Origin of the sequence: Streptomyces sp. NPDC020983 (genome assembly GCF_044333485.1) — a bacterium.
In the GTDB taxonomy this organism is placed as follows: domain Bacteria; phylum Actinomycetota; class Actinomycetes; order Streptomycetales; family Streptomycetaceae; genus Actinacidiphila.
This window is the reverse complement of record NZ_JBIRRA010000003.1, coordinates 306725-363940: the sequence shown is the minus strand read 5'-3', so window position 1 is coordinate 363940 and position 57216 is coordinate 306725. Positions and strand designations below refer to the sequence as shown.

The 57216-nt window shown below is 75.2% G+C and carries 50 protein-coding genes and 1 riboswitch (1 of these 51 running past the window's edge); of the genes, 40 read left to right on the top strand and 10 right to left on the bottom strand.

The window, feature by feature from the left end:
• Window positions 1-151: 151 nt before the first annotated feature.
• Window positions 152-2206 carry a primosomal protein N' gene (locus ACH4SE_RS07915; protein WP_398542436.1) on the top strand — a complete coding sequence of 685 codons (2055 nt, stop codon included), beginning with the start codon at window positions 152-154 and terminating at the stop codon, window positions 2204-2206.
• A gap of 345 nt (window positions 2207-2551) precedes the next feature.
• On the opposite strand, the gene ACH4SE_RS07910 is transcribed toward ACH4SE_RS07915, so the two are convergent.
• The gene (locus ACH4SE_RS07910; RefSeq protein WP_398542435.1) at window positions 2552-3001 is read right to left on the bottom strand and encodes a hypothetical protein; all 450 of its coding nucleotides are present in this window, start codon (window positions 2999-3001) and stop codon (window positions 2552-2554) included.
• Window positions 3002-3163: 162 nt separating this feature from the next.
• On the opposite strand from ACH4SE_RS07910, the gene def reads away from it, so the two are divergent.
• Genes def through ACH4SE_RS07895 form a run of 3 tightly spaced genes read left to right on the top strand, consistent with a single transcriptional unit; the run spans window position 3164 to window position 6152 of the window.
• Complete coding sequence (gene def / locus ACH4SE_RS07905; protein WP_398542683.1) at window positions 3164-3700, top strand: peptide deformylase; 537 nt, start codon at window positions 3164-3166, stop codon at window positions 3698-3700.
• 22 nt (window positions 3701-3722) lie between these two features.
• A complete protein-coding gene (gene fmt, locus ACH4SE_RS07900; protein WP_398542434.1) occupies window positions 3723-4655 on the top strand; it encodes a methionyl-tRNA formyltransferase in 933 nt (310 codons plus the stop codon).
• A gap of 36 nt (window positions 4656-4691) precedes the next feature.
• Window positions 4692-6152, top strand: coding sequence for an RsmB/NOP family class I SAM-dependent RNA methyltransferase (locus tag ACH4SE_RS07895; protein WP_398542433.1), 1461 nt, complete (start codon window positions 4692-4694; stop codon window positions 6150-6152).
• 30 nt (window positions 6153-6182) lie between these two features.
• On the opposite strand, the gene ACH4SE_RS07890 is transcribed toward ACH4SE_RS07895, so the two are convergent.
• Window positions 6183-8300 carry an MMPL family transporter gene (locus tag ACH4SE_RS07890; RefSeq protein WP_398542432.1) on the bottom strand — a complete coding sequence of 706 codons (2118 nt, stop codon included), beginning with the start codon at window positions 8298-8300 and terminating at the stop codon, window positions 6183-6185.
• Between the two features lie 192 nt (window positions 8301-8492).
• On the opposite strand from ACH4SE_RS07890, the gene rpe reads away from it, so the two are divergent.
• The 8 genes from rpe to ACH4SE_RS07850 all read left to right on the top strand — a co-directional run bounded on the left by rpe (window position 8493) and on the right by ACH4SE_RS07850 (window position 16426).
• Window positions 8493-9158 (top strand): ribulose-phosphate 3-epimerase, encoded by a 666-nt coding sequence (gene rpe, locus ACH4SE_RS07885; RefSeq protein WP_398542431.1) that lies wholly within the window; start codon window positions 8493-8495, stop codon window positions 9156-9158.
• Between the two features lie 95 nt (window positions 9159-9253).
• Window positions 9254-10267, top strand: a complete 1014-nt coding sequence (locus ACH4SE_RS07880; protein WP_398542430.1) for a sugar-binding transcriptional regulator — start codon at window positions 9254-9256, stop codon at window positions 10265-10267.
• Window positions 10268-10349: 82 nt separating this feature from the next.
• Window positions 10350-10685: a barstar family protein gene (locus ACH4SE_RS07875; protein WP_398542429.1), complete on the top strand. Its 336-nt coding sequence runs from the start codon at window positions 10350-10352 to the stop codon at window positions 10683-10685.
• A 25-nt stretch (window positions 10686-10710) separates the two neighbouring features.
• Window positions 10711-12159: a GuaB1 family IMP dehydrogenase-related protein gene (locus tag ACH4SE_RS07870; protein ID WP_398542428.1), complete on the top strand. Its 1449-nt coding sequence runs from the start codon at window positions 10711-10713 to the stop codon at window positions 12157-12159.
• Window positions 12160-12180: 21 nt separating this feature from the next.
• The gene (locus tag ACH4SE_RS07865; protein ID WP_398542427.1) at window positions 12181-12636 is read left to right on the top strand and encodes an Lrp/AsnC family transcriptional regulator; all 456 of its coding nucleotides are present in this window, start codon (window positions 12181-12183) and stop codon (window positions 12634-12636) included.
• Between the two features lie 130 nt (window positions 12637-12766).
• Window positions 12767-13699, top strand: coding sequence for a PRC and DUF2382 domain-containing protein (locus ACH4SE_RS07860; protein WP_398542426.1), 933 nt, complete (start codon window positions 12767-12769; stop codon window positions 13697-13699).
• Window positions 13700-13934: 235 nt separating this feature from the next.
• The gene (locus ACH4SE_RS07855) at window positions 13935-14723 is read left to right on the top strand and encodes a carbon-nitrogen hydrolase family protein (protein ID WP_398542425.1); all 789 of its coding nucleotides are present in this window, start codon (window positions 13935-13937) and stop codon (window positions 14721-14723) included.
• A complete protein-coding gene (locus tag ACH4SE_RS07850; protein ID WP_398542424.1) occupies window positions 14720-16426 on the top strand; it encodes a flavin monoamine oxidase family protein in 1707 nt (568 codons plus the stop codon). The genes ACH4SE_RS07855 and ACH4SE_RS07850 overlap by 4 nt, the downstream gene beginning before the upstream one ends.
• Here ACH4SE_RS07850 and ACH4SE_RS07845 read toward each other — a convergent pair.
• Entirely contained in the window at window positions 16387-17097 is a 711-nt protein-coding gene (locus tag ACH4SE_RS07845; RefSeq protein ID WP_398542423.1) for a DUF5995 family protein, read from the bottom strand. The two genes, ACH4SE_RS07850 and ACH4SE_RS07845, sit on opposite strands and share 40 nt — an antisense overlap.
• A gap of 98 nt (window positions 17098-17195) precedes the next feature.
• Window positions 17196-18059, bottom strand: a complete 864-nt coding sequence (locus ACH4SE_RS07840; RefSeq protein ID WP_398542422.1) for an NAD-dependent epimerase/dehydratase family protein — start codon at window positions 18057-18059, stop codon at window positions 17196-17198.
• 147 nt (window positions 18060-18206) lie between these two features.
• Between ACH4SE_RS07840 and ACH4SE_RS07835 the strand changes: the two genes are divergently transcribed.
• Window positions 18207-19049: a helix-turn-helix transcriptional regulator gene (locus tag ACH4SE_RS07835; RefSeq protein ID WP_398542421.1), complete on the top strand. Its 843-nt coding sequence runs from the start codon at window positions 18207-18209 to the stop codon at window positions 19047-19049.
• Window positions 19050-19417: 368 nt separating this feature from the next.
• Complete coding sequence (locus ACH4SE_RS07830) at window positions 19418-20809, top strand: uracil-xanthine permease family protein (RefSeq protein WP_398542420.1); 1392 nt, start codon at window positions 19418-19420, stop codon at window positions 20807-20809.
• Window positions 20810-20856: 47 nt separating this feature from the next.
• On the opposite strand, the gene ACH4SE_RS07825 is transcribed toward ACH4SE_RS07830, so the two are convergent.
• Entirely contained in the window at window positions 20857-22086 is a 1230-nt protein-coding gene (locus tag ACH4SE_RS07825) for an MFS transporter (protein WP_398542419.1), read from the bottom strand.
• Window positions 22087-22159: 73 nt separating this feature from the next.
• On the opposite strand from ACH4SE_RS07825, the gene ACH4SE_RS07820 reads away from it, so the two are divergent.
• The 11 genes from ACH4SE_RS07820 (at window position 22160) to ACH4SE_RS07770 (ending at window position 32421) form a co-directional block, all read left to right on the top strand.
• Entirely contained in the window at window positions 22160-23338 is a 1179-nt protein-coding gene (locus tag ACH4SE_RS07820; RefSeq protein ID WP_398542418.1) for an ROK family transcriptional regulator, read from the top strand.
• A 196-nt stretch (window positions 23339-23534) separates the two neighbouring features.
• Window positions 23535-23665, top strand: a riboswitch (FMN riboswitch).
• A 129-nt stretch (window positions 23666-23794) separates the two neighbouring features.
• Window positions 23795-24913 carry a bifunctional diaminohydroxyphosphoribosylaminopyrimidine deaminase/5-amino-6-(5-phosphoribosylamino)uracil reductase RibD gene (ribD, locus tag ACH4SE_RS07815; RefSeq protein ID WP_398542417.1) on the top strand — a complete coding sequence of 373 codons (1119 nt, stop codon included), beginning with the start codon at window positions 23795-23797 and terminating at the stop codon, window positions 24911-24913.
• Between the two features lies 1 nt (window position 24914).
• Window positions 24915-25532, top strand: a complete 618-nt coding sequence (locus ACH4SE_RS07810; protein WP_398542416.1) for a riboflavin synthase — start codon at window positions 24915-24917, stop codon at window positions 25530-25532.
• On the top strand, window positions 25529-26203 hold the full coding sequence (locus ACH4SE_RS07805; protein WP_398542415.1) for a nicotinamide riboside transporter PnuC: 675 nt from the start codon (window positions 25529-25531) through the stop codon (window positions 26201-26203). Before ACH4SE_RS07810 ends, ACH4SE_RS07805 begins: the two co-directional genes overlap by 4 nt.
• The gene (locus ACH4SE_RS07800; protein WP_398542414.1) at window positions 26200-27522 is read left to right on the top strand and encodes a bifunctional 3,4-dihydroxy-2-butanone-4-phosphate synthase/GTP cyclohydrolase II; all 1323 of its coding nucleotides are present in this window, start codon (window positions 26200-26202) and stop codon (window positions 27520-27522) included. The genes ACH4SE_RS07805 and ACH4SE_RS07800 overlap by 4 nt, the downstream gene beginning before the upstream one ends.
• A complete protein-coding gene (gene ribH, locus ACH4SE_RS07795) occupies window positions 27519-28004 on the top strand; it encodes a 6,7-dimethyl-8-ribityllumazine synthase (RefSeq protein ID WP_398542413.1) in 486 nt (161 codons plus the stop codon). The genes ACH4SE_RS07800 and ribH overlap by 4 nt, the downstream gene beginning before the upstream one ends.
• Window positions 28005-28037: 33 nt before the next feature.
• A complete protein-coding gene (locus tag ACH4SE_RS07790; protein ID WP_398542412.1) occupies window positions 28038-28310 on the top strand; it encodes a phosphoribosyl-ATP diphosphatase in 273 nt (90 codons plus the stop codon).
• A 109-nt stretch (window positions 28311-28419) separates the two neighbouring features.
• Complete coding sequence (hisG, locus tag ACH4SE_RS07785; RefSeq protein ID WP_398542411.1) at window positions 28420-29268, top strand: ATP phosphoribosyltransferase; 849 nt, start codon at window positions 28420-28422, stop codon at window positions 29266-29268.
• Between the two features lie 56 nt (window positions 29269-29324).
• Window positions 29325-29786, top strand: a complete 462-nt coding sequence (locus ACH4SE_RS07780; protein WP_398542682.1) for a PH domain-containing protein — start codon at window positions 29325-29327, stop codon at window positions 29784-29786.
• A 230-nt stretch (window positions 29787-30016) separates the two neighbouring features.
• On the top strand, window positions 30017-31363 hold the full coding sequence (locus ACH4SE_RS07775; RefSeq protein WP_398542410.1) for a hemolysin family protein: 1347 nt from the start codon (window positions 30017-30019) through the stop codon (window positions 31361-31363).
• 8 nt (window positions 31364-31371) lie between these two features.
• Window positions 31372-32421, top strand: a complete 1050-nt coding sequence (locus tag ACH4SE_RS07770) for a hemolysin family protein (protein ID WP_398542681.1) — start codon at window positions 31372-31374, stop codon at window positions 32419-32421.
• Window positions 32422-32442: 21 nt separating this feature from the next.
• Here the strand turns inward: ACH4SE_RS07770 and ACH4SE_RS07765 are convergent, their stop codons facing one another.
• Complete coding sequence (locus tag ACH4SE_RS07765) at window positions 32443-34350, bottom strand: AAA family ATPase (RefSeq protein ID WP_398542409.1); 1908 nt, start codon at window positions 34348-34350, stop codon at window positions 32443-32445.
• A 455-nt stretch (window positions 34351-34805) separates the two neighbouring features.
• A complete protein-coding gene (locus ACH4SE_RS07760) occupies window positions 34806-35414 on the bottom strand; it encodes a uridine kinase (RefSeq protein ID WP_398542408.1) in 609 nt (202 codons plus the stop codon).
• A gap of 115 nt (window positions 35415-35529) precedes the next feature.
• On the opposite strand from ACH4SE_RS07760, the gene ACH4SE_RS07755 reads away from it, so the two are divergent.
• From ACH4SE_RS07755 to ACH4SE_RS07715, 9 genes are all read left to right on the top strand, one after another.
• Window positions 35530-36663, top strand: a complete 1134-nt coding sequence (locus ACH4SE_RS07755; RefSeq protein ID WP_398542407.1) for a M24 family metallopeptidase — start codon at window positions 35530-35532, stop codon at window positions 36661-36663.
• Between the two features lie 187 nt (window positions 36664-36850).
• Window positions 36851-38257, top strand: coding sequence for a peptidase C39 family protein (locus ACH4SE_RS07750; protein ID WP_398542406.1), 1407 nt, complete (start codon window positions 36851-36853; stop codon window positions 38255-38257).
• A gap of 124 nt (window positions 38258-38381) precedes the next feature.
• Entirely contained in the window at window positions 38382-39074 is a 693-nt protein-coding gene (locus ACH4SE_RS07745; protein WP_398542405.1) for a DNA polymerase beta superfamily protein, read from the top strand.
• Window positions 39037-39285, top strand: coding sequence for a DUF6011 domain-containing protein (locus ACH4SE_RS07740; protein WP_398542404.1), 249 nt, complete (start codon window positions 39037-39039; stop codon window positions 39283-39285). The genes ACH4SE_RS07745 and ACH4SE_RS07740 overlap by 38 nt, the downstream gene beginning before the upstream one ends.
• Window positions 39286-39453: 168 nt before the next feature.
• Window positions 39454-39642 carry a DUF4236 domain-containing protein gene (locus ACH4SE_RS07735; protein WP_398542403.1) on the top strand — a complete coding sequence of 63 codons (189 nt, stop codon included), beginning with the start codon at window positions 39454-39456 and terminating at the stop codon, window positions 39640-39642.
• Between the two features lie 709 nt (window positions 39643-40351).
• Window positions 40352-41596 (top strand): carbohydrate-binding protein, encoded by a 1245-nt coding sequence (locus ACH4SE_RS07730; RefSeq protein WP_398542402.1) that lies wholly within the window; start codon window positions 40352-40354, stop codon window positions 41594-41596.
• 303 nt (window positions 41597-41899) lie between these two features.
• A complete protein-coding gene (locus tag ACH4SE_RS07725) occupies window positions 41900-42715 on the top strand; it encodes an SAM-dependent methyltransferase (RefSeq protein WP_398542401.1) in 816 nt (271 codons plus the stop codon).
• 2 nt (window positions 42716-42717) lie between these two features.
• On the top strand, window positions 42718-44898 hold the full coding sequence (locus tag ACH4SE_RS07720) for a putative bifunctional diguanylate cyclase/phosphodiesterase (RefSeq protein ID WP_398542680.1): 2181 nt from the start codon (window positions 42718-42720) through the stop codon (window positions 44896-44898).
• 95 nt (window positions 44899-44993) lie between these two features.
• Window positions 44994-46250, top strand: a complete 1257-nt coding sequence (locus ACH4SE_RS07715; protein ID WP_398542679.1) for an SLC13 family permease — start codon at window positions 44994-44996, stop codon at window positions 46248-46250.
• A gap of 13 nt (window positions 46251-46263) precedes the next feature.
• On the opposite strand, the gene ACH4SE_RS07710 is transcribed toward ACH4SE_RS07715, so the two are convergent.
• Window positions 46264-47931, bottom strand: a complete 1668-nt coding sequence (locus ACH4SE_RS07710) for a protein kinase (RefSeq protein ID WP_398542400.1) — start codon at window positions 47929-47931, stop codon at window positions 46264-46266.
• A 259-nt stretch (window positions 47932-48190) separates the two neighbouring features.
• Between ACH4SE_RS07710 and ACH4SE_RS07705 the strand changes: the two genes are divergently transcribed.
• Window positions 48191-49366: an acyl-CoA dehydrogenase family protein gene (locus ACH4SE_RS07705; protein ID WP_398542399.1), complete on the top strand. Its 1176-nt coding sequence runs from the start codon at window positions 48191-48193 to the stop codon at window positions 49364-49366.
• Between the two features lie 95 nt (window positions 49367-49461).
• On the opposite strand, the gene ACH4SE_RS07700 is transcribed toward ACH4SE_RS07705, so the two are convergent.
• Window positions 49462-49944 carry a hypothetical protein gene (locus ACH4SE_RS07700; protein ID WP_398542398.1) on the bottom strand — a complete coding sequence of 161 codons (483 nt, stop codon included), beginning with the start codon at window positions 49942-49944 and terminating at the stop codon, window positions 49462-49464.
• Window positions 49945-50231: 287 nt separating this feature from the next.
• On the opposite strand from ACH4SE_RS07700, the gene ACH4SE_RS07695 reads away from it, so the two are divergent.
• The 5 genes from ACH4SE_RS07695 to ACH4SE_RS07675 all read left to right on the top strand — a co-directional run bounded on the left by ACH4SE_RS07695 (window position 50232) and on the right by ACH4SE_RS07675 (window position 57079).
• Window positions 50232-51473: an FAD-binding protein gene (locus ACH4SE_RS07695; RefSeq protein ID WP_398542397.1), complete on the top strand. Its 1242-nt coding sequence runs from the start codon at window positions 50232-50234 to the stop codon at window positions 51471-51473.
• A gap of 35 nt (window positions 51474-51508) precedes the next feature.
• Window positions 51509-51949, top strand: coding sequence for an Lrp/AsnC family transcriptional regulator (locus tag ACH4SE_RS07690; RefSeq protein WP_398542396.1), 441 nt, complete (start codon window positions 51509-51511; stop codon window positions 51947-51949).
• Window positions 51950-52131: 182 nt separating this feature from the next.
• Window positions 52132-53778, top strand: coding sequence for an amidohydrolase (locus tag ACH4SE_RS07685; protein WP_398542395.1), 1647 nt, complete (start codon window positions 52132-52134; stop codon window positions 53776-53778).
• A gap of 575 nt (window positions 53779-54353) precedes the next feature.
• On the top strand, window positions 54354-56195 hold the full coding sequence (gene lnt, locus ACH4SE_RS07680; protein WP_398542394.1) for an apolipoprotein N-acyltransferase: 1842 nt from the start codon (window positions 54354-54356) through the stop codon (window positions 56193-56195).
• The gene (locus ACH4SE_RS07675; protein WP_398542393.1) at window positions 56192-57079 is read left to right on the top strand and encodes a polyprenol monophosphomannose synthase; all 888 of its coding nucleotides are present in this window, start codon (window positions 56192-56194) and stop codon (window positions 57077-57079) included. The genes lnt and ACH4SE_RS07675 overlap by 4 nt, the downstream gene beginning before the upstream one ends.
• A 3-nt stretch (window positions 57080-57082) precedes the next feature.
• On the opposite strand, the gene ACH4SE_RS07670 is transcribed toward ACH4SE_RS07675, so the two are convergent.
• On the bottom strand, window positions 57083-57216 hold the 3' end of the coding sequence (locus ACH4SE_RS07670) for a hypothetical protein (protein ID WP_398542392.1). It continues 631 nt past the right edge of the window; only the last 134 of its 765 coding nucleotides appear in the window; the start codon falls outside the window, past its right edge — the gene reads right to left on this strand; the stop codon is at window positions 57083-57085.

The following is a 57216-nucleotide window of genomic DNA, read 5'->3' as shown; positions in this document are numbered from 1 at the left end:
GGTTGTGCGCTGCCCCCGCGCCGGACGGTTCGCCGTCCCGCCGCGGGGGCTTTCCGCTGCCCGGGCGGGGACGGCCGCGGAGCGGGCCGTGCACGGCCTGGCGGGGCGTCGCCGGGGGCCGGCTGTCGGAGCCGTCTGACAGGATTGCCGGGTGAGTGAGCAGGACGAACCGGCGGAGCAGCTCGCCCTGATCAGGGGGGCCGTCCGGAGGGCGAAGCCGCGGACGTGGCGGGGGGCGGCCCTCGCCGAAGGGCTGCCGGTCGCCCGGGTGCTGGTCGACAAGGGACTGGTGCACCTGGACCAGTTCTTCGACTACGCCGTGCCCGCCGCGATGGACGCGGACGCCCAGCCCGGCGTGAGGGTCCGCGTCCGCTTCGGGGCGCGCGTCGTCAAGGGGCGGCGCGAAGGCGGCACCCTGCACGACGGCTTCGTCGTCGAGCGCCGTGCCGAGAGCGACTACCCCGGCCCGCTCGCCCCGCTGGCCCAGGTGCTCTCCACCGAACGCGTCCTCACCCCGCGGCTGCTCACGCTGTGCCGCCAGGTCGCCGACCGCTACGCCGGCGTGCTCGCCGACGTCGTGCAGCTCGCCGTACCGCCCCGGATGGCCCGGGCCGAACGCGATCCGTCACCCGAGCCGCCGCCCCTGCCCGCGGCGCCCGCGCCCGGTACGTGGGCGCGGTACGCCACCGGGCCCGGCTACCTGCAGGCGCTCGCCCGCGGCGACACCCCGCGGGCCGTCTGGCTCGCCCTCCCCGGCCCGCACTGGCCCGCCGAACTCGCCCGCGCGATCGCCGCGACCCTCGCCTCGGGGCGCGGAGCCCTCGCCGTCCTCCCCGACGGCCGTGCCGCCGCCCGCGCCGGCGCCGCCCTCACCGAACTCCTCGGCGAGGGCCACCACGTCATGCTCACCGCCGACGCGGGGCCCGAGGAGCGCTACCGCCGCTGGCTCGCGGTCAGCCGCGGCGCGGTCCGCGCCGTCGTCGGCACCCGTGCCGCGATGTTCGCGCCCGTCGCCGACCTCGGCCTCGTCGCGGTCTGGGACGACGGCGACTCCAGCCACTACGAGCCGCACGCCCCCTACCCGCACGCCCGCGACGTCCTCTTGCTGCGCGCCACCGAGGAGCGCACCGCCTTCCTGCTCGGCGGCCTGACCAGCACCGTCGAGGGCGCCCAGCTCGTCGACAGCGGCTGGGCGCTGCCGCTGGCCGCCTCCCGCGACCAGGTACGGGCCGCGGCGCCGCTCATCCGCACCGTCGGCGACGCCGACGAGGCGCGGGACGCCGCCGCGCGCGCCGCCCGGCTGCCCTCGCTCGCCTGGCAGGTCACCCGGGACGCGCTGGCCCGCGGGCCGGTCCTGGTGCAGGTGCCGCGGCGCGGCTACGTCCCCCGGCTGGCCTGCGGCTCCTGCCGCGCGGCCGCGCGCTGCGCCGCCTGCTCCGGCCCGCTGGAGCTGCGCGAGCAGGGCGGTACGCCCGCGTGCGGCTGGTGCGGGCGCCCGGCCGCGGACTGGCACTGCCCCGAATGCGGCGGCTTCCGGCTGCGCGCCCAGGTCGTCGGCGCCCGCCGCACCGCGGAGGAGCTGGGCCGCGCCTTCCCCCGGGTGCCGGTGCGGACGTCGGGTCGCGACACCGTACTGCCCTCCGTCGGTGCCGCCCCCGCGCTCGTCGTCGCCACGCCGGGCGCGGAGCCCGTCGCGGACGGGCCCGGCTACGCGGCGGCCCTGCTGCTCGACGGCTGGGCGCTCCTGGGACGTCCGGACCTGCGGGCCGGCGAGGAGGCGCTGCGCCGGTGGGCCGCCGTGGCCGCCCTGGTGCGCCCGGCGGCGGAGGGCGGCACGGTCGTCGTCCTCGCCGAGCCGACGCTGCGGCCCGTACAGGCGCTCGTACGGTGGGACCCCGCCGGCCACGCCGTGCGGGAGCTGGCCGAGCGGGCGGAGCTGCGGTTCCCGCCGGTGGCGCGGATGGCGTCGGTCTCCGGCCCGGCCGGTGCGGTGGCGGAGCTGCTCGCGGTGCTGCGGCTGCCGCCGGGGGCGGACCAGCTGGGGCCGGTGGCCGAGCCGTCAGGCGGGGAGAGGGTGCTCCTGCGGGTGCCGCCGGGGAGCGGGGGAGCGCTGGCGCTGGCGCTGCGGGAGGCGCGGGTGGCGCGGGCCGCGCGGGGTGGGGGCGAGCCGGTCGCCGTCCGCCTGGACCCGGCGGACATCGGTTAGCCCTCGGGGGGCCGGGATGTCCCGCCCGTGCGTGCTGCTCTGCGGCCGTCTGCCGGTGCCGGCTGTGGGTGGGCCGGGGGCCACCCGGGGCACCTCCGCGGAACGCGTGTCCGGCCTTCTCCTGGGCGGCATCCTGCCGGGGCACCCCGGGCCGCCCCCCTCCGGGGACGCCGGCGGCGTCCCGCCCGGTGGGGTGGAGGAAGGACGAGGGGCTGCCGCGCCCGTGGCGGGGCGCCCCTCGGTGGACAGGGGGCCGGCGCCCGGTCCCAGGGTGCCGCCCCGGACGCGCCGCACGCCGGGCGCGCGGCGTGCGGGGCCCGGCACCGTGTCCGCGCCCCCTGAGGATCAGCCGTTGCGGGGGCCGGGGAGGAGCGGGTCGGCGGGGGCCGGGCGGGCGGCGGGGACGGCGGGGAGCGGCGCGTCGTCCGCGAGAGGTGGCGGGACGGGAGGGCGGCGCCCCCCGTAGCGGCGGTGGACGGCCTGTTTGGTCACCCCCAGGGCGGAGCCCACCGCGTCCCAGGAGAAGCCGAGCGAGCGGTCGAACTCGACCGCGGCGGTCACGAGGGTCTCGACGCTGTCCCTGAGCTCCTGCGCGAGCCGCACCGTGGGTGCGGGCGCGCGGCCGTAGACGACGAAGCCGGCGGTGGGGCCGCTGCGCCGCGGGCGGTACACGTTGCCCAGCTGGGCGGTGAGTGTCCGCAGCGCGTCCGCCTGCCGGCGGACCCTTTCGATGTCCCGCACCAGCAGGTGCAGGCTGGCCCGCGCCTGGGCGTCAGGGGTTGCGTGGTCGGGCATCAACAGGCCTCTCCAACCGACGGTTACGGGTCGAACTCTTCTGACCAACGCGCCACCGGCCCCGGGAGTCACGCCCTGGGGGCGTGCGGTGGGTGGCGCACCCCCGGGGATCTAGAATCGGCACCGTTCCCCGTCCGGCAGGAGAGGCCCCACGTGACCGTCATGCCCATCCGCCTGTTCGGCGATCCCGTGCTGCGCCAGGTGGCGCGGCCGGTGACGGTGTTCGACGCGGAGCTGCGCACCCTCGTGCGGGACCTGACCGAGACGATGCAGGCCGCGCCGGGAGCGGGGCTGGCCGCGCCGCAACTGGGCGTGCCCCTGCGGGTGTTCACGTACTTCGTGGACGGCGTGCTGGGGCATCTGGTCAATCCGGAGCTGACGCTGGGCGAGGAGGTGCAGGACGGCCCCGAGGGCTGCCTGTCGATCCCGGGACTCACGTACGACTGCCGGCGGGCCCTGGACGTGGTGGCCCGGGGGCAGGACATGCACGGGGAGCCGCTGGAGATCCGCGGGACGCAGCGGCTGGCCCGGTGCATCCAGCACGAGACCGACCACCTGGACGGCATCCTGTTCGTCGACCGGCTGGACGCGGAGCAGCAGGCGGCCGCGATGCGGGCGATCCGCGAGGCCGAGTGGGCGGGGGAGATCCCGCCCGACGTCAGGGTGTCGCCGCACGCCACCTTCGGCCGCGGCCGGTAACCGAGAGAGGCACACCCGCACGATGAAGCTCGTCTTCGCCGGCACCCCCGAGGTCGCCGTACCCGCGCTCGACGCCCTGATCGCCGCCGGACGGCACGAGATCGCCGCCGTCGTGACCCGGCCGGACGCGGTCGCCGGACGCGGCCGCAGGCTCGTGGCCAGCCCCGTCGCGCAGCGCGCGGAGCAGGCCGGGATCGAGGTGCTCAAGCCCGGCAGGCCGCGGGACCCCGAGTTCCTGGAGCGGCTGCGGGAGATCGCGCCGGACTGCTGCCCGGTCGTCGCGTACGGGGCGCTGCTGCCCCGGGTCGCGCTGGACGTGCCGCGGTACGGCTGGGTCAACCTGCACTTCTCGCTGCTGCCCGCCTGGCGCGGCGCCGCGCCCGTGCAGCACGCGGTGATGGCCGGCGACGAGATGACCGGTGCCTCCACCTTCCTGATCGAGGAGGGCCTGGACTCCGGGCCGGTCTACGGGGTCGTCACGGAGGCCGTCCGGCCGAAGGACACCAGCGGGGACCTGCTGGGCCGCCTCGCGGTGAGCGGCGCCGGGCTGCTCGTCGCGACCATGGACGGCATCGAGGACGGTTCGCTCGTCGCCCGTCCGCAGCCGGACGACGGTGTCACCCTCGCCCCCAAGATCACCGTCGAGCACGCCGAGGTCGACTGGAGCGCGCCCGCCCTGCGGGTCGACCGGCTGGTCAGGGGCTGCACCCCGGCCCCGGGCGCGTGGACGCTGATCGGCGGCGAGCGCCTCAAGCTCGGCCCCGTCACCCCCGCGCCCGAGCGCACCGACCTCGCGCCCGGCGAGCTGGCCGTGGCCAAGAACGCCGTGCACGTCGGGACGGGCAGCCACGCGGTCCTGCTCGGCGAGGTCCAGGCGCAGGGCAAGAAGCGGATGCCCGCCGCAGACTGGGCGCGCGGGGTCCAGCCGCCCGCCGGCACGGTCCTCGGCCGCTGACCGTACGGCGTAGGCTTGCGAGGTTCGACGACAATCGTGACGAAACAGAGCGCAGTGAACGGCAGACACCAGCAGCGCCGCCCGCAGAGCACCCCCGCCCGGCGCCCGCAGCGCGACCCCGTGCGCGTCCTCGCCTTCGAGGCGCTGCGCGCGGTCGACGAGCGCGACGCGTACGCCAACCTGGTCCTTCCCGGGCTGCTGCGCGCCGCCGAGCGCGCCGCGGCCGACCAGGGCCGCTCCTTCGACCGGCGGGACGCCGCGCTGGCCACCGAGCTGGTCTACGGCACGCTGCGCAACCAGGGCACGTACGACGCGGTGATCGCCGCGTGCGTCGACCGGCCGCTGCGCGAGGTCGACCCACCGGTGCTCGACGTGCTCTCCCTCGGTGCGCACCAGCTGCTCGCGACCCGCATCCCGCCGCACGCCGCCGTCTCCGCGAGCGTCGACCTCGCCCGGGTGGTGCTCGGGGAGGGCCGTGCGCGGTTCGTCAACGCGGTGCTGCGCAAGGTCGCCGCGCACGACCTCGACGGCTGGCTGGAGCGTGTCGCGCCGTCGTACGAGGACGACGCCGAGGGGCACCTCGCCGTCGTCCACTCGCACCCGCGGTGGATCGTCTCCGCCCTCTGGGACGCGCTCGGCGGCGGCCGCAGCGGCGTCGAGGACCTGCTCGCCGCCGACAACGCGCGGCCCGAGGTGACCCTCGTCGCCCGTCCCGGCCGTGCCACCGCGGCGGACGTCGCCGCCTCGGTGCCGGACGGCGCCACCGAGCCCGGCCGCTGGTCTCCCTACGCCGTACGCCTCTCCGAGGGCGGCGACCCCGCCGCGGTGCCGGCCGTCGCCGAGGGCCGGGCCGGCGTCCAGGACGAGGGCAGCCAGCTCGTCGCCGCAGCCCTCGCCGCCGTGCCCGTCGAGGGCCGTGACGAGCTCTGGCTCGACGGCTGCGCGGGCCCCGGCGGCAAGGCCGCGCTGCTCGCCGGGCTCGCCGCGGGACGCGGCGCGCGGCTCGTCGCCGTCGAGAAGCAGCCGCACCGCGCGCGGCTCGTCGGCCGCGCGCTGGCCGGCAACCCCGGGCCCTACCAGGTCGTCGTGGCCGACGGCACCCGCCCGCTGTGGGCGCCGGGCTCCTTCGACCGGGTGCTCGTCGACGTCCCCTGCACCGGGCTCGGCGCCCTGCGCCGCCGCCCCGAGGCCCGCTGGCGGCGCCGCGCCGAGGACGTCCGCGGTTTTGGGCCGCTCCAGCGCGCGCTGCTCGGCGAGGCGGTGGCCGCGGCCCGCGTCGGCGGCGTCGTCGGCTACGCCACGTGCTCGCCGCACCTCGCGGAGACCCGGGAGGTCGTCGAGGACGTCCTCGCCCGCACCCCGGGCCTCGAACTCCTCGACGCGCGCCCCTTCCTCCCGGGGGTGCCCGACCTGGGGCCCGGCCCGGCCGTACAGCTCTGGCCGCACCTGCACGGCACGGACGCGATGTTCCTGGCCCTGCTGCGCCGTACGTCCTGACCCCGCCCTGCCGCGCGGGGCCCCCGGCCCCTAGACCCGCTCGCCCCGCGCGGCAGGGGGCCGCCCCAGGCGGGAGGGGAGCCAGGTGCGGTCGCCCAGGTCCAGCGTGATCGCCGAGACGAGCACCGAGCGGACGACGAACGTGTCGAGCAGGACGCCGAAGGCCACCGCGAAGCCGATCTCCGCGAAGGAGACCACCGGCAGGGTGCCGAGGACGGCGAAGGTGCCGGCGAGGACGAGGCCGGCGGAGGTGATGACGCCGCCGGTGGCGGCGAGGCCGGTCAGCACGCCCTGCCGCGTGCCCAGCGCCGCGCTCTCCTCGCGGATGCGGGTCATCAGGAAGATGTTGTAGTCGATGCCCAGCGCGACCAGGAAGACGAAGACGAACAGCGGGAAGGACGTGTCCTCGCCCGCGTAGTCGAAGACGTGCGCGAAGACCAGCGAGCTGACGCCGAGCGCGGCCGCGAAGGACAGCACGACGGTCGCGATGAGCACCACGGGCGCGACGAGCGCGCGCAGCAGCACCGCGAGGATCAGCAGGACGACGACCAGGATCAGCGGGATGAGCAGGACGTTGTCGCGGCTGGAGGCGCGTGCGGTGTCCTGCTGGATCGCGGTGCTGCCGCCGACCTTCGCGTCGGCGCCGGGGAGGGCGTGCAGCACGCTGCGGGCGTGGTCGACGGTGCTGCGGGCCGCGTCGGTGTCGGGGCGCTCGGTGAGGGTGGCCTCCAGGTAGACGTGGCCGTTCCGGTACGGGGTGACGCCCGGCGGGGTGCCGACACTCGCGGGCAGGACGCCGGGCAGCGTGCGCAGCGCCGCGGTGACCTCGGCGGCGGCGTGCGCGTCGGCGACGACGACCATGGGCTGGCCGCCGCCCGCGGGGAAGTAGCGGTCCTGGAGGCGCTGCCCGACGACGGAGTCGGGGGTGTCGGTGAAGCTGTCGGCCTGGGCGAGGCCGTCCGCGTTGATGGAGAAGAGGCCGAAGCCGAGGGCGCCGAGGATCACCACGGTGGTGCTCCACACCAGGCGCGGGCGGCGGCTGACACGCTGCCCGATGCGCGCCCACACCCCCGTCGCGGTGGGCTCGGGGGTGCCGACGTGCGGGACGGCCGGCCAGAAGACCCAGCGGCCGACGATCACCAGCAGCGCGGGGAAGAGCGTGACCATCGAGGTGAGCGCGACGGCCACCCCGATGGCCGCGACGGGGCCGAGGCCCGAGGTGGAGTTCATGTCGGCCGCGAGCAGGCACAGCATGCTCAGCGCGACGGTCGCGGCACTGGCCACGACGGCGGGTCCGGCGCGGTGCAGGGCGAGCGCCATGGCCTCGTGGCGGTCCTCGTGGCGGCGCAGCTCCTCGCGGTAGCGGGCGACGAGCAGCAGCGCGTAGTCCGTACCGGCGCCGAAGACCAGCACGGTGAGGATGCCGGCGCTCTGGGCGTTGACGACGAGGCCGGCGTGCCGGGCCAGCAGGTAGACCAGGGCCTCGGTGGTGAAGAGCGCGGCGATGACGGAGATCACCGGGAGCAGCAGCAGGGTCAGGCTGCGGTAGGTGATGAGCAGGATCACGACGACGACGGCGAGGGCCGCGTACAGGAGGGTGCCGTCGATGCCGGCGAAGGCCTTGTTGGAGTCGGCGGCGAACCCGCCGGGGCCGGTGATGTGGACCTGGAGGCCGCCGGTGCCCCGGGTGGCGGTGGCGCGCAGGTCGTCCACCGCGTCCTCGACGGACGCCCAGCCCTTCTCCTCCAGGACGATGGGCACGACCAGCTGCGCCGCCCGCGGGTCCGGCCGGCGGTCGAACTGCGGCCCCACCGTGCGCGAGCCGATGACGCCGTGCGCGGTCGTGGCGCGGACGGCGGCGGCGCTGCGGCCGACGGCGGCGACGTCGGCGGGGGTGAGGCCGCCCGGACGGGTGTAGATGATGACGGCCGGGGCGGACTCGGGCACGAACTGCTTCTGGAGCTGGAGCACCTTCGTGGATTCCGCGTTGCCGGGCAGCCAGCTCGCCGCGTCGTTCTTCTCCGCACCCATCAGCCGGGTGGCCAGCGGGCCGAGGGCGACGAGCACGACGACCCACAGGGCCAGCACGACCCACTTGGCGCGCCGTCCGGTGACCAGGTGCGCGAACCGTCCCGCCGTGCCCGCCATCCGCGTGTCCCCCGTGTTCCGTTCGGTGGAGGCCCTCTGACACCCCGGCAGGCGCGCGGGGCGGGCCGGTCCCAGCATGGCACCGGTGTTCGGGGCGCGCCCGCCGGCCGCGGTGCGGGCGTGTCCGCTGCGGGGGTGCGGCGGCCCCGCACCGGGTTTCCGCCGTGCTCGGCGATCTGGTTTGCTGGGGCCATGACCGTGCAGATCAGCCCCAGCATCCTGTCCGCGGACTTCGCCCGGCTGGCCGACGAGGCCAGGGCGGTCGAGGGCGCCGACTGGCTCCATGTCGACGTGATGGACAACCACTTCGTGCCGAACCTGACGCTGGGCCTGCCGGTGGTCGAGTCGCTGCACAAGGCGACCGGGACCCCGCTGGACTGCCACCTGATGATCGAGGACCCCGACCGCTGGGCGCCCGCCTACGTCGAGGCCGGCGCCTCGTCGGTGACCTTCCACGTCGAGGCCGCGGCCGCGCCGGTCCGTGTCGCCCGGGAGATCCGCGCCAAGGGCGCCCGCGCGGCGATGGCGCTGCGGCCGGCGACGCCGGTCGAGCCTTACGAGGACCTGCTGCCGGAACTCGACATGCTGCTGATCATGACCGTCGAGCCGGGCTTCGGCGGGCAGAAGTTCCTGGACATCATGCTGCCCAAGATCCGCCGCACCCGGCAGCTGATCGACCGGCACGGCCTGGAGATCCGGCTCCAGGTGGACGGCGGGGTGTCCGCCGAGACGATCGAGCGCTGCGCGGAGGCCGGTGCCGACAACTTCGTCGCGGGCAACGCGGTCTACGGCGCGGGCGACCCGGCGGCGGCCGTGCGGGCCCTGCGGGAGCAGGCCTCGGCGGTGCACCGGCACTGATCCTCCGGCCGCCGGGTGCTACGCGCCCGTAACCCCCGGCGTCTGCGAGGATGAGGCGAGAGCCGGACCGGCCGGGCGACTGGGGAGAGACGGACGTGAGCACAGGCCGCGCACAGGCGCGCATGGGCCCAGGGGAGATGGTCCAGGCGGCGGCGATGGCGCGTCGCTTCTACCTGGAGGGCAAGTCCAAGATCCAGATCGCCGAGGAGTTCGGCGTGAGCCGCTTCAAGGTGGCCCGGGTCCTGGAGACCGCGCTGGAACGCGAGCTGGTGCGGATCGAGATCCGGGTCCCGGCCGAGCTGGACGCCGAACGCTCCGACGCGCTGCGTGCGCACTACGGGCTGCGCCACGCGGTCGTCGTGCAGACCCCGCCGGACCAGGCCGACGCCCCCGACCCGGAGAACCTGGGCGCGGTGGCCGCCGGGCTGCTGGGCGAGCTGGTCACCGACGGCGACGTGCTGGGGCTGGCCTGGGGCCGCTCCATCATCACCATGGCCAACGCGATCGACCGGCTCGCGCCCTGCACCGTCGTCCAGCTCACCGGCGTCTACGACGTCGGCACCGCCGAGCGCGGCTCGGTCGAGGCGGTACGCACCGCGGCGGCGGTCTCCGGCGGCGAGGCGCACCCGCTGTACGCGCCCATGGTCCTCGGCGACCCGGCCACCGCCGACGCGCTGCGCGGCCAGAGCGGTATCGCCGCGGTCATGGCCCACTACGACAAGGTGACCGTCGCGGTGGTGTCCGTCGGCTCGTGGGAGGCGGGGATCTCCACGGTCCACGACGCGCTCAGCGACGAGGAGCGCGAGCACTACGCGGGGCTCGGGGTGGCCGCCGAGATGTCCTCGCACCTCTTCGACGCGTCCGGCCGCCGGGTGGGCCGCGACCTGGGGGAGCGCTGCATCACGATCGACGCCGACCGGCTGCGCCGCATCCCCGAGGTGCTGGCCGTCGCGGGCGGTACCCGCAAGGCCGCCGCGATCGACGCGGTACTGCGGTCCGGCCTCGTCACCAGCCTGGTCACGGACATCGCCGCCGCCGACCGGCTGCTGGCCGGGACGCGCCCCGCCGAGCGCCCGGCGCTGGACCGCGCCGACCCCGACGACCGCTGACGTCCGCCGACGGCGCCGCCGGGCGCCCCGACCGGCGCGCCGCTGCCGCGCGCCCCGCCGCCTGCTGTGGCAGCATCGGCGCATGCTCGTGCTCGACCTGACCGGCGTCGGCGACCGGCAGGCGTTCATGGACCGGTGCACCGCCGACCTGGCCCTGCCGGAGTGGTTCGGCCGCACCTGGGACTCGCTCGCCGACTGCCTCACCGACCTGTCGTGGTGGCCGGCCGAGCCGGCCGGACGGCGGCTGCACGTCCGCGGCTGGGAGGGCTTCGCACAGGCGCTGCCGCGCGAGTGGCGGATCGTGCGGGACATCCTGCGGGACGCCGAGCTGTTCTGGCGGGACACCGACACCGAGCTGCGGGTCGTCCTGGAGGAAGACACGAAGGCCCTCGGCCAAGAGCCGGACGTTCCTCCGTAGGCACTGCTGGCCTGCGCATGCAAATATGAAGTACGTGCGTTTCCTCAATGATGTTCAGCCTCCGTACGACCTGACGTACGACGACGTCTTCATGGTGCCCAGCCGCAGCGCGGTGGGCTCCCGGCAAGGCGTGGACCTCCGGTCGCCCGACGGGACGGGCACCACGATCCCGCTGGTGGTCGCCAACATGACCGCCGTCGCCGGCCGCCGGATGGCCGAGACCATCGCCCGCCGCGGCGGCCTGGCCGTCATCCCGCAGGACATTCCCCTCGACGTCGTGGCCGACGTGATCGGCTACGTCAAGCAGCGCCACCTGGTGCTGGACACCCCGATCACGCTCGCCCCCGGCCAGACCGTCGCCGACGCGCTGTCGCTGCTGCCCAAGCGGGCGCACGGCGCGGGCGTGGTGGTCGAGGACGGCCGCCCGGTCGGCGTGGTGACCGAGTCGGACCTGACGGGCGTGGACCGCTTCACCCAGCTGTCCGAGGTGATGTCCACCGACCTGCTGGTGCTGGACGCGGGCATCGACCCGCGGGACGCCTTCAACCGGCTGGAGGACGCCCACCGCAAGCTCGCTCCCGCGGTCGACGCGGACGGCCGGCTCGCCGGCATCCTCACCCGGACCGCCGCGCTGCGCGCCACGCTCTACGAGCCCGCCGTCGACGCCGGGGGCAGGCTGCGCATCGCCGCCGCCGTGGGCATCAACGGCGACGTGGCGGGCAAGGCCGCGCAGCTGCTCGACGCCGGGGCGGACACCCTCGTGGTGGACACCGCGCACGGCCACCAGGAGTCGATGCTCGCCGCCGTCCGCGCCGTCCGCGCCCTCGATCCGCGGGTGCCGGTCGTCGCGGGCAACGTGGTGTCGGCCGAGGGCACCCGGGACCTGATCGAGGCGGGCGCGGACATCGTCAAGGTGGGCGTCGGCCCCGGCGCGATGTGCACCACCCGGATGATGACGGGGGTGGGCCGCCCGCAGTTCTCCGCCGTCCTGGAGTGCGCCGCCGAGGCGCGCCGGCACGGCAGGCACGTGTGGGCGGACGGCGGTGTGCGGCACCCGCGGGACGTCGCGATGGCCCTCGCGGCGGGCGCCTCCAACGTCATGGTCGGCTCGTGGTTCGCCGGGACGTTCGAGTCGCCCGGCGACCTCCAGCAGGCCGCGGACGGCCGGCTGTACAAGGAGTCCTTCGGCATGGCCTCGGCCCGCGCGGTCCGCAACCGCACCGCCGAGGAGTCGGCGTACGACCGGGCCCGCAAGGGGCTCTTCGAGGAGGGCATCTCCACCTCCCGCATGTACCTCGACCCGGTGCGGCCGGGCGTGGAGGACCTGGTCGACTCGATCATCGCCGGGGTCCGCAGCTCGTGCACATACGCGGGCGCGGGCTCACTCGCGGAGTTCGAGCGCAACGCGATCGTCGGTGTCCAGAGCGCCGCCGGCTACGCCGAGGGCAAGCCCCTGCACGCCAGCTGGCAGTAGCCGGCGGTAGCGTCGGGCCTCGTGCCGCTGAACGAACTCGACGAACGCATCGTCCACGCGCTGGCCGCCGACGCCCGCCGCACCTATGCCGACATCGGCGCCGAGGTGGGCCTGTCGGCCCCCGCCGTCAAGCGCCGGGTCGACCGGCTGCGGGCGGCGGGGGCGATCACCGGCTTCACCGTACGCGTCGACCCGGCCGCCCTCGGCTGGCAGACCGAGGCCCTCGTGGAGCTGTACTGCCGCCACAACACCTCGCCCGACGACATCCGGCGGGGCCTGGCCCGCTACCCCGAGGTGGCGTCCGCCTCGACCGTGACCGGTGAGGCGGACGCGGTGGTGCAGGTCTTCGCCGCCGACGTGCGGCACTTCGAGCAGGTGCTGGAGCGCATCGCCGGTGAGCCCTTCGTGACGAGGACCAAGTCGGTGCTGGTGCTCTCACCGCTGCTGCGCCGCTACGGGGCGGGCAGTCCCGGATGAGCCGGCCCGTGTTTCCGCCGTGCGATACGGGCGGCTGGGCAAAATGTCTGGTTCGGCAGGTTTTGCCGGGCCGTCCGGGGTAATCCGTTCATTGACCGTTCCCAGGTCACGGCAGCCCCGAGGAGGCGACATGATCACGCGCGAACAGATACCCCAGGTGGTGGGCCATCCGGTCCACGACGCCGAGGGCAAGAAGGTCGGCGACGCCAAGCACATGTACCTGGACGACAACACCGGAAATCCCGAGTGGGTGACGGTCAAGACCGGGTTCTTCGGCAGCAACGAGACCTTCGTGCCGACCCGTTCCGCGCGGCTTGTCCAGGACCACCTGGAGGTGCCGTACGCGCGGGAGAAGATCAAGGGCGCGCCCAACGTGGACGTCGACTCCGGAGGCCACCTGTCGGTCGAGGAGGAGCAGCACCTCTACCGCTACTACGGCATCGAGCGCAGCGGCGACAAGGGCGAGTCCGCCGGTGCCCCGGGCAGGGCCGCGGCCGCCGGAGGGGCGGCGGGCGCCGCCGCGGGCACGAGGCGCTCCGCCCGGGACACCGGGGCCGGGACGGACGAGAAGTCCGCCGCCGCGAACGCGGGCGCCGGGACCGGGATCGGCGCCGCCGGGATGCCCGGCCGCACGGGTGCCCCCGAGCGCGGTGTCGCCGCCGGGGCCGAGGGCGAGGCCCTGACGCGCTCCGAGGAGGAGATGCACGTCAGGGTCGAACGGCACGCCTCGGGCAAGGCGCAGCTGCGCAAGTACGTCGAGGTCGAGGAGGTCGAGCAGACCGTCCCCGTCCGCCACGAGGAGGTCAAGGTCGAGCGCGAGCCGATCAGCGCCTCCGAGCGCGAGGCCCTGCGCTCCGGCCGCGAGATCAGCGAGGCCGAGCGCTACGTGACCCTGCACGAGGAGAGCCCCGTCGTCGAGACGGAGGTCGTCCCCAAGGAGCGGGTCCGGATGCGGGTGGAGGAGCACGTGGAGCAGAAGAAGGTACGCGGGCGCGTACGGCGGGAGAAGATCGAGACGGACATGGAGTCCCCCTCGGACCCCCTCCCGGGTGACACCCCCTGACCGCCTCCCCGGCGGTCCCCCCGCCCGGTCTCCGGCCCCCCGGAGACCGGGCGCTCCCGTGTGCGGGGGGCGGCGCGGTGCGCCCCTGCCCCGCCCGCGCAACGGATCACCGGCGGCGCGGCGGAACACGCAACGGATCGCTCACCGGCGCGCAAAGGATGGGTCTTGAGTGCGCCGCAGGCGGTACGTAGCGTCGAGGCATACGGGGTGACCTGCGGAAAGAAGGAGCACGAGGGTGCGCATCGCGCTGGCTCAGGGGGTGGGGCCCGGCGGGGCGGCGTTCGAGGCGGCGGCCCGCGAGGCGGCTCGCGGCGGGGCGCGGCTCATGGTCGCGCCCGAGCTGTCCTGGACCGGCTACGTGCTGGGCCGGCGGGCGGCGGAGCTGGCGGAGCCCGCGGACGGGCCCGCCGCGGAGTGCGCCGCCCGCGTCGCCGCGGAGTACGGGCTCGCCGTGGTGTACGGCTGGCCCGAGCGTGACGGGGACACCGTCCGCAACGCCGTCCGGCTCGTCGGTCCGGACGGCGCCGCGAGGGCCACGTACCGCAAGACGCATCTGTACGGGGAGGGTGAGCGCGCCGCCTTCACGCCCGGCGCCGAGCCGGTCGTGCAGGCCGAACTGGACGGCCTCGTGATCGGCCTGCTCGTCTGCTACGACGTGGAGTTCCCGGAGGCCGTGCGGGCGCACGCCCTGGCCGGCACGGACGTGCTGGCGGTGCCGACCGCGCTGATGCGCCCGTACGAGGCCGTGCCGCGGCTGCTCGTGCCGGCGAGGGCGTACGAGAACGGGCTGTTCGTCGCGTACGCCAACCGCTGCGGTCCGGAGGGCGGCTACGACTTCGCCGGGCTGAGCTGCCTCGCCGGGCCCGACGGCGAGGTCGCCGCGCGGGCCGGGGCGGGACCCGGCGTGCTGTTCGGCGACGCCGACCCGGCGCGGATCGCCGGGGCGCGCGCGGCCACGCCGTACCTCGACGACCGCAGGCCCGACCTCTACCGCAACCTCACCGCCAGGAGCCCCCGCGCATGACGTCCGTGCCCACCGCCGTCCACGACGAGCAGCACATCGAGGCGCAGACCCAGCCGCCCATCACGATGTCCGGCCCCGACTTCCCCTTCCCCTACGACGACTTCCTCGCCCACCCGGCGGGGCTCGGCGCGGTGCCGCCGGCCGAGCACGGCACCGAGGTCGCGGTCGTCGGCGGCGGCCTGTCCGGGATGGTGGCGGCGTACGAGCTGCTGTCCATGGGACTGCGGCCGGTCGTCTACGAGGCGGACCGGATCGGCGGGCGGCTGCGCACGGTCGGCTTCGACGGCTGCGACCCGGAACTGACCGCCGAGATGGGCGCGATGCGCTTCCCGCCGTCCTCCACCGCCTTCTGGCACTACGCGGACCTGGCCGGCCTGACGAGCTCGCCCTTCCCCAACCCGCTGGCGCCCGCGACCCCGTCGACCGTCGTCGACCTCAAGGGCCGGACGCACTACGCCACGTGCCTGGAGGATCTCCCCGAGGTCTACCACCAGGTGATGCACGCCTGGAACGCCTGCCTGGAGGAGGGCGCCGACTTCTCCGCGATGCAGCGCGCGCTGCGCGAGCGGGACGTCCCCGAGATCCGCCGGATGTGGTCCGCGCTCGTGGAGCGGCTGGACAACCAGACCTTCTACGGCTTCCTGTGCGACTCGCCCGCCTTCCGCTCCTTCCGGCACCGGGAGATCTTCGGGCAGGTCGGCTTCGGCACCGGCGGCTGGGACACCGACTTCCCCAACTCGATCCTGGAGATCCTGCGGGTCGTCTACACCGGCGCCGACGACGACCACCGCAGCATCGACGGCGGCAGCCGGCAACTGCCGCTGCGGCTGTGGGAGATGGCGCCCGACAAGCCCGTGCACTGGCCCCGCGGCACCTCGCCGGCCTCGCTGCACGACGGCGGGAGGCCGCGCCCGGCGGTCACCGGGCTGCACCGCACCTCGGGCAACCGCATCACCGTCACCGACGCCACCGGCGACATCCGCTCGTACAAGGCAGTGGTCTTCACCGCGCAGAGCTGGATGCTGCTGTCCAAGATCGCGTGCGACGACGCGCTCTTCCCGATCGACCACTGGACGGCCGTCGAGCGCACCCACTACATGGCGTCCAGCAAGCTCTTCGTGCCCGTCGACCGGCCCTTCTGGCGCGACAAGGACCCGCGCACCGGGCGGGACGTGATGTCGATGACGCTCACCGACCGGATGACCCGCGGCACCTACCTGCTGGAGCAGGGGCCGGACCGGCCGGCCGCGATCTGCCTGTCGTACACCTGGTGCGACGACAGCCTCAAATGGCTGCCGCTGAGCGCGCACGAGCGCATGGAGGTGATGCTCGGCTCCCTCGCCGAGATCTACCCGGGCGTCGACATCAGGAAGCACGTCATCGGCAACCCGGTGACCGTCTCCTGGGAGAACGAGCCGTACTTCATGGGCGCCTTCAAGGCGAACCTGCCCGGCCACTACCGCTACCAGCGGCGGCTGTTCACGCACTTCATGCAGGACGCGCTGCCCGCCGACCGGCGCGGCCTCTTCCTCGCGGGCGACGACATCTCCTGGACCGCCGGCTGGGCCGAGGGCGCGGTGCAGACCGCGCTCAACGCGGTGTGGGGCGTCATGCACCACCTCGGCGGCGCCACCGACCCGCTCAACCCCGGACCCGGCGACCGCTACGAGGAGCTGGCCCCGGTGCTGCTGCCCGACGACTGACGCCCGCAGCGGGCGGGCGTCAGCAGCAGGCGGCCGACCAGGCCCACGCCCGCGTCCAGCCGGCTCACGCACTCGTCGTACGCGGCCGGCGAGTCGCGCAGCGCCCACAGCAGCCGGGCCGCCGCCCAGGCCGCGTCCCGGGCCCGGGCCAGCGACCAGGACCCGACGAGGTGGGTGAGCGGGTCGGCGGCCTCCAGCAGGTCCGGCCCGGGCATCAGGTCCTCCCGGACCCGCTCCTCGATCGCGGTGAGCACCTCGCCGATCCGGTCGAAGTCCGCTTCGAGCGCGCCGATCCCGAGCCCGGTGGCGCGGCAGGTGTCGAGCACCGCGAGCGCCAGGTCGTGCCCGACATGGGCGTTGATGCCGGCCAGCGCGAACTGCAGCGGCCGGACGCCCGGGTGGGCGCGCAGTGTGAACAGCGGGCGCCAGCACGCGGGCGGACGGCGGCCCGCCGCGTCGTCCTCGACCGCCGCGAGGTAGCGCCCGGCGAAGCGCACCGCGAGCCGCGCGGCCACCGCCCGGTCCGTGAACTCCCCTCCCGCGAGCCGCCGTTCGACCTCCCCCGTCACGCAGGCGTAGACCCGGGTGAAGACGGCGACGCCGTCCCCGTACGGCAGGCCCGCGTCGGTGGCCCGCATGCGCTCCAGCACGGCGGCTACGTCGGTCGTCATGCGTCCCAGTCTGGCCGCGCCCGCGCGGCACCTCCCGCACGGCGCACCGCGACACGGCCCCCGGCCACCCGTGCGGGTGGCCGGTGCCCGGGACACCGCTAGAGCGCGCCCGCGTCGCGGGCCGTCCACACCGACGGGAAGAGCGGGCGGTAACCCAGCTCGTCGCGGATGCGGACGGTGGAGACGACGCCCTCCCAGGGGTGCTCCACCGTGCGGTCCGCACTGCCCTCGGGCACGGGCACGCCGTTCAGCCAGTGCAGTTCGGCCGCCGAGACCGGGGCGTCGTCGGCGACGTTGTAGACGCGGCCCGCGATGCCCGGCGCGTACAGGACGCGCAGGATGCCCTGCGCCACGTCGGCGTGGTGCACCATCTGGAGGCGCATGTGCGCCGCCCAGTCGCCGGCCCAGTGCAGCGAGTTCGCCAGGTGCGGGTCGCCCTCGCCGTAGACGAAGGCGAGCCGGGCCACCCGCACGTCGAGGCCGCTGTCCCGGTGCAGCGCCAGCAGCCGGTCCTCGGCCTCCTTCTTCGCCGCCGGGTATGCACCCCACATCTGCCCGCCGGTGACCGGGCCGTCGTCCTCGACCGACGGCCTGCCGTGCCCGGTGCCGTAGACGAGGTTGGTGCTGACCTGGACGAAGCGGCTGACGCCCGCCGCGACCGCGGCCTCGCCGAGGGTGACGGCGGCGTCCCGGCTGACGGCCCGGCACTCGTCGTCCGGCACGCCGCGGAAGGCCGCGGCGACGTTCACGACCGCGTCGGCGCCCTCCAGGGCCCTGCGGGCGTCCGCCGGCTCGCGCAGGTCGCCGGCCATCAGTTCCGCGCCCGCCCGGGCCAGCGGCTCGGCCCGCGCCTCGTCGCGGACCAGGACGCGTACGGCGTCGTCCGGGCCGGTGCGCTGCAGCAGCCGCGGGACGAAGCGGCGGCCGACCTGGCCGGTGGCCCCGGTGACCAGAATCCTCATGGTGTCCTCCTGTGGTCCTGCGCGGCGGGCGGAAGGCCCGCCGGCGCCCCCCACCCTGCGGCGGTGCCGCCCGGGCCGGGAGAGACCTGCCGATCCAGGGAGTGGCACTCCCTGGATAGCGCCGGCGGGCGGCCGCATCCTGGAGAGGTGGACCGACCCGAACTCGCCGACTTCCTGCGCCGCAGCCGCGCCCGCCTGTCACCCGCCGACGTGGGCCTCACCGGCGGCCCCCGGCGCCGCACCCCGGGGCTGCGCCGGGAGGAGGTGGCCCAGCTGGCGTGTATGTCGGTGGACTACTACACCCGGCTGGAGCAGGCCCGCGGCCCGCGGCCGTCGCGGCAGATGCTCACCACCCTGGCCCGCGCGCTGCGGCTGACCGCCGACGAGCGCGACCACCTCTTCCACCTGAGCGGGGAGGAGCCGCCGCGCGAGACCGCCGGCAGCGGGCACGTACGCCCCGGGCTGCTGCTGGTCCTGGACCGGCTGCACGACACGCCTGCCCAGGTCGTCAGCGACATCGGCGACGTCCTCGCGCAGAACGCGATGTCCGTGGCGCTCAGCGGCGACGCGTCGGCCCGGCCGCCGGCGATGCGCAACCTGATGCGCCGCATGTTCACCGACCCGTCCGCCGCCGAGCTCTTCCCCCCGGAGGACCGCGAGCACCTCGCCCGCGCGAGCGTGGCCAACCTGCGCGCCGTGCTCGCCTCCCGGCCCGACGACCCGCGCGCCGCGGCGCTGGTTGCCGAGCTGCGCGCGGTCAGCGAGGACTTCGCGCGGCTGTGGGACGAGCACCACGTCGCGCTCCGGCGCTCCGACGCCAAGCGCTTCCTGCACCCGGTGGTGGGAGAGCTGACGCTGGACTGCGAGGTGCTCCTGAGCGCCGGGCACGACCAGCAGCTCATCGTCTACACCGCGCGGCCGGGCAGCCGGTCGTACGAGCGGCTACAGCTCCTGCGGGTGGTCGGACTGCAGGATCTGACGGCCCGCTGATCGTACTGCTGTTCTGGCCGGAACAGCCTGACGGCCGGTCAACTGCCCGGCGGGGCAGGGCAGGTGAATGCGCGCCTGTGCCATGGCGTAATCCCGCGGAATGAATTGCCCGTTGCGGGCTCCCTTCCGGGCGGCAGGCGCCGGTAACGTGGTCCTCGGTTCGGCGGGCGCGATTCCCCCGTGCGCGTCCGCCGAACCACTGACCGGCCGCGGCGTGACCGTTCCGCGCGGCAGGTCCTCCCCCCGGCACGGCGTGTGCGCCGACCGTATGAACACCGCGGTGCGGCCCTCCCGCGTCCGTGCCGCCCGCCACCGGCCGCTTACGTTGAGGACGCACACGGCGGGGTCGGCGGCGAGGAGCGGGGCACATGGTGCGCGGAGTGGGCTGGACGGTGCACGGTGACGGCCGCAGCCCGCGCCCGGGCGAGGTGGTCGCGCCCGGCGAACGGCTCGGCTGGGGCCGCACCGTGGGGCTGGGAGCGCAGCACGTCGTCGCGATGTTCGGCGCGACCTTCGTGGCCCCGGTGCTGATGGGGCTGGACCCCAACCTGGCCGTGCTGATGTCCGGCGTCGCCACCGTGCTCTTCCTGCTCGCGACCGCCGGGCGCGTCCCCAGCTACCTGGGCAGCAGTCTGTCCTTCGTCGGCGTGGCCGCGGCCATCCGCGCGCAGGGCGGTGACAGCGCGACCCTCACCGGCGCGCTGCTGGTCGTCGGCGCGGTGCTGTGCGCGTGCGGCCTCGCGGTGCGCGCGCTCGGCCCGGGCGTGGTGCACGCGGTGCTGCCGCCGCCGGTGACCGGCGCGGTGGTGCTGCTCATCGGCTTCAACCTCGCGCCCGTCGCCGCGGGGACGTACTGGCCGCAGGACCAGTGGACCGCACTGCTGACGCTGTTGTTCACCGGCTTCGCGCTCGTCGGGCTGCGCGGCTTCGCCGGCCGGATCGCGATCTTCCTCGGGCTGCTGTTCGGCTACGGCGTCTCGTGGCTCTTCGACCGCGTCTTCGGCCAGATCGGTGTCCGGCACACCCCGGCGGGCAGCACCGGCGGCCACTGGCGGCTGGACCTGCACGAGGTGGGCCACGCCGCCTGGTTCGGCTGGCCCAGCACCCACGCGCCCTCCTTCGACGGCTCCGCGGTGCTCGTCGCGCTGCCGGTGGTGATCGCCCTCGTCGCGGAGAACGCCGGGCACGTCAAGGCGGTGGGCGAGATGACCGGAGACCGGCTGGACCCGGTGCTCGGCACCGCCATCGCCGCGGACGGCGGCACCACCGTGCTCTCCAGCGCCCTGGGCGGCCCGGCCACCACCACCTACGCCGAGAACATCGGCGTGATGGCCGCGACCCGCGTCTACTCCACCGCCGCCTACTGGGCGGCCGCCGGCTTCGCGGTCCTCTTCGGCCTGTGCCCCAAGTTCGGCGCCGTGATCGCGGCGATCCCCGGCGGGGTGCTGGGCGGCATCACCGTCATCCTCTACGGCATGATCGGCCTGCTCGGCGCGCGCATCTGGGTGGAGAACCGGGTCGACCTGGCCAACCCGGTCAACCTGGTGCCGATCGCGGGCGGCGTCGTCGCGGGCATCGGCAACGTCACCTTGAAGATCACCGACACCTTCTCGCTCAGCGGCATCGCGCTGGGCACCGTTCTGGTGCTGGCCGGCTACCACGCGCTGCGCCTGGCCGCGCCCGCCGGCCTGCGGACGGCCTCCCCCTCGGCCGCGGACGACGCCCACCGCGGGGAAGGGGATGCGCCGGGGGGCGGATGACACCGGACCGGCTCCCACTCCGGTCGGGGCCCCGCCCCCCGGCGGGCTCAGTCGGCGGCCACCGACGCCGCCGGTTCGGGCGCGGCTGCGGCCGCCCCCGCACGCGCACCGCCGTGCGTCCCGACCACGCCCGCGCCGAGCACGAGGCCCAGCGTCAGCACCGTGACCAGGCCGAAGGAGGCGGTCAGCGACGACGCCCCGGCGATGCCGCCGATCGCGGCGGGGGCCACCAGGCCCGAGGTGTACGTGACGGTCGCGACGCCCGCGATCGTGCGCGCCGGGTTGGTCCCGCTGCGCCCGGCGGCCGCGAAGCACAGCGGCACCACCACGGAGATGCCGATGCCGATGAGTGCGAAGCCCGCGATGCCCGGGGCCGGGGCGTGGGCGAACACCACCAGCAGGCCGCCGGCGGTGGCGATCACGCCGCCCACCCGGATCGCGGTGACGGCGCCGAGCCGGCGGACCGCGATGTCGCCCAGCAGCCGGGCGGTGGCCATGGTGCAGGAGAAGGCGGTGTAGGCGAGCGCCGCCACCGCGGGCGAGGCGTTCGCGACGTCGCGCAGGAAGACCGCGCACCAGTCGGCGGTGCCGCCCTCGGCGAAGACGCCGCAGAAGCCGATCGCGCCGATCACCAGCGCGGACCTCGGCGGCAGCGCGAAGCGCGGCGGCGCCTCCTCGTCGGCCGCCGGGCGCAGGTCGGGCACCTGCGAGCACAGCAGCAGCGCGCCGGCCACCAGCACCGCGGCGACCACCCCGAGGTGGACGCGCCCGTCCAGCCGGGCGTGCGCGGCGGGCACGCCGACCGCGGCGCCGACCAGCGTGCCGACGCTCCACATGCCGTGCAGGCCGGACATGATCGACTTGCCCTTGCGCTCCTCCACGGCGACGCCGACCGCGTTCATCACGACGTCCGCCATGCCGGCGCTGGCGCCGAACGCCAGCAGTGCCAGGCACAGGAAGGGCAGCCCGGGTGCGAGCGGCGGCAGCACGAGCACCGCGCACCACAGCGCGAGCAGTGCCCGCAGCGCGGCGCGCGAGCCCAGCCGGTGCATCAGCCGGCCGGCCAGCGGCATCATCAGCACCGAGCCGATCGCCGGGCAGACGAGCGCGATGCCGAGTTCGCCCGCGCTGAGCCCCAGGTGGTCCTTGATCCACGGGATGCGGGTGGCGAACGTTCCCTGCACGGCGCCGTGCACCGCGAAGACCGTGGCGATCGCCAGATGGGAGCGGCGCACCCGGGCGGGCGTCCAGCTGGGGTCAGGGGCACGCGTCGTCATGGTGCGTAAACTATCAGGAAGCCTGCCTGAAAGTTAAGCCCCGGGAAGCCACCGGTCTGGAAGGATCCCCCGCATGACCGCCACCCGCGCGCACCCCGCCAGGAACGCGTCACCGCGTACGGCCCGGGCCATCAACGACCGGCTCGCCCTGCGCCTGCTCCAGCAGGAGGGGCCGCTCACCGCCGCGCAGTTGAAGGAGCTGACCGGGCTCTCCCGGCCCAGCGTCGCCGATCTCGTCGAGCGCCTCCAGGAATCCGGACTGATCGAGGTCGTCGGCGAGTCCGGCGCCGCCCGCCGCGGGCCCAACGCGCGGGTCTACGGCATCGTCGCCGACCGGGCGCACGTCGCCGGGCTCGACGTACGGGTCGACAGCATCGGGGTGGAGATCGCCGACCTCCTCGGCCACACCGTCACCCGGGCCGCGCTGGCCGTCGCACCGGACGCCGACCCCGCCGCCACCGTCGAGCGCGGCGTGCAGCTGCTGCTGGGCGCCGCCTCCGGCACCGCCCTGCACACCGTCGCCTGCGGCGCCCCCGGGCTGGTCAACCCGGTCACCGGACGGCTCGCCGTCACCGGCGAGCTGCCCACCTGGCACGGCGACCTCGTCGACGAGGTACGGCGCAGGATCGGCGTGCCGGTGCTGCTGGAGAACGAGGTCAACCTCGCCGCGGTCGCCGAGCAGCGGGTGCGCGGCGGCGCGCCGGACGAGACGTTCGTGCTGCTGTGGATCGGCGGCGGTGTCGGAGCCGCCCTCGTCCTCGACGGGCGGCTGCGGCGCGGCTTCTCCGGCGGCGCCGGCGAGGTCGGCTTCCTGCCGGTGTCCACCAGCGGGCGGCTGCCCACCGCCACCAACTGCGACGACGGCTACCACGGTCTCACCGGCAGCCGCGCGGTGTGCGCGCTGGCGCGCGAGCACGGCATCCGCACCGCGGCCCCCGCCGACGCGGCGGCCGCCGCGTCGGCGGTGCAGGCCGGGAACCCCGGCTTCCTCGACGAGCTGGCCCACCGGATCGCGGTGGGCGTCGCCGCGATCTGCGCGGTCCTCGACCCCGGCCTGCTGGTGCTGGCCGGCGAGGTCGGCGCGGCCGGCGGCCAGGACCTCGCCGACCGCGTCGGCGACCGCCTGGCCCGGCTCTCCCCGCTGCGGACCACGGTGGTGCCCACCGCGATCCCGTCCGGCCCCATCCTGCGCGGCGCGGTGATCACGGCGATGGACTCGGCCCAGGAAGCGGTCTTCGCCCCGGCGGGCTGACGTCCCGGGCTGACGTCCCGGCGCGGCGGCCGGGGAGGCCCGCGCACCCCCGGGCGGGCGCCCCCGGCGGGGGCGGCGCACGCGTGCACCGGGCGGCGCAGTGGCGGAACACACATCCGCCGGGGCGGGGCCGCCCGGAAACGCCCTGGAGCGGTACGGGTCAGGCGTGGCAGACTGGGGGCGTACTTAGTGACGTACGCGCACTCCGGGGTCGGTGTAATTCCGAACCGGCGGTTACAGTCCGCGACCCGGCCGCATCCAGTGGCCGGTTGACCAGGTGAAATTCCTGGACCGACGGTGAAAGTCCGGATGGGAGGCAGTGCGCGGCGTGCGTTCACGACGGTGCGCCGCCACGGCGGCAGGTCGCAGGAGGCCTGCCGGCAGCAAGGTGGGGTGCCCGGGCGTGTACGCGCGCTGAAGCCCCGGAGTCCGTGCCCGAAGCGGCAGGAGGACCCGGTGGCCACCACCACGGAAACCGACGCGATGCGCCGAGCCGTCGCGCTCTCCGCACGCGCCCTCGGCGCGACCGCCCCCAACCCCGTCGTCGGCTGCGTGATCCTCGACGCGGCCGGCAGGCCCGCGGGCGAGGGCTGGCACCGCAAGGCCGGCGGCCCGCACGCCGAGGTCCACGCCCTGGAGGCGGCCGGTGCCGCGGCCCGCGGCGGGACCGCCGTCGTCACCCTCGAACCGTGCAACCACACCGGCCGCACCGGCCCCTGCGCCCGGGCGCTCGTCGCCGCCGGGATCGCCCGGGTCGTCTACGCCGTCGCCGACCCCAGCCCCACCGCGTCCGGCGGCGCCGCGACGCTGCGCGCCGCGGGCGTGGACGTCGAGAGCGGGCTGCTCGCCGCCGAGGCCGAGGCCGTCAACACCGCGTGGCTCACCTCGGTGCGCCGCGGCCGCCCCTACGTGCTGTGGAAGTACGCGGCCACCCTGGACGGCCGGGTCGCCGCCGCGGACGGCAGCAGCCGCTGGATCACCTCCGAGCAGTCCCGTGCCGACGTGCACCGGCTGCGCGCGCAGGCCGACGCGGTCGTCGCCGGCTCCGGCACACTGCTGGCCGACGACCCGCACCTCGCGGTGCGCGGCGTCGAAGGGGCCGTGCAGCCGCTGCGGGTCGTCGTCGACACCCGCGCCCGCATCCGCACCACCGCGCGCGTCCTGGACGACGCCGCACCCACCCTCGTCGCCGTCGCCAAGGACGCCGACACCTCCCACCTCGACGCCCTCGACGGCCCGGAGGTCGTACGCCTGCCCTACGCGCCCGGCCTTGCTGCCGGCGCCTCCCGCGGGCTGGACGTGACGGCGCTGCTCGCCGAGCTGCACGCCCGCGGGGTCCGCTCCGTCCTGCTGGAGGGCGGGCCGACGCTCGCCGGCGCCTTCGTGGCGGCCGGCGCCGTCGACACCGTCGTCGGCTACCTCGCGCCCGCGCTGCTGGGCGCGGGACCGAACGCCCTCGGCCCGGCCGGAATCAGCACCCTCGCGCAGGCGTTGCGGCTCGACGTGACCGACGTCGCCCGCCTCGGGCCAGACCTGCGTATCACCGCCGTCCCCACTGCTGCACAGGAGAAGTGACGTGTTCACCGGAATCGTCGAAGAACTGGGTGAGATCACCGCGGTGGAGGAGCAGTCCGACGCCGCCCGCTTCACCGTCCGCGGACCCGTCGTCACCGAAGGGGCGAAGCACGGCGACTCGATCGCCGTCAACGGGGTGTGCCTGACCGTCGTGGACCTCGGCGACGGCAGCTTCACCGCCGACGTCATGGACGAGACGCTCAAGCGCTCCAGCCTCGGCGCGCTGCGCCCCGGCTCGCGCGTCAACCTGGAGCGCCCGATGGCCCTCGGCGGCCGGCTCGGCGGGCACCTGGTGCAGGGGCACGTCGACGGCACGGGCACGGTGCTGGAGCGCACCCCGGGCGAGCACTGGGAGATCGTGAGGATCTCGCTGCCCGCCGAGCTGTCGCGGTACGTCGTCGAGAAGGGCTCGATCACCGTCGACGGCATCAGCCTCACCGTCGTCGAGGCCGCCGCCGACTTCTTCACCGTCAGCCTCATCCCGACCACCCTGGAGCTGACCACGCTCGGCGTGAAGCAGCCCGGCGACCCGGTCAACCTGGAGGTCGACGTCATCGCCAAGTACGTCGAGCGCATGCTCGGCGCGGCGGCCCCCGGAACCGCGGGAGACGTGCGATGAGCGCCCTGCACTGGCTGAACAGCGAGGCGTTCACCGCCTTCGACCAGCACGTCATGTGGTCCGACATGATCGGCAACCTGCTGGGCCTGGCCGCCCTCGCGCTGGGCTGGCGGCGGGCGATGCTGACCTGGCCCGTCCAGCTGCTGTCCGGCGTGGTGCTGGTCGCCGCGTTCTGGTCGGCGCACCTGGGGGGCGGCGTCGGCAAGCAGTTCGTGGTCGTCACGGTCGCGGTGTGGGGCTGGTTCCGCTGGCGCGGCGGCCGCACCGACGACGCCGGGCGGGTCGCGATCCGCTTCGCCACCTGGCGGGAGCGCGCCGTGCTGGCCGTCGCCACCGGCGCCGGCACCGCGGCGGTCGCCGGGCTCTTCCTGGCCTACCCGTCCCTGTCGTGGAACCCGTGGCCGGACGCGTACATCTTCACCGGCACGCTCGCCGCGATGTACGCCCAGGCACGCGGCTGGGTCGAGTTCTGGTTCGCCTGGCTGGCCGTCGACGTGGTCGGGGTGCCGCTCAACTTCCACAGCGGCCTGCCCTTCTCGGGCCTGGTCTACATCGTCTACTTCGTCCTGGTCGTCGCCGGGATGTACGCCTGGTGGCAGCAGACCCGCCGGCCCGACGCCGGCTCCCGGGTCCGCCCGAGCAGCACCGTCGCGGAAGGAGTGACGGCATGAGTGCCGTGACCGCACTGCAGGACGACTGGTTCGACGGCGAGGATCTGCGCCTGGACCCGGTGGAGCGGGCGATCGCGGACATCGCGGCGGGCCGCCCGGTCGTCGTCGTCGACGACGAGGACCGGGAGAACGAGGGGGATCTCGTCGTCGCCGCCGAGAAGATCACCCAGGAGACCGTGGCGTTCATGATGACCGAGTGCCGCGGGCTGATCTGCGTGCCGATGGAGGCGCCGGACCTGGACCGGCTGGAGCTGCCGCAGATGGTGGACTCCAACACCGAGTCCATGCGCACCGCCTTCACCGTCTCGGTCGACGCGGGGGCCGCGCACGGCGTGACCACCGGCATCTCCGCCGCGGACCGCGCCACCACCATCCGGCTGCTGGCCGAGTCCACCAGCGTGCCCGCCGACTTCGTCCGCCCCGGCCACGTCTTCCCGCTGCGCGCCCGCAGCGGCGGCGTGCTCACCCGCGCCGGCCACACCGAGGCCGGAGTGGACCTCGCCCGGCTCGCCGGGCTGCGCCCGGCCGCGGCGATCGTCGAGATCGCCCGCGAGGACGGCACCATGGCCCGGCTGCCCGACCTGGTGCCCTTCGCCCGCAAGCACGGCCTGGCCATCATCTCCATCGAGGACCTGATCGCCTACCGCCGCTCCGCCGAGCCGACCGTGCGCCGCGAGGCCGCCACGACGCTGCCCACCGCCTACGGCGACTTCCGCGCCTACGGCTACCGCAGCACCGCCGACGGCGTCGAGCACATCGCGCTGGTCGCCGGTGACCTCGGGGACGGCACCGACGTGCTGGTGCGCGTCCACTCCGAGTGCCTGACCGGCGACGTCTTCGGCTCGCAGCGCTGCGACTGCGGCCCGCAACTGCAGGAGGCGCTGCGGCGGATCGCCGGCGAGGGCCGCGGCGTGGTGCTGTACCTGCGCGGCCACGAGGGCCGGGGCATCGGCCTGCTGTCCAAGCTGCGCGCCTACGAACTCCAGGAGCGCGGCCGCGACACCCTGGACGCCAACCTCGAACTCGGACTGCCCGCCGACGCGCGCGACTACGGCGCCGCCGCGCAGGTGCTGGCCGATCTCGGGGTCCGCTCGCTGCGGCTGATCACCAACAACCCCGCCAAGACCGGCGCGCTGGTCCGGCACGGCCTCGACGTCCTCGGACGCGAGCCGATGCCGGTCGGGGCCGGGGAGCACAATCTGCGGTACCTGCGGACCAAGCGCGACCGGATGGGGCACGACCTGCCCTGGCTGGAGACCGTGGCCCGCCCCCGCACCGTCGAGGCCGGCAACGGCACTGAGCACCGAGGAGAGAAGTGAGCGGTAAGGGCGCCCCCGAGCTGACCGTCAAGAACTGCGGCGACCTGCGGGTGGCGGTGATCGCGGCCCAGTGGCACCAGCAGGTGATGGACGGCCTCGTGGACGGGGCGATGCGCGCCCTGCGCGACCTCGGCATCGAGGAGCCGACGCTGCTGCGCGTGCCGGGCAGCTTCGAGCTGCCCGTGGTCGCCAAGGCGACCGCCGCCCGCGGCTACGACGCGGTGGTGGCCCTCGGCGTCATCATCCGCGGCGGCACCCCGCACTTCGAGTACGTCTCGCAGGGCGTCACCGCCGGCCTCACCCAGGTCACCGTGGACACCGGGGTGCCGGTCGGCTTCGGCGTGCTGACCTGCGACACCGAGGAGCAGGCGCTCGACCGCGCGGGACTTCCCGGGTCGAACGAGGACAAGGGGCACGAAGCGGTCACGGCCGCGGTGGCCACCGCGGCCGTGATCCGTTCACTATCCGAGCCGTGGCGCTGAGCGGTCCGCGCTTCCCCGTACGCTAGGACCACCATGGCCAACAAGACATTCGAGCAGCTCTTCACCGAGCTGCAGCACAAGGCCGCCACGGCCGACCCCAGCACGTCCCGCACCGCCGAGCTGGTCGGCAAGGGCGTGCACGCGATCGGCAAGAAGGTGGTCGAGGAGGCCGCCGAGGTGTGGATGGCCGCCGAGTACGAGGGCCCGGCCGCCACGGCCGAGGAGATCTCCCAACTGCTCTACCACGTCCAGGTGATGATGGTCGCCCGCGGCATCTCGCTGGACGACGTGTACGCCCACCTGTGAGCCGTGCGGCCCGCGCCGTCCGCGCGCGGGCCGTACGGTCGGTCCGCGTCCCGCACGCACCCCCCGCACCACCCCCCTGACACCGCTCCGAGCGAAGGAACCCCACCCCATGCTGCGCATCGCCGTCCCCAACAAGGGCTCGCTGTCCGGACCCGCGGCGGCCATGCTCCATGAGGCCGGCTACCGGCAGCGCAAGGAGTCCAAGGAACTGGTGCTCTTCGACAGCGCCAACGACGTGGAGTTCTTCTACCTGCGCCCGCGCGACATCGCCATCTACGTCGCCTCCGGCCGCCTCGACATCGGCATCACCGGCCGCGACCTGCTGCTGGACTCCGGCGCCAGCGCCGAGGAGATCCTCCAGCTCGGCTTCGCCCGCTCCACCTTCCGCTACGCCGCCCGCCCCGGCACCGCCGCGGGCGTCGCCGACCTCGGCGGCATGACGGTCGCCACCTCCTACGAGGGCGTCGTCGAGAAGCACCTCGCCGACAACGGCGTGTCCGCCACCGTCGTCCACCTCGACGGCGCCGTGGAGACCGCGATCCAGCTCGGCGTCGCCCAGGTCATCGCGGACGTCGTCGAGACCGGCACCTCGCTGCGCAACGCCGGCCTGGAGACCTTCGGCGAGCCGATCATGGCCTCCGAGGCGGTCGTCGTCCGCCCGGTCGGCGCGCCCGCCGACGACCCGAAGGTGCAGAAGTTCCTGCGCCGCCTCCAAGGCGTCCTGGTCGCCCGCCGCTACGTGATGATGGACTACGACATCCGTGCCGAGCACGTCGACCAGGCCGTCGCCCTCACCCCGGGCCTGGAGTCGCCGACCGTCTCCCCGCTGCACCACGAGGGCTGGGTCGCGGTGCGGGCCATGGTCCCCACCGACGACGCCCAGCGGATCATGGACGAGCTGTACGACCTCGGCGCCCGCGCCATCCTCACCACCGGCATCCACGCCGCCCGGCTGTGACCGCGCCCGGCGGCGGCGCGGACCGCGAGCCAGGCCGCGGCCCCGGCGGCGCCGCCGTGCGGCTGCCGGTGACCTTCCGGCCGCTGCTCACCCGCGTGGTCCTGCTCACGGTCGGCGTCCTGCTGCTCGCCACGCTCGGCGCCCTCGCCGTGCTCATGCCGTCCGAGGGCGCCTCGCCGTGGACCACCGGCGACCGCGTCAGCATCGCCGCCGTCGGGGTCCTCGCGCTCGGCGTCCTCGCACTGCTCAGCCGCCCCAAGGCGGTCGCCGACCGCGACGGGCTCACCGTCGTCAACGTGATCGTCCGCCGGCGGCTGGCCTGGGCGGAGATCCTCGGCGTGCGGCTGCGCCCGGGCGACGCCTGGGTGCACCTGGACCTCGCCGACGGCACCACGCTCGCCGTCATGGGCATCCAGCCCGGCATCGCCCGCCGGCAGGCCCTCGCCGACGCCCGGCTGCTGCGCGAGCTGGTCACCGTGCTCGGTGAGGCGCACGGCACCGGGCGTGACGCGGGGTGAAGCGGACGCAGGGCCCCGCGCCGGCCCGCGGTGAGGCCGCCGTGAAGGCACACCCCGCCGTCCTTCGCGGTCGGCGGCCTGTTGACTACTCTGGAGCGAGGCCGCGCGTCACGTGCGCGGCCCGCCGATCTGCCCGCCCGACCGAGGAGTGACACCCACACCCCGATGGACGCACCGTCCGGTAGTACCAGCGCCGCCCCTCCCGCCCGAAAACCCGGAGCGGCGGCCTCATGAGCACGTCCCTGCTGCTCCTCGCAGCGGCCTTCGTCCTGATCATCGCCAACGGCTTCTTCGTCGCCGCCGAGTTCGGCCTGGTGACCGTGGAGCGCCCGGCCGCCGAACGCGCCGCGGCCGAGGGCGACCGGCGCGCCGCCGGCGTCGTGGCGGCCCTGCGCAAACTGTCCTTCCAGCTGTCCGGCACCCAGCTCGGAATCACCATCACCTCGCTGGTCGTCGGCATGCTCGCCGAACCCGCCCTCGCCGACCTGCTCACCGGCCCGATCCGGGCCGCGGGCATCCCGCACGGCGCGGCCCCCGGGATCGCCGTGGTGGCCGGCATGATGGCCGCGTCCGCGGTGCAGATGGTCATCGGCGAGCTGGTCCCCAAGAACTGGGCGGTCTCCCGGCCGCTCGCCGTCGCCCGTATGGTCGCCGGGCCGCAGCGGGCCTTCTCCCGCGCCTTCCGGCCCGTCATCGAGCTGCTCAACGGCGCCGCCAACCGCCTGGTGCGGATGCTCGGCGTGGAGCCCGCCGACGAGCTGGCCTCCGCCCGCACCCCCACCGAGCTGGTGTCGCTGGCCCGGCACTCCGCGCAGGCCGGCGCGCTCGAACAGGACACCGCCGACCTGTTCGTCCGCACCCTCTCGCTCGGCGACCTCATCGCGGAGAACGTGATGACCCCGCGCGTGCGGGTGAGCGCCCTGGAGGACACCGCGACCGCCGCGGACGTGCTCAACCTCACCCGCGCCACCGGCCTGTCCCGCTTCCCCGTCTACCGCGGCCGGCTCGACGACATCGTCGGCATGGTGCACCTCAAGGACGCCCTCGCGGTGCCCGCCGAGCTGCGCGACCGGACCGCCGTCAGCCGCATCGCGGTCGTCCCGCTGCTGGTGCCCGAGACGCTCGCCGCGCAGCCCCTGCTGGAACTGCTGCGCAGCCAGCAGCCCATCGCCGTGGTCGTCGACGAGTACGGCGGCACCGCAGGCGTCGTCACCCTGGAGGACATCGTCGAGGAGCTGGTCGGCGAGGTCCGCGACGAGCACGACGCCGTCGACCTGCCCGAACTGGCCCAGGCCCCGCCGGAGGACGGGCGTCCCGCGTGGGACGCCGACGGCGGCTGCCGGATCGACACGCTGGCCAGGATCGGCCTGGAGGCGCCCGAGGGCCCGTACGAGACCGTCGCCGGGCTGGTCGCCGACCTGCTCGGGCGGATCCCCGCGGTGGGCGACACCGCGGAGCTGCCCGGCTGGCGGCTGCGCGTCGCCGAGGTCGGCCACCACCGTGCCGAGCGGGTGCGCATCCTGCGCACCGCGCCCGCGCCGGACGCCGCCGCGGACGAGGCGGGTGAGGGCCGGTGAACGTGCTGATGCTGGCCTTCGCGCTGCTGCTGGTGCTCGCCAACGGCTTCTTCGTCGGCGCCGAGTTCGCCCTGGTCTCCGTCCGCCGCAGCCAGGTCGAACCGCTCGCCGCGACCCACCGCCGCGCCCGCACCGTGCTGTACGGGCTGGAGAACCTGCCGCAGATGATGGCCGCCGCGCAGTTCGGCGTCACCGTCTGCTCGCTGACCCTCGGCGCGGTCGCCGAGCCCACCGTCGCGCACCTGCTGGAGCCGGTCTTCTCCGCCGCCCGCATGCCCGAGGACCTCGTCCACCCGGTCGGCTACGTGCTCGCGCTGGCGCTCGTGGTCTTCCTGCACCTGGTCATCGGCGAGCTGGTGCCGAAGAACCTGGCGATGGCCGACCCGGAGAAGACCGCGCTGTGGCTCAGCCCCGGACTCATCGGCTTCGCCCGGGTCTTCCAGCCGGTCATCGTGGTCCTCGGGGCCGGCGCCCGGCTCATCCTGCGCGCCTTCCGCGTCGAGCCCAAGGACGAGGTCGAGTCGGTCTTCACCAGTGCCGAGCTGACGGTGCTCGTCGAGGACGCCCGGCGCGCCGGGCTGCTGGACTCCGACGAGCAGGAGCGCCTGGAGGACGCCCTCGAACTGGGCAGCCGTCCGGTCACCGAGGTGCTGCTCACGCCCGACGAGCTGATCACCCTGGCCCCCACCGCGACCGCGAAGGAGGTCGAGGAGCTGACCGTACGCACCGGATACTCGCGCTTCCCGGTCGCCGCCGAGTCCGGCCCGGGCTACCTCGGCTACCTGCACGTCAAGGACGTGCTGGACCTGGAGGACCAGGACCGCCCCGTGCCGCGCCGGCTGTGGCGGCCCATCACCACGCTGCGGGCCGACCTGCCGCTGGACGACGCTCTCACCTCGATGCGGCGGGCCGCCTCGCACCTCGCGGCCGTCGCCGACGCGAGCGGCCGGGTGCTCGGCCTGGTGGCGCTGGAGGACGTCCTGGAGATGCTGGTGGGGGAGGTGCGGGACCCCTCGCACCCCGCGCAGCGCGCGGTGCCGGGCGAGCTCGTCCGCTGACGCCCGCGCCGTCCGGCCCCGCTACTCCGCGGGGTCGGACGGCGGGACGCCGGGGCCGCGGCCCGACAGCACCTCGCCGTACGCCTGCATCAGGTCCGGCAGCCGCAGCGTCGCCAGCTCGTCGCGGGTCGGCGTCGCCGGATACTCCGACAGCCGCAGGTCGCGGTAGGCGCAGCTCTTCTCGTACAGCGTGCGCAGCAGTCGGCCGTTGCCCAGCTCGTCGATCCAGCCCTGCTCCACCACGTGGCCGCTGATCGCGCGCAGCTCGTCGAGCGCCTCGTCGTCCCAGTGGTCGCCGTTCTCCGCGGCCAGCACCTCGCCGATCCGCGTCAGCTCGACCGGGCGGTAACTCGGGAAGTCCACCCGGGTGGTGAAGCGCGAGCCGAGACCCGGGTTGGCCGCGAGCAGCCGGTCCATGCCCTCGGGATAGCCGGCGAGGATCACCACCAGCCGGTCCCGGTTGTCCTCGGCGCGCTTGAGCAGCACCTGGAGGGCCTCGTCGCCGTAGGCGTCGCCCTTGCTGTAACCGGAGTTGGACAGCGCATAGGCCTCGTCGACGAACAGCACACCGCCCAGCGCCGAGTCGATCAGCTCGTTGGCCTTGACCGCGGTCTGGCCCAGGAACTCCCCGACCAGATCGGACCGCTGGGCCTCCACCAGGTGGTCGCCGCCGAGCAGGCCCAGCGCGTAGAACACCCGGCCCAGTATGCGGGCCACGGTGGTCTTGCCCGTGCCCGAGGGACCGGAGAAGACGAAGTGCCGTTTCGGCGGCTGCACCGGCAGCCCCTGCCCGGCCCGCAGCCGGGCCATCCGCAACTGCGCCGACAGCGCGCGCACCTGGCGCTTCACCGGCTCCAGGCCCACCATCCGGTCCAGTTCCGCGAGCGCCTGCGCCAGCAGTGCCGGATCCGAGCCGCCCAGCGGCAGCGGGGCCTGCGGCCCGCCCGCCGGCGGGGCGGCGCCGCGGTCGCGCGGGTCCTCCTCCGGCGGGCCCACCGGCCCGAGCAGCACGTCGTCCACCTCGGCCGGTTCCGGGACGGCGGACGGCCGTCCGTCGCCCGGGTCCGCGTACAGTCCGGCCTCCAGGTCCGCGGCGCCCTCCGGGACCGCCTGCCCGCCGGCCAGCGACACCGCGGTGGCCAGGCCCGCGCCCTCGTCCAGGCCGTCGTCCGTCTCGTGTATCGCGGCCAGCCGTGCCGCGGTGTCCATGAACGCCGGGTCCACCCGGTGCACCGCCCGGTACAGCGGTACGGCCGCGGCGGTACGGCCCGTGCCCTCGTACGCCCTGGCCAGCCAGTAGCGCAGCTCCTTGCGCTGCGGCTGCTCGCTGCGGCAGCGCATCAGGGCCGCGGACAGCAGCGGTTCGGCCTGCCCGCACATCTCCAGGCGCACCCGCGCCATCCCGCCGAACAGGCCCGCCTCGATCCCCAGCAGCTGGTCGCCGAGCAGTGGTTCGGTGTGCCGGACCAGATGCTCCCAGTCCTTGACCAGATACGCCCGGCAGGCGTGCAGGAAGCGCACCTGGGGATCGGTGTCGACCGGCGGGCAGTCCGCGAGCGCGCGGTCCAGCTCGGCGACGTGCCGGCCGTCCAGCCAGTGGCTCGCGTGCGCGAGCAGCAGGTCGCGGCTGGTCTCCAGCACCGGCTGCACCCACCAGCCCAGCCAGTACCAGGAGTTCAGCGTGCGGCGGTGCGCGGCGCGCTGCTCGCCGAAGCGGTCGCGGTGCCGGTACATCTGGAGCAGGGCGGTCGCGGTGTCCGCGCGCAGCGCGTGCAGTCCGAGCCAGGCGTCGGCCATCCCCTGGTCCAGCCGCACCGCGGTCCGGAACTCCTCCTCGGCCTGGGCGTAGGCGCCCACCGTGTACGCGTCGATGCCGCGCAGCCAGGCGAGATCGGCAGGGCCGCCCGCGCGGTCGGTGCCGAAGTCCATGTGGTCCCCACCCTCGTTGCCCCGCGCCCCTCGCCGACGGCTCCCGCCGCCAACCGGTAGGCGGCACACGGGAGTTGAAGCATGTGGTGACTCCCCGGGACACCACCGCGACCTTGTCGCATCGTACCCGCGAAGAGGGCGGGGCCGTAGAGTGCGTGGCCCCTGCGGGGGGTTGCCCGGAGGGGCTCCTCGCGCGCGGGGCTTCTCCCGGGGCGGACCCCGCGCCCGTGCACGCCCCGGGGCGCTCCTCCCGGGTGCCCCGTGCGCGCCGCACCGCCGGCAGGGAAGGGTCCCGCGGAGGCGGGGAGGGGCGGCTCGGCGCGGAGGAGGGCGCGGGCGGGGACAGGAGGCAGACGGAGCCCCCGGTCACGGGGGAACAACCGGGGGCTCCGTGCTACGGAAAGCGGTCTTCCGGGACCGCTTGGTTGAAAACGTAATTGCTCGCCGCCAAGCGGTCAAGCCGTCTCCGCAGGTCCGCGCCCGGAACCGGGCACCGCGCGGTAGCCGTCCTGCGTCTGACGGACCAGCAGATCGGCGTACGGCCGCGTCGGGTCCGACGCGAAGTGCGCGTCCTCCGCCGCCGACCACCCGGTCCAGAAGTGTGCGAGCGCCGGGCCGTCACGCCGGATCCCGCGGCCCCGCGCGGTGTCCCGGTCGACCTCCAGCCACAGCGTGAGGGCGAGGTGCGGCCGCAGGGTCCGGCGCCCGGCCCCCACGCCCTCCACGAGCACCACCGGCGCCGCCGGTACCTCGCGGCTGTACGCGAACCGCCGGGCCGTCCAGTCGTAGACCTCGTGCCGTGCGGCACGCCCGGCACGGAAGGGCCCGGCGACCTGCGCCGCGAACCGCCCCTCCCAGCCGAACGGCTCCTCGTGGGTGGCGAGGTCGTCGGTGTGCACCACCGGCGCCCCGCCGAGCTCCGCGGCGAGCCGTCCGGCCAGCGTGGTCTTGCCGGAGCCCGCGTGCCCGTCGACGGCGACCAGCCGGACGGGACCGCAGGAGGGCGGCAGTACGCCGAGCGCGGCGGCCACCTCGCGCAGGGACAGGCCCTGTCCGTCGTCCATGCCCCAGGACCCTACGCGCCCCGCCGGACACCCCGGCGGCACGCGGTCCGGGAGGCGCGCGGCGTGCCGGGAAATAGCGGCGCCCGGAGCAGGCCGGGCGTTTACCGTGGGCGGCGTGACCGTAACCGAGCAGAATGCCGACGCGCTCCACCCCGCCGAGCGCCTCACCCTCGCCAGGAAGGCCGCGGGCGACGCGGGCCTCGACGCGCTGCTGGTCTCGCCGGGCGCGGACCTGCGGTATCTGACCGGCTACCAGGCGCTGCCACTGGAGCGGCTGACATGCCTGGTGGTGCCCGCCGAGGCCGATCCGTTCCTCGTGGTGCCCGCGCTGGAGCACCCCGCCGCGACGGCCTCGCCGGCCGGCCGCCTGGGCCTGGACATCACCAGCTTCGGCGAGACCGACGACGCGTACGAGACGATCGCCCGCCGGCTGCCCCCGGGCGTGCGGCGCTTCGCGGTGGACAACCACATGTGGGCCGAGAAGCTGCTGGCCTTCCAGGCGGCGCTGCCCGACGCCCAGGCGTGCCTGGCGGGCGACGTACTGAGGGAGCTGCGGGTGCGCAAGAGCCCCGCGGAGGTGGCGGCACTGCGCCGCGCCGGCGCCGCGATCGACCGGGTGCACCGCAGGGTGGGGGAGTGGCTGCGCCCCGGCCGCACCGAGCGGGAGGTCGCCCGCGACATCGCCGACGCCATCGTCGAGGCCGGCCACGCGACCGTGGACTTCGTCATCGTCGGCTCCGGCCCCAACAGCGCGAGCCCGCACCACGAGGTGTCCGACCGGGTCATCCGCACCGGCGACCCGGTCGTGGTCGACATCGGCGGCACCACCCCGGAGGGCTACTGCTCGGACTCCACCCGCACCTACGCCGTCGGCGAGCCCCCCGCGGGATTCCGCGAGCTGTACGCGGTGCTGCTGCGCGCGCAGACCACGCAGACCGAGGCGGTGCGGCCCGGCATCACCGCCGAGCAGCTGGACGCGGTCGGCCGCGACATCATCTCCGCCGCCGGCTACGGCGACCACTTCATCCACCGCACGGGGCACGGCATCGGGATGGAGTCGCACGAGGAGCCGTACATCGTGGCCGGCAGCAGCCGCGCCCTCGCGCCCGGCATGGCCTTCTCCATCGAGCCCGGCATCTACCTGCCCGACACCTACGGGGCCCGTATCGAGGACATCGCGGTGTGCACCGAGGACGGCGGCGAGCGGCTGAATCTGACCGGGCGCGACCTCGTGGTGCTGCCCGGCTGAGCGGCGGGACGGCGTCACTGGAACAGACCAATGACGGTGCCGCCACGCGGCCGGAAAGCCTGGTGGAAGGGCGGGTCGTGCTGCCATGGTGGTGCGACCTGCCCGCCGGCGGCGCGCAGGGGCGCCCACGCCTGCCCGGGCGCGCCCAGGAACGAGCAACGCCGAGGGAAACGAAGGGGATTCAGCCATGACCAGTAACGCGCCCCGCCGTACCGTCATCACCGCGGCGCTGGCCGCCGCGGCGGCCGCCACCACCGCCGCCGTCGCGCGGCCCGCGGCGGCGGCGCCCGCCGCACCGGCCGTGCCCGGCGCCGCGCACCCCGGGCAGGCCGGCACCGCCGCGGCCGACGACGCCCCGGTCGACTACCACAGCTGGACGGCCTTCCCCGACTGGCTGTCCGGCGCGCACTCCGGGACCCGCCCGGTGCCCGGCGTGCGGCCCGGGCTGGAGATCGGCCGCGCCACCGGCTCCCTCGACTACACCGACCCGCACACCGGCCTCACCGCGACCTGGGAGTCCGCGTCCTGGACGTCACCGGTGCGCGAGGTCCCGCACCCGGCGACGGAGCTCATCGCGTCCTGGAACGCGCACACCCCGGCGGGCACCTGGCTCCAGGTCGAGCTGCTGGGCACCTACACCGACGGCACCGACACCCCGGCGTACGTCATGGGCCGCTGGACCGCGGGCGACGGGCCCGAGGACATCCGGCGCACCTCCGTCGACGACCAGACGGACGGCAGGAGCAGCATCTGGACGGACACCTTCTCCGTCGACGACGCCTCCACCGGCCCGCTCCTCGCGTCGTACCGGCTGCGCCTCACCCTCTTCCGCAAGCCCGGCAGCACGCTCACACCGCGTGTGTGGCGGCTCGGCGCGATGGCGTCGGACATCCCGGACCGCTTCACCGTGCCGGCCTCCGTGCCGGGCGTGGGCGCGGGCGTGGAGCTGCCCGTCCCGGCGTATTCGCAGAACATCCACAAGGGCCAGTACCCGGAGTACGACAACGGCGGCGAGGCGTGGTGCAGCCCGACGTCCTCGACGATGGTCATCGAGTACTGGGGCCGCGGCCCCACGGCCGAGCAGCTGGCATGGGTCGACCCGTCCTACGCCGACCCGCAGGTCGACCAGGGCGCCCGCTACACGTACGACTACCAGTACGAGGGCTGCGGCAACTGGCCCTTCAACGCGGCCTACGCGGCCACCTACCCGGACATGCAGGGCGTCATCACCCGGCTGCGCTCGCTCAGCGACGTGGAGACGCTGATCGCCGCCGGCATCCCGGTGATAACGTCCCAGTCCTTCCTGGCCTCCGAGCTGGACGGCGCCGGCTACGGCACGTCCGGCCACCTGATGGCGCTGGTCGGCTTCACCGCGGAGGGCGACGTGATCGCCAACGACCCCGCGAGCAACAGCGACGCCGCGGTCCGCAACGTCTACAAGCGGGCCCAGTTCGAAACGATCTGGCTCCGCACCAAGCGCATCAACGCCTCGGGCGGCACCAGCGGCGGCAGCGGCGGCGTCTGCTACCTCTACTTCCCCGCGAAGGTCTCGCCGCGACAGCGGCGTGCGCTCGCCTCGGTCGGCGTCGTCTGACACGCGGGGGGCCGCCACTCCGGACCCCCGGAGGGCGGCCCCTTCCGGCCGCGGGGCGAGCCGAAACCCTGTCGCGCTCCGCGCCGTGGCCGGGAGATCATCGCCGTGACCCGAGGAGGTACCGGTGAACGTCCTGCTGTCCGGCATCGTCGGCTCCACGGCCTACGGCCTCGCCCGGGAGGGCTCCGACATCGACCGCCTCGGCGTGTTCGCCGCCCCCACCGAGTCCCTGCACGGGCTGCACGCCCCGAAGGAATCCCACGTCACCACCCGTCCCGACCGGACCCTCCACGAGGCGGCGAAGTGGTGCCGGCTCGCGCTCGGCGGCAACCCGACGGTCACGGAACTCGTGTGGCTGCCTGACGAGCTGTACGACGTGCGGACCCCGCTCGGGGACGAGCTCATCGGGATACGCGGCTCGCTGCTGTCGGCGAAGCGGGTCCGCGACGCCTACCTCGGGTACGCCACGCAGCAGTTCAAGCGGCTGTACGACCGGGGCGACGGGTCCTTCTCCGCGGACACCCGCAAACGGACCGCGAAGCACGCCCGGCACCTGATGCGACTGTGCCACCAGGGCTTCGAGGTGTACGCCACCGGCCGCCTGAACGTCCGTGTGGACGACCCGGACGCCTACCACCGGTTCGGTGACGAGGTCGCGGCCGACGCGATGCGTGCCCTGCCGATGCTCAAGCGGTTCGAGTCGCTGTTCGACGAGACGCGCAGCCCGCTGCCGGACCAGCCCGACGAGGCCCCGGCCGAGGCGTGGCTGCGGCGGGTCCGTGCGAGCTTCTACGGTCGGCCCCGTGCCGGCGCCTGACCGCCCCGCCCCGCTGCCCGGTCTCACCGCGGACGAGGAACCGGCGGGGCGTGCGGTGGTCCGGTGCGGGATGTGCGGCCGGCCCCTCACGTCGCGGGAGGCGCGACGGTACGGGGCGGGGGAGGGGTGCCGGCGCAAGCTCGGCGGGGATCCCGCCGTCCGCCGGCCCGGACGGTTCGAGGTGGAGCAGGAGACCCTGCCCGGGGCGTAGGCGGCGCCCGCCGGGCCGCGTGACGGGCCACGACGGGCTGTGCGGTCAACCCCGCTGATCCGGCGCCCCCTTACGCGCACCGGCCCCCAGGCACATGCGCCCGGCCGCCCGGGCAACACCGGGCGGCTTCGGGGTAGGCGGTCACCACACGGACATTCAGGAGGACCGATGCCGTTCACGTTCCGCAAGTCGTGGAAGATCCTGCCGGGGGTACGCCTCAACGTCGGCAAGAAGTCCCGCTCGTTCACCGTCGGACCGCGCTGGTTCAAACGCACCTTCAGCTCCACCGGCCGCACCACCACCAGTGCGGACCTCCCGGGCCCGTTCGGGTGGCACACCAGCCGTCGCCGGCGATAGCCCGCACGCGACGACAGCCCCCGCCGGCCGGAAGGCCGAGCGGGGGCGTGCGCATGCAGCCACCCCGCGGTTACCCGCCGCCGCTCCCGCCCGCCCCGCCCGGCCCGTCCGCTGGCCGCCGTCCGCCAGGCGGGGCCGACGCCTCCGCCGGTCACCGGCTGTTCGCGCTCTCGCGTCCCGCCCTGCCGCCGCAGCGGCGTAGCTCCGGCCGACCCGCCGCCCGCGGACCGCCGTGCCGCCCGGCCCGACCGTGCCCTGCCGCGGGGCCTCCGCCGGTCACCGGTTGTTCGCGCCCCGCGCCCCCCGCCCTGCCGCGGCAGCGGCGTAGCTCCGGCCGACCCGCCGCCCGCGGACCGCCGTGCCGCCCGGCCCGACCGTGCCCTGCCGCGGGGCCTCCGCCGGTCACCGGCTGTTCGCGCACTCGCGTCCCGCCCCGCCCTGCCGCGGTAGCGGCGCGACCCCCGGCCGACCCGCCGCCTGCGGACCGCGCCCCTGCCGCGGGGCCGCCGCGGGTCACCGGCCGTTCGCGCTCCCGCGCCCCGCCGCGGCAGCGACGTGCCCCCGGCCGGGCGGGGCGCCGGCGTGCCGCATCACCACAAATTGGTCTCGACCAATTTGTGGGTTGCTCTAAAGGTCTGGACCAACTCATTGACGTGCTCGGGTCAGAGCTGGATTCTGCTGGCACGTTCCCCCACAGGAGGTTCCAGACGTGAAGCGTCTCCAAGCACTGGGTTCGGGCGTGGCCGCGGCCGCGCTCGCCGTGGCCGGGCTGGGCGCCGCGGCCACCGTCGGCGCCGGGCAGGCCAGTGGCGCCACGGCGGCGTCCACCGCCCTGGGCAGCCAGTGGTACGCCGCCGCCCCGTATCTGATGCCGACCGACAACAATCCGCCGGACGCGACCGCGATCATGGACGCCACCGGCCTGAAGGCCTTCCAGCTCGCCTTCATCCTGGCCCCCAACGGCGGCGGCTGCACGCCCACGTGGAGCGGTACGAGCGCGGTCTCGTCGGACACCCCCGTCGCCGGCGTCATCTCCGCGATCCGCGCCAAGGGCGGGGACGTCTCCGTCTCGATCGGCGGCTACGGCGGCACCAAGCTCGGCCAGGCGTGCTCCGACGCGGCCTCGACCGCGGCCGCGTACCAGCAGGTCATCAACAAGTACCAGCTCAAGGCGATGGACTTTGACCTGGAGGAGCCGGAGTACGAGAACACCGCGGCCGTCGCGCACGAGATCGGCGCGGCCAAGATCCTCCAGCAGAACAACCCGGGCCTGTACATCTCGGTGACCACCGCCGGTACCGCGGCCGGCACCGGCTGGTTCGGCCAGCAGATGCTCAACGAGGCCAAGGCGCAGGGCTTCACGCCCAACAACTTCTCCATCATGCCCTTCGACGGCGGCTTCAACGGCGCCGCCGCCCAGACCGCGGCGCTCACCGCCTTCAACGGCCTGCTGAGGACCACCTTCGGCTGGGACGCCGCGACGGCGTACGCCCACGAGGGTTTCTCCGGCATGAACGGCCGCAGTGACGCGGGCGAGTACTTCTACCAGTCGGACTTCCAGACCGTGCTGGACTACGCGACCGGCCACGGCATGGCCCGCTTCACCTTCTGGTCGCTCAACCGGGACCGGCAGTGCACCCCGCCGGACAACCAGACCACGTCGGGCACGTGCAGCAGCGTGCCGCAGAGCAACTGGGAGTTCGCCAAGTTCTCGGTGAAGTTCGCCGGCGCCACACCGCCCAGCACCCCGCCGACGACGCCTCCGACGACCCCGCCGACCTCCCCGGGCGGCGGCACGTGCACCGCCGCCGAGTGGAGCGCCTCGGCGGTCTACACGGGCGGGAACGAGGTCGCGCACAAGGGGCACCTGTGGAAGGCCAAGTGGTGGACGACCAACGAGGAGCCCGGCACCACGGGCGAGTGGGGCGTGTGGCAGGACGAGGGCGCCTGCTGACCGGAGCGTGACCACACCCGGCCGGTGGAGATTGGCCGAAAATCGATGACGGGCCCGCGGCGCTGCACGCCGCGGGCCCATCATCGTGGTGGGGTCGGCCCGCTTCCTCTGCGCGAATTCGCCGTGGCGCGTTTTCGCAGGTGCACATGCCGGTGGTTGTTGACCGAAAACGGACGTAGCGTCTCCGGTTGGTTGTTTCGCTCCGAACACACGATCAGTAGCCTCACAGGGACAAGCGGCCTCCTGTCCGCGGCAGTTGCTCCGGACGCGTCCACCCGGCCCCTCGACCTGGAGACTCCCACCGTGACTGAGCGACCCTCCTGGGCACCCCCCGGCATCGACATCAACGTGCCCAGTGTGTCGCGGGTGTACGACTACTTCCTGGGGGGCTCGCACAACTTCGAGGTGGACCGGGAGGCGGCCAGGACGGCGCTGGAGGCGATGCCGGGCATCCCGAGGGTCGGGCAGGCCAACCGGGCGATGATGCGCCGCGCGGTGCGCTACGCGGTGGGCCGGGGCATCACGCAGTTCCTGGACATCGGCTCGGGCATCCCCACCTTCGGCAACGTGCACGAGGTGGTGCACGCCCTCAACCCCGAGGCGAACGTCGTCTACGTCGACAACGACCCGGTCGCCGTCGAGCACAGCAAGGCGGTGCTCGACGGCAACGCGCACGCCACGATCGCCGCGGCCGACCTGCGTGACCCGCGCGGCGTCCTGGAGCACCCCGAGACCCGGCGGCTGCTGGACCTCGACCGGCCGGTCGCGCTGCTGCTCGTCGCGGTGCTGCACTTCCTGTCCGAGGACGAGGACGACGCCTACGGCGTGGTCGCCACCCTGCGCGACGCGCTCGCACCCGGCAGCCTGCTGGTCGTCACCCACGGCACCCACGAGACGCCGCTGAACGACGACCAGCGCGAGGTCGCCAAGGTCTACCAGCGCACCCGCACCCCGCTGGTGCTGCGCACGCTCCCCGAGGTGGAACGCTTCTTCACCGGCTTCGAGCTGGTCGAGCCGGGTGTCGTCACGCTCCCGTACTGGCGCCCCGACTCCCCTCCCGGCGACGACCTCGACCCCGTCGTCCTGACCGGCCTCGCCGGTGTGGGGCTGAAGGCGTGACCGTGCGACCGTTCTTCGCCGGGTACGGCCCGGGCCCGGTGACGGCGGTGGACGACGACAGCCTGGCGCGCTTCGCGGCGATCTGGAGCCGGGCGATCTACCCGGTGACGGCCACGTCGATGACCAAGGCGGAGTTCGAGGAGCACCTCCTCCCGCTGGCCGCCGTGCTGCGCGACGCCCTGCACGCCGAGCGCTTCGACCCGCGCGCGGCCGTACCGGTCGGCACCGGGCTGGTCGCGGCGCACTGCACCGACCCGGAGGCACTGCCGAGCATCCTCGGCGTCATCGACGCCTACCTGGTCCTCTACTGCGGCCCGGGCCCCGAACTCGGCCTGCCCGCCGACGAGTGCCGGGCGCGCTGCTCGCGGCTCCAGCACGCCGTGGCGGTGGGCTTCGCGCACGCGCTGCGCGAACGCACCCTGCGCGAGCAGGAGTCCATCTCGCGCGCGGCCCTCAACGCCAAGAGCGAGGCGGAGAGCGCGCTCGCCGCGAGCGAGGCCCGTTTCCGGGCCGTCTTCGAGACCGCCGCGGTGGGGATCGGCATCGCCGAGCTCGACGGCACCATCCTGGAGATCAACGCGGCACTCGTGCGGATGTTCGGCAGCGAGGCGTTCATCCGCCAGCGCCGGACCGGCGACTGGCTGCACCCGGAGAGCTCCGTCGACACCGGGGACGTCAACCGCGAGCTGGTGCGCGGCGAGCGCGACCACTACCAGATCGAGAAGGCCTACCCGCGCGCCGACGGCTCGGTGCTGTGGGCCGACGTCCAGGTGTCGCTGCTGCGCGACGCCGCCGGGCAGCCGCGCTACCAGCTCGCGCTGCTCGACGACGTCACCGAGCGGCGCCGGCTGCTGGACCGGCTGCGCCACCAGGCCACCCACGACGCGCTCACCGGGCTGCCCAACCGGGCGCTGTTCTTCGAACGGCTCGACCAGGCGCTCGAAGAGTCCGCCGGGGGCGGCCGCCGCGACATCGGTGTCTGCTACCTGGACCTCGACGGCTTCAAGGCCGTCAACGACAGCCTCGGCCACGCCGTCGGCGACCGGCTGCTGGTCGCCGTCGCGGACCGGCTGCGCGCGTGCGTCACCTCGCCCGACCAGCTCGTCGCCCGGATCGGCGGCGACGAGTTCGTGGCCGTCTACGCGGACCCGCCCGGCCGGCGGGCCGTCACCGACCTGGCCGCGCGCATCCTCGGGGCGCTGTCCACCCCGGTGCTGCTGGACGACCGCCAGCTGCCGGTGCACGGCAGCGTGGGCGTCGTGCACGGCCCGGTCGGCGGCCGCGGCCCGGCCGACATCCTGCGCAGCGCCGACATCACGATGTACCGCGCCAAGGAGCGCGGCGGCAACCGCTACGAGGTCGCCGACCCGGACGCCGACGCCCGCGCGATCACCCGGCACGGCCTGACGAACCAGCTGCCCAGCGCGCTGCGCCACCACGAGTTCTTCGTGGAGTACCAGCCGCTCATCGGCATGGAGGACAACGCCGTGCTCGGCGCCGAGGCGCTGGTGCGCTGGAGCCACCCGGTGCACGGGGTGCTCGGCCCCGACCAGTTCATCCCGCTCGCCGAGAGCACCGGGCAGATCGTGCCGCTCGGCCGCTGGGTGCTGGAGCAGGCCGTACGGCAGGCCCAGGAGTGGCGGCAGGACACGCACTGCCCCGGGCCCCCGCCCCGGATCAACGTCAACCTCTCGCCCGTGCAGCTCGGCCACCGCGGCCTCGTCGCGGACGTCGCCGCCGTCCTCGACGACAGCGGTCTGCAACCGGACGCGCTGTGCCTCGAAGTCACCGAGAGCGCGCTGATCGGCGCCGACAAGGACGCCCTCGAACCGCTGCGGCGGATCGCCGACCTCGGGGTCGCCATAGCGCTGGACGACTTCGGCACCGGCTACTCCAACCTCGCCTCGCTGCGGTGGCTTCCGGTCAGCGTGCTCAAGCTCGACCGCGCCTTCACCCGGGGCATGCGGCAGCAGCCGGCCGATCCGATGGAGTTCAAGATCGTCGAGTGCATCGTCACCCTCGCGCACGCGCTCGGCCTCACCGTCACCGTCGAGGGCGTCGAGACCCGCGTCCAGGCCGACCACCTGCGCACGCTGGGCTGCGACACCGCGCAGGGCTGGTACTACGGCAGGCCGGGGCCCGCCGACCAGCTGCACAAGCTCACCCTCGCCGACGCTGGCTGACGCGCTCCCCGCGCCCGCCGGCCGCGCCGGCCGGGCACCGCACCCCGCTGTGATGAAATCCCCTGGTACACCGCCATCCGGACCGGGGAGTTCCACTGAGCACCGCAGCCGCCGAGACGCTGTCCGTAGCCGCGCTGCTGATCGTCCTGGGCTTCGCCGTGCTGCGCCCGCACGGCTGGCCGGAGGCGGCCGCCGCGGTGCCCGCCGCCGCGCTGCTCACCGCTGTGGGAGCGGTGCCGCCGTCCGCCGCCTGGCACCAGATCCGCGAGCTGGCGCCCGTCGTCGGCTTCCTCGCCGCGGTGCTGGTGCTCGCCGAACTGTGCGCCGACGACGGGCTCTTCACCGCCGCGGGCGACGCCATCTCGCAGGCCTGCCACGGGCGCCCGCAGCGGCTGCTCGCGGGCGTCTTCGCCGTCGCGGCGGTGGTGACCGCGGTGCTCAGCCTGGACGCCACGGTCGTGCTGCTGACCCCGGTCGTCATCGCGACCGCCTCGCGCGCCGGGGCGCGGGCCCGCCCGCACGTCTACGCGTGCGCCCACCTCGCCAACTCCGGCTCGCTGCTGCTGCCGGTGTCCAACCTGACGAACCTGCTGGCGTTCACCGCGGCCGGGGTCACCTTCACCCGCTTCGCGCTGCTCATGGCGGTGCCCTGGCTGCTGGCCGTCGGAATCGAGTACGTGGTCTTCCGCCGCTTCTTCGCCGCGGACCTCGCGGTCGTCGAGCACCCGCCCGAGCGCGGCGAGCCGCCCGCCGTCCCCGTCCTGACCCTCGTGGTGCTGGGCCTGACCCTCGCCGGCTTCGCCGTCACCTCGCTCGCCGGGATCAACCCGGCCTGGGCCGCGCTGGCCGGCGCGCTGGTGCTGGGGGTGCGCGACCTGCGCCGCCGGCGGGCCACCGTGACCGGGCTGGTCAGGGCCGCCGGGCCGCTGTTCTGCCTGTTCGTGCTCGCGCTCGGCGTCGTCGTCGAGGCGGTCGTGCGCAACGGACTCCACGACGCCGCCGGCACCGTGCTTCCGGACGGCGACAGCCTGCCCGCGCTGCTCGGGGTCGCCGCCTGCGCCGCCGTGCTGGCCAACCTCATCAACAACCTGCCGGCCACCCTGGCGCTGCTGCCGCTCGCCGAGTCCGGCGGCGCGGGGCCGGTGCTCGCGGTGCTCATCGGCGTCAACCTCGGCCCGAACCTCACCTACGCCGGATCGCTGGCCACGCTGCTGTGGCGCCGCGTCCTGCACAGCCACGGGGCGGACGCGAAGCTGGGCACCTTCACCCGGCTCGGGCTGCTCACCGTGCCTCCCACTCTCGTCGCCGCGACCGCCGCCCTGTGGGCCGGCCTGCAGCTCACCGGCACCTGACGGGCGCCGGGGCTCAGCCCGTCTTCCGCAGGGTGGACGGCGACCCCGGGGCCGTCGAGCCGGGCGCCAGCTCCAGGTGCGTCGCGTCGGTCATGGACAGCGTGTAGACGCGGCCGTCGACGCAGTGCAGGTCCGAACTGCGGGACGTGGGCACGCTGGTGACCGCCTCGAAGGTCATCATGTCGCCCTGCACCCCGGTGAGCCGCAGGTCCTCGGTGCAGCCGTTGTCCACCCCGGCGTCCGGCACGGGGATGCTGCTGACCTGCCGGCCCACGGTGCTGCCCTGCTTGCCGCCCTTCAGGGTGAGGGTGACCTTCACCGAGCTGCTGCCCTGGGAGTCGCTCCCGGGGCCCTCGCCGTACCAGGTGCCGATCCAGGAGGCCGGCAGCTCGCCCGCCCCGGCGGCGGCCCGCGACGACCCGCTCGACGTGCTCCCCGAGCCCTTGGCGCCCGCGTCGCCGCCCGAGCCGCCCGATCCGCCGCCCGGGTGCCGGCTGAGCACCACGGCCAGCACCACCGCCACCGCCACGACGCCGGCGGCCGCCGCGAGCACGGGGCCCGTGACGCGCCGCCGGGCGGGCGCGGCGGGGGAGACGGGTACGCCGGGGGAGGAGGGCGCGCCGCCGTACGGATGCGGCCGCGCCGGGGCCGCCACCGCCGGATGCGGCACCGCGGGGCGCGCCGGCGGGGGCTGCGGCCCGGTGTAGGGGGTGGGCCGGGCCGGGTAGGGCGTCGTGCCGGGGCCGTACGGCGAGGGGCCGAGGTCCGCGGCGGGCGCCGCCCCCAGTGCCGCCCGGGTCTGCGCCTCACGGGCCGCCAGGTCCGCCGCCAGCCCGGGCAGGGCCGCGGGCCAGCCGCCGGTGGCGCCGCCGCCGGGCAGCAGTTCCGCGGCGGCCCGGGCGTCGGGGCGGTCGGCCGGATCCTTGGCCAGGCACGCGCGGACCATCGGCAGCAGTTCCGCGGGGACACCGTCCAGATCGGCCTCCTCGTGCACCACCCGGTAGAGCAGCGCCGGCGCGGAGATCTCCTCGCCGGGGTGCTGGAAGGGCCCGTGCCCGGTGGCCGCGTACACGAGCACCGAGGCCAGCGCGAAGAGGTCGCCCGGCTCGGCCGCCGTGCCCGCCGTGGCCTGCTCGGGGGCCATGTAGCCGGGGGAGCCGATCATCCCGCCCGCGCTGGTGTGCCGGGTGTCCTCCGCCGCCCGGGCGATCCCGAAGTCGATCAGCAGCGGCCGCTGCCCGGCCAGCAGCACGTTGGACGGCTTGACGTCCCGGTGGGCGAGTCCCGCCTCGTGCACCGTCCGCAGCGCCCCGCACAGCTCGGCGGCCAGCGCCGGTACGGCCGGCCCCGGCAGCGGCCCGTGGGCGGCGACCCGGTCGGCGAGCGACGGCGCCGGTACGTACTCGGTCGCCAGCCACTGCGGGCCGGAACCGGGCGGGCTGAAGTCGACCACCGCGACGGTCCAGGGCGAGCGCACCCGGTCGGCGTTGCGTATCTCCTGGGCGAAGCGGGCCCCGAAGCCGGGATCGAGCGCGAACTCCGGCCGTACGGTCTTGAGTGCCAGCGGCCTCCCCGCCGGGGTCCGCGCCAGGAACACCTGCCCCATGCCGCCCGCCCCGAGCCGCGCGAACAAGGGATAACCGCCGATCGACCGCGGGTCGCCGGCTTCCAGCCTCTCCATGCGCCGAGCGTACGACGGCGTGCCCCGCGCGGCCCCGCCCTTCCGGAAAACAGGTGATCTTCGGCCGTTCCGCCCTCCGGCCGAAGCGCACCGGTGACGTGCGCCCCCCCATCCGGCATACTCCAACGCGCCGGTCTCGTTGATCAGCCCGTGCCGTGATCCGGTACGGGAGGACGGCAGCCGGGTATGCCCATCGGACGGAACCGCTCACCCACGGCGGCCCGCCACCGTAGCCCCCGACAGGGAGGAGTGCGCCGCCATGGAGAAACACGGTCCGCAGCCGGTGTCCCGCCAACTGCCCACCGAGGAGGCGCGCGACCTGCTCGCGCTCACCCGGGAGCTGGCCGGGCGGGAGATCGCCCCCGCCGCGGCGGCGGAGGAGGAGGCGGGCCGCTTCCCGCGCGAGGTCTTCACCCTGATCGGCCGATCCGGGCTGCTCGGCCTGCCCTACCCCGAGGAGTACGGCGGCGGGGGCCAGCCCTACGAGGTCTACCTCCAGGTGCTGGAGGAGCTCGCGGCCGCCCGGCTCACCGTCGGCATGGGCGTCAGCGTCCACACCCTGTCCTGCCACGCCCTCGCCCGCTACGGCACCAAGGAGCAGCGCGCCGAGCACCTGCCGGCGATGCTCGGCGGCGGCCTGCTGGGCGCCTACTGCCTGTCGGAGCCCACCTCCGGCTCCGACGCCGCGGCGCTGCGCACGCGCGCCGCCAGGGACGGCGACGACTGGGTCCTGGACGGCACCAAGGCCTGGATCACCCACGGCGGGGCCGCCGACTTCTACACCGTGCTGGCCCGCAGCGGAGGCGAGGGCGCGCGCGGCATCTCGGCGTATCTCGTCCCCGGTGACGCGCCCGGCCTGTCCGCCGCCCCGCCCGAGCGGAAAATGGGCCTCAAGGGCTCGCCGACCGCGCAGCTGCACCTCGACGGGGTACGCGTCCCCGACGCCCGCCGCATCGGCGAGCCCGGCCAGGGCTTCGCCATCGCCCTCGACGCCCTGGACTCCGGGCGGCTCGGCATCGCCGCGTGCGCAATCGGCCTCGCCCAGGCCGCACTGGACGCCGCGCTCGGCCACGTCCTCGAACGGCGGCAGTTCGGCCGGCCCGTCGCCGACTTCCAGGGCCTGCGGTTCATGCTCGCCGACATGGCGACGGGCATCGAGGCCGGCCGCGCGCTCTACCTCGCGGCCGCGCGGCTGCGGGACGCCGGGGAACCCTTCGCCGCGCAGGCCGCGATGGCCAAGCTCTTCTGCACCGACACCGCGATGCGGGTCACCACCGACGCCGTCCAGCTGCTCGGCGGATACGGCTACACCGCCGACTTCCCGCTGGAGCGCTACCTGCGGGAGGCCAAGGTGCTGCAGATCCTGGAGGGGACCAACCAGATCCAGCGGATGGTCGTCGCCCGCCATCTGGCGGGGCCGGAATCCCGCGGCTGAGCGGCGGGACGGGGCCGGCGGGGACGGGGGGACGGGGACGACCGGCGGCGGGGGCCGGCGTCGTCAGGGCGCCGGCCGTGCCGCCCGGCGGCGCCTCAGGCCGCCAGTCCCTGGGCGGGCAGGTGGCGGGGGCGCGACTCGGGGCCCCCGACGTGCGAGAAGGGCTGGGTGCGCCAGTCCAGCCCGGCGGGAAGGGTGAGCAGCACGGCCAGTTCCGGCCGGCTCTCGGCGGAGTCCTCGCCGGCGACCGGGCCGGCCTCGGTGACCGCGCGGCCGGAGCCGTCGCAGACCGTCAGGCCGAACGGGTCCCAGGGCGTCGGGCACAGCGCGTGCTGCGGGAGCCGGTCCTCGCCCGCGAGGACGGTGATGGGCCGCGCGCAACCGGGGCAGGACAGCCGGACCACGTCGGCGGTGTCGTCGTCGAGGACGTCCTCGGCCTCGGCGGCAAGGAATTCCATCAGGTCGTCGGACGTGTCGGCGTCCGGCAGGCCGGCGGCCGGGGTCGGGCCGCGTTCGTGGCCCTCCTCGAACGCGGGAGCGGTCCGCTCGCTTCGACTGCGGCGCACGTGATGACGCATGTGCGTATCCCCCTTGGGTGAGTGCCCCTCAACAAGTCGGCCGGGCGTCACGCCTCAGGCCATAGCGAGCACTTCCCGCCGTGCTACGCGGGTAACCCCGTCATAGCGGACGGACCGGCCCACTCGGTGTGGGCTTCGTCACATTCACGGGGTTGGCCGGTTCATGCGCCCCCGCCATGCGCCCGCGCACCCCCCTGAGCCCCCACGCGCCGCCTTGCCAGGCATCCGGATACAGTGCGAACAGGCGAGGCCAGGACGGGTCCCGCCTCGGACGGAAGCGTGACGTGATGCGAACCAACTGGGCGGGGAACCTGACCTTCTCGGCGGCCGAAGTACGACGTCCGGCCACCGTGGCGGAGCTGCGCTCCGCCGTCGCCGGCAGCCGCCGGGCCAAGGCGCTCGGCAGCGGGCACTCCTTCAGCGACGTCGCCGACACCGACGGCACCCTCATCGACACCTCCGCGCTGCCGCCCGAGATCGACGTCGACACCGCCGCCCGCACCGTGCGGGTCGCGGCCGGCGTGCGCTACGCCGACCTCGCGGCGCACCTGCACGCCCACGGCTGGGCGCTGCCGAACCTGGCCTCGCTGCCGCACATCTCCGTCGCCGGCTCGGTCGCCACCGGCACCCACGGCTCCGGGGACCGCAACGGCTCGCTGGCCACCGCGGTCTCCGCGTTCGACCTCGTCACCTCCGACGGCGCCATCCACACCATGAGCCGCGCCGCCGACCCCGGCACCTTCGACGGCGCCGTCGTCGCGCTCGGCGCGCTCGGCGTCGTCACCCACCTCACCCTCGACCTGCGGCCCGACTTCGCCGTACGGCAGCAGGTCCGCACCGGCCTCGCCCTCGCCGACGCCGTCGAGCACTTCGACGCGATCACCTCGGCCGCGTACAGCGTCAGCCTCTTCACCGACTGGCGCGGCCCCCGTTTCACCCAGGTCTGGCTCAAGCAGCTCGCCGACGCGCCCGCCGCCGACTTCCCGTGGGCCGAGCCCGCGCGGACCAAGCTGCACCCGGTGCCCGGCGTCGACCCGGTGCACTGCACCGAGCAGTTCGACGTCCCGGGCCCCTGGCACGAGCGGCTGCCGCACTTCCGGCCCGGCTTCACGCCCAGCAACGGCGAGGAGCTCCAGTCCGAGTACCTGGTCCCGCGCACGCAGGCGGCCGCCGCCCTCGCCACCCTCGACGCGATGCGCGACACCGTCGCGCCCGTCCTCCAGATCTGCGAGATCCGCACCGTCGCCGCCGACCGGCTGTGGCTCAGCCCCGCGTACGGCCGCGACACCGTCGGGCTGCACTTCACCTGGGTCCAGGACCCGGCCGCCGTCCTGCCGGTGCTCGGCCCGCTGGAGGCCGCCCTCGCGCCCCACGGGGCTCGGCCGCACTGGGGCAAGCTCTTCACCACCGACCCCGCCGAGGTCCGCGCCCGCTACCCGCGGATGGACGACTTCGCCTCGCTCGTCGCCGCGACCGACCCCGCGGGCACCTTCTCCAACGCCTTCCTCGACCGTATGCTCCGCGGATGACCGAAATCCCCGGCGGAACGGTAAGGTCGTCGGCTGTGGAAGAGCTGGACCGGCAGATCGTCGAACTGCTCATGGCCGACGGGCGCATGAGCTACACCGACCTCGGCAGGGCGACCGGGCTGTCCACGTCGGCCGTCCACCAAAGGGTCCGCCGGCTGGAACAGCGCGGGGTGATCCGCGGCTACGCCGCCATCGTCGACGCGGAGGCCGTCGGGCTGCCGCTCACCGCGTTCATCTCCGTCAAGCCCTTCGATCCCAGCGCGCCGGACGACATCCCCGAGCGGCTCGCCGGTGTCGCGGAGATCGAGGCGTGCCACTCCGTGGCGGGGGACGAGAACTACATACTCAAGGTCCGGGTGGGCACGCCGAGCGAGCTGGAGCACCTCCTCGCCCGCATCCGCTCCCTCGCCGGTGTCTCGACCCGCACGACGGTCGTCCTCTCGACCCCGTACGAATCCCGCCCCCCGCGCATGTAGCTCCCCCGGGGGCGTCACCCTCCCGCCGGGTGCCGCTTCCCGGCCCCTCGGGACCGCCTCCTCCGACGTGACCGGCCGCGCGGATCCCCGCACCCCGGGGCGCCCTCCGCCGCGCGGGCGAGCGCGGGGGCCGCGCGCACCCCGCGACCGGACCCGGCGCGCGGCCGGGGGAGACTGGGGGGATGCACCCCAGTACCACCACCCAGCCCGGCGGCACGCGGACCCTCATGGTGCGCGGCGGCTTCGTGTACAGCCCCGCGGACCCGTTCGCGACCGCGATGGTCGTCGAGGGCGACACCGTCGCCTGGGTCGGCGGCGAGGCCGCCGCGGACTCCTTCGCCGACGGCGTGGACGAGGTCGTCCAGCTCGACGGCGCCCTGGTCACCCCCGCGTTCGTCGACGCGCACGTGCACGTGACGTCCACCGGGCTGGCCCTGACCGGGCTCGACCTCACGGGCTGCGGGAGCCTGCGGGAGGCGCTGGAGCGCGTCGCGGCACACGCCGCCGCGCACCCCGCGGACCGGGTGCTGCTCGGGCACGGCTGGGACGAGACGGCGTGGCCGGAGCGGCGGCCCCCGGCGCGCGCGGAGCTGGACGCGGCGGCGGGCGGCCGCCCGCTGTACCTGTCCCGTACCGACGTGCACTCCGCGGCCGTCACGAGCGCGCTCGCCGCCCTCGTGCCGGACCTCGCGGGCCGCGCGGGCCACGACCCCCAGGCGCCGCTGACGCGTGACGCGCACCACGCCGTGCGGCGGGCCGCGTACGCCGCCGTGACGCCCGCGCAGCGCGACGCGGCCCAGCGGGCGGCGCTGCGGCACGCGGCGGCGCAGGGCATCGGCGCCGTCCACGAGTGCGCGGGCCCGGAGATCTCCTCCGAGGACGACCTGACGGCCCTGCTCGCGCTCGCCGCGCGGGGCGGCGTCCCGCGGGTGCACGGCTACTGGGCGGAGCCGGTGAGCGGCCCGGCGGACCTGGAGCGGCTGCGCGACCTGGGCGCGGCCGGCGCCGCGGGCGACCTCTTCGTGGACGGCTCCCTCGGCTCGCACACCGCCCACCTGCACGCCCCCTACGCCGACGCCCCCGGCAGCACCGGCGTGGCCTACCTGGACGCCGGGACCGTCGCCCGGCACCTGCTGCTGTGCACGCGGGCCGGGGTGCAGGCCGGCTTCCACGCGATCGGCGACGCCGCGGTGGACACCGTCGTGGCGGGCGTACGGGCCGCGGCGGCGGAGGCGGGCCTGGACCGGGTGCGGGCGCTGCGGCACCGCGTGGAGCACGCCGAACTGCTCTCGCCGCAGGCCCTCGCCGCCTTCGCCGAGTTCGGCCTCGTCGCGTCCGTCCAGCCCGCCTTCGACGCCACCTGGGGCGGCCCGGACGGCATGTACGCCGAGCGCCTGGGCGCCGAGCGCGCCGCCGCCCTCAACCCCCTCGCCGCGCTGAGCCGCGCGGGCGTGCCGCTCGCGTTCGGCTCGGACAGCCCGGTCACCCCCCTGGACCCGTGGGGCGCGGTGCGGGCCGCCGCCTTCCACCGCACCCCCGCGCACCGCATCTCCGCCCGCGGCGCCTTCACGGCGCACACGCGCGGCGGCTGGCGCGCGGCCGGCCGGGACGACGCGGGCGTGCTGGTGCCCGGCGCGCCCGCCGACTACGCCGTCTGGAGCGTCGGCGACCTGGTCGTCCAGGCACCCGACGAGCGCGTCGCCAACTGGTCCACCGACCCGCGCTCGGGTGTGCCGGGGCTGCCCGACCTGACCCCGGGCCGCGCCCTGCCGGCCGCGCTGCGCACGGTCGTCGGCGGCCGTACGGTCCACGAGCGTCCGAACGGGTGACCGCGGGGGCCTCCGGATGCGGCCGAACGGTGTGCCCTGGCCGGTCGGCGGCGTGTCGCAGGGCTGCCCGCCGGTCCGCACTGACCTGCTGATTTGGTGAAAGCCCGCAGGTCACAGTGCTGTTGACAGTTGCCCGTCGAGGGCGAGTAGGTTCGGCGAAGTCCACCACAGGACGCCGAACCGGGGGTGCTCGCGAGGGCGTCGACCGCCGCTGGGCCGTGGGGCGTCGCGCCGCACGTGCACGCCGCCACTGGCAGCCAGGTCCAGCGCGCACGACGCGGAACGCGGCTCGCCAGTGGGCCTCTCCGCCCGTGAGGATACGGAGGGTGAGCACCGCCCGATCGGCAGGTGGGACCCGGGAAGGGCCCGGACGCCCAGTAGACAACGGCCTCGGCGGACGCGCAGCCAGCGCGCCCCGGGTCGGCCCGAAGGGTGTCCGGGCCCGTTCCGCAGCGGCGGGGACTTTGGGCCTGACAGGTTGAGGTGCGAAGCTTTGCCCACGCGCGGCCCTCCCGGGCGCCCTCCCGGGGTACGGTCGCCTTCACCACGTCTCCACCTGCAGGAAGGCCGCCACCGTGCGCCTGCGCCCCGAAGCCGCGAGCGCGGCGCCCACGGCGGAGTCCGGCGCCCCGGACGCCGCCGCCGCTGTGGCGGCGTCCCCCGCCGCCGAGCACCCGAGCCGCCCGGCCGCCGTGCCGCCCGCCGACGACGCGGCGCGGCCCTTGCCCGCGGACCCCGGGCCGCTTCCCGCCGCGGACACCCCGCCCGCCGCCGCCGGCGCGGAGCCCCCCGTGGCCGGCGCCGGTGCGGCGGTCCCGCCCGGACTGCCCGCGCCCCGCGCGACCCGGCGGCGGCGGTTCGCCGCGCTCGCCCGGCGGATGTGGCGCAGCAGCGCGGCCGCCGCGGCCGCGGGGCTCGCGCTGGCCGCCGCCTTCCCGCCGTACGACGTGTGGCCGCTGTCGCTCGCGGCCGTCGCCGCCTTCGCGCTGCTGATGCGCGGCCGTTCGGTGCGGCAGGGGGCGTGGCTGGGCTTCGCCTTCGGGCTGCCGTTCTTCATCTGGCTGCTCCAGTGGCTGCACACCGTCGGCTGGGACGCCGTGGTCGGGCTCGCGGCCATCGAGGCCTGCTTCCTGGCAGCGCTGGGCGCCTTCATGGTGCCGGTCATGCGGCTGCCGGGCTGGCCGGTGTGGGCCGCGTGCCTGTGGGTGACCGAGGAACTGGCCCGCGACCGGCTGCCCTTCGGCGGCTTCCCGTGGGGGCGGCTGGCGTTCGCGAACACCGGCTCGCCCTTCACCCCGCTGGCCGCGCTCGGCGGTGCCCCGCTGGTGTCCTTCGCGGTGGCCCTGAGCGGCACGCTGCTGGCCGCCGCGGCTCTCGCACTGGTCCGGCTGCGCCCGCAGCCGCGCAGCGCCCGTACCGCGCTCGCCGCGGCCGGCGCGCTCGCGGTGTCCGCCGCGGTGCTGCTCGCCGGGCTGCTGGTGCCCGTGCCGACGGACGCCACCGACCACGTGCGCATCGCCGTCGTGCAGGGCAACGTCCAGCAGCCGGGCATGCACTTCCTCGGCCGCCCGATGATGATCCTGGACAACCACGTCAAGGCCACCCTCCAGCTCGCCGCCGACATCAAGGCCGGCAAGGTGCCCAAGCCGGACCTGGTGCTGTGGCCGGAGAACTCCTCCGACCTGGACCCGTTCAGCCACCCCGCCGCGTACGACAAGATCACCGAGGCGGTGCAGGCGGTCGGCGTCCCCGTCCTGGTCGGGGTGCTGGTGGACGGCCCGGACGCGGACCACGTGCAGAACGAGGGCATCGTCTGGGACCCGGTGAAGGGCCCCGGCGCGCACTACACCAAGCAGCACCCCGTGCCGTTCGGCGAGTACGTGCCCTTCCGCGAGGAGCTGACCAAGGTCATCAGCCGGCTCGACGAGATCCCGCGCGACTTCTACCCGGGCGAGACGACCGGGGTGCTGCAGATCGGGCCCGCCCGGCTCGGCGACGTGATCTGCTTCGAGGTCGCCTACGACGGCATCGTGCGCGACACCGTGAACGCCGGCGCCCGGGCCGTCGTCGTCCAGACCAACAACGCCACGTACGGTGAGACGGGGCAGCCCGAGCAGCAGCTCGCGATGTCCCGGCTGCGCGCGATCGAGCACGGCCGGGCCATCGTCACCGCCGCGACCAGCGGAATCAGCGCGATCGTCGCCCCTGATGGCAAGATCGAGCAGCGCAGCAGGGAATTCACCCGGACAGTGCTCGACGCCGACATCCCGCTGCGCGACGGTACGACGCTCGCCGATCGCGTCGGTGCGGCACCCGAGTGGACTCTCGCTATGGTGGGGCTCCTGTCCTGCGCGGCTGCCGTCGCGCTCGGCAGGCGCGAGCGCACCCGCACGGCGAAAGGGCAAGAGCAGCAGTGAACGACGGCGAGCAGCGGACCTTCGGCCCGCTGGGCAAGGTCCTGGTCATCATCCCGACCTACAACGAGGCCGAGAACGTCGTGCCGATCGTGCGGCGGGTGCGGGCCGCGGTGCCGGAGGCCGAGATCCTCGTCGCCGACGACAACAGCCCCGACGGCACCGGCAAGCTCGCCGACGAGCTGGCGACCGCCGATCCGGCGGTGCACGTCATGCACCGCAAGGGCAAGGAGGGCCTGGGCGCCGCCTACCTCGCGGGCTTCCGGTGGGGCATCGACCACGGCTTCGACGTGCTCGTCGAGATGGACGCGGACGGCTCCCACCAGCCCGAGGAGCTGCCGCGGCTGCTCACCGCCCTGAAGAGCGCCGACCTGGTGCTCGGCTCGCGCTGGATCCCCGGCGGGCGGGTCGTGAACTGGCCCAAGAGCCGCGAGTTCATCTCCCGCGGCGGCAGCACGTACTCCCGGCTGATGCTCGGGGTCACGCTGCGGGACGTGACGGGCGGCTACCGCGCCTTCCGCAAGGAGACGCTGCTGGGCCTCGGCATGGACGACGTGGCCTCGGCCGGGTACTGCTTCCAGGTCGACCTGGCCTGGCGCGCGGTCAAGGCCGGCTTCCACGTCATCGAGGTGCCGATCACCTTCGTGGAGCGGGAGCGCGGCGACAGCAAGATGAGCCGCAACATCGTCGCCGAAGCGTTCCTGCGGGTCACCGCGTGGGGCGTCAGCTCGCGTGCCGGACAGCTCGCGGGGCGCAGGTCCGCCCCCGGCGCCCCGGGCGCGGAGGTGCCCGCGGCGGCCGCCCCCGGCGCGGTGTCCGTGCCCGAGCAGGCCGCCCCCGCGGCCGCCGAGACCGCCGAGACCCCCGCCGAGCAGGAGTCGCACTAGCGGCTACTGCAGGATGTTCACCGCGCGGGCGACCACCAGCACCACGGTCAGCAGCGACACGGCGGACTGCGCCAGCATCAGCGCCTTCGCCCACCGCGTCATCGGCATGACGTCGGTCGGGCTGAAGGCGGTGGAGT

What these genes read in the sequence shown, in the direction of transcription:
- ACH4SE_RS07910 (WP_398542435.1), bottom strand. Translation starts at nt 3,001, where the DNA reads ATGCCCGACCACGCAACCCCTGACGCCCAGGCGCGGGCCAGCCTGCAC.
- def (WP_398542683.1), top strand. Translation starts at nt 3,164, where the DNA reads ATGCCCATCCGCCTGTTCGGCGATCCCGTGCTGCGCCAGGTGGCGCGG.
- fmt (WP_398542434.1), top strand. Translation starts at nt 3,723, where the DNA reads ATGAAGCTCGTCTTCGCCGGCACCCCCGAGGTCGCCGTACCCGCGCTC.
- ACH4SE_RS07890 (WP_398542432.1), bottom strand. Translation starts at nt 8,300, where the DNA reads ATGGCGGGCACGGCGGGACGGTTCGCGCACCTGGTCACCGGACGGCGC.
- rpe (WP_398542431.1), top strand. Translation starts at nt 8,493, where the DNA reads ATGACCGTGCAGATCAGCCCCAGCATCCTGTCCGCGGACTTCGCCCGG.
- ACH4SE_RS07875 (WP_398542429.1), top strand. Translation starts at nt 10,350, where the DNA reads ATGCTCGTGCTCGACCTGACCGGCGTCGGCGACCGGCAGGCGTTCATG.
- ACH4SE_RS07870 (WP_398542428.1), top strand. Translation starts at nt 10,711, where the DNA reads ATGAAGTACGTGCGTTTCCTCAATGATGTTCAGCCTCCGTACGACCTG.
- ACH4SE_RS07860 (WP_398542426.1), top strand. Translation starts at nt 12,767, where the DNA reads ATGATCACGCGCGAACAGATACCCCAGGTGGTGGGCCATCCGGTCCAC.
- ACH4SE_RS07850 (WP_398542424.1), top strand. Translation starts at nt 14,720, where the DNA reads ATGACGTCCGTGCCCACCGCCGTCCACGACGAGCAGCACATCGAGGCG.
- ACH4SE_RS07845 (WP_398542423.1), bottom strand. Translation starts at nt 17,097, where the DNA reads ATGACGACCGACGTAGCCGCCGTGCTGGAGCGCATGCGGGCCACCGAC.
- ACH4SE_RS07840 (WP_398542422.1), bottom strand. Translation starts at nt 18,059, where the DNA reads ATGAGGATTCTGGTCACCGGGGCCACCGGCCAGGTCGGCCGCCGCTTC.
- ACH4SE_RS07830 (WP_398542420.1), top strand. Translation starts at nt 19,418, where the DNA reads ATGGTGCGCGGAGTGGGCTGGACGGTGCACGGTGACGGCCGCAGCCCG.
- ACH4SE_RS07825 (WP_398542419.1), bottom strand. Translation starts at nt 22,086, where the DNA reads ATGACGACGCGTGCCCCTGACCCCAGCTGGACGCCCGCCCGGGTGCGC.
- ACH4SE_RS07820 (WP_398542418.1), top strand. Translation starts at nt 22,160, where the DNA reads ATGACCGCCACCCGCGCGCACCCCGCCAGGAACGCGTCACCGCGTACG.
- ACH4SE_RS07805 (WP_398542415.1), top strand. Translation starts at nt 25,529, where the DNA reads ATGAGCGCCCTGCACTGGCTGAACAGCGAGGCGTTCACCGCCTTCGAC.
- ACH4SE_RS07800 (WP_398542414.1), top strand. Translation starts at nt 26,200, where the DNA reads ATGAGTGCCGTGACCGCACTGCAGGACGACTGGTTCGACGGCGAGGAT.
- ACH4SE_RS07790 (WP_398542412.1), top strand. Translation starts at nt 28,038, where the DNA reads ATGGCCAACAAGACATTCGAGCAGCTCTTCACCGAGCTGCAGCACAAG.
- hisG (WP_398542411.1), top strand. Translation starts at nt 28,420, where the DNA reads ATGCTGCGCATCGCCGTCCCCAACAAGGGCTCGCTGTCCGGACCCGCG.
- ACH4SE_RS07775 (WP_398542410.1), top strand. Translation starts at nt 30,017, where the DNA reads ATGAGCACGTCCCTGCTGCTCCTCGCAGCGGCCTTCGTCCTGATCATC.
- ACH4SE_RS07770 (WP_398542681.1), top strand. Translation starts at nt 31,372, where the DNA reads ATGCTGGCCTTCGCGCTGCTGCTGGTGCTCGCCAACGGCTTCTTCGTC.
- ACH4SE_RS07765 (WP_398542409.1), bottom strand. Translation starts at nt 34,350, where the DNA reads ATGGACTTCGGCACCGACCGCGCGGGCGGCCCTGCCGATCTCGCCTGG.
- ACH4SE_RS07760 (WP_398542408.1), bottom strand. Translation starts at nt 35,414, where the DNA reads ATGGACGACGGACAGGGCCTGTCCCTGCGCGAGGTGGCCGCCGCGCTC.
- ACH4SE_RS07750 (WP_398542406.1), top strand. Translation starts at nt 36,851, where the DNA reads ATGACCAGTAACGCGCCCCGCCGTACCGTCATCACCGCGGCGCTGGCC.
- ACH4SE_RS07735 (WP_398542403.1), top strand. Translation starts at nt 39,454, where the DNA reads ATGCCGTTCACGTTCCGCAAGTCGTGGAAGATCCTGCCGGGGGTACGC.
- ACH4SE_RS07710 (WP_398542400.1), bottom strand. Translation starts at nt 47,931, where the DNA reads ATGGAGAGGCTGGAAGCCGGCGACCCGCGGTCGATCGGCGGTTATCCC.
- ACH4SE_RS07705 (WP_398542399.1), top strand. Translation starts at nt 48,191, where the DNA reads ATGGAGAAACACGGTCCGCAGCCGGTGTCCCGCCAACTGCCCACCGAG.
- ACH4SE_RS07700 (WP_398542398.1), bottom strand. Translation starts at nt 49,944, where the DNA reads ATGCGTCATCACGTGCGCCGCAGTCGAAGCGAGCGGACCGCTCCCGCG.
- ACH4SE_RS07695 (WP_398542397.1), top strand. Translation starts at nt 50,232, where the DNA reads ATGCGAACCAACTGGGCGGGGAACCTGACCTTCTCGGCGGCCGAAGTA.
- ACH4SE_RS07685 (WP_398542395.1), top strand. Translation starts at nt 52,132, where the DNA reads ATGCACCCCAGTACCACCACCCAGCCCGGCGGCACGCGGACCCTCATG.